This is a genomic window from Paeniglutamicibacter cryotolerans (assembly GCF_014190875.1).
Taxonomy (GTDB): domain Bacteria; phylum Actinomycetota; class Actinomycetes; order Actinomycetales; family Micrococcaceae; genus Paeniglutamicibacter; species Paeniglutamicibacter cryotolerans.
Genome location: NZ_JACHVS010000005.1, coordinates 57,672 through 115,342, shown reverse-complemented (window position 1 = coordinate 115,342; position 57,671 = coordinate 57,672). Strand labels below are relative to the sequence as shown.

General features: G+C 60.7%; 52 protein-coding genes and 4 pseudogenes (2 of these 56 cut by a window edge). 13 read left to right on the top strand and 43 right to left on the bottom strand.

Going from position 1 to position 57,671, the window contains the following annotated elements:
* Together E9229_RS18635 and E9229_RS18630 are read right to left on the bottom strand one after the other, a co-directional pair.
* Positions 1-18 carry the beginning of a hypothetical protein gene (locus tag E9229_RS18635; RefSeq protein ID WP_183513280.1) on the bottom strand. It extends 228 nt beyond the left edge of the window, so only the first 18 of its 246 coding nucleotides appear in the window; it begins with the start codon at positions 16-18; its stop codon lies off the left edge, out of view.
* Between the two features lie 141 nt (positions 19-159).
* Positions 160-441 carry a MerR family transcriptional regulator gene (locus tag E9229_RS18630; protein ID WP_407671405.1) on the bottom strand — a complete coding sequence of 94 codons (282 nt, stop codon included), beginning with the start codon at positions 439-441 and terminating at the stop codon, positions 160-162.
* Between the two features lie 233 nt (positions 442-674).
* Here E9229_RS18630 and E9229_RS18625 point away from each other — a divergent pair, with 233 nt between their 5' ends.
* Together E9229_RS18625 and E9229_RS19760 are read left to right on the top strand one after the other, a co-directional pair.
* Complete coding sequence (locus E9229_RS18625; RefSeq protein ID WP_183513278.1) at positions 675-1,631, top strand: ferritin-like domain-containing protein; 957 nt, start codon at positions 675-677, stop codon at positions 1,629-1,631.
* Positions 1,632-2,233: 602 nt separating this feature from the next.
* The gene (locus E9229_RS19760; RefSeq protein ID WP_281369654.1) at positions 2,234-2,356 is read left to right on the top strand and encodes a hypothetical protein; all 123 of its coding nucleotides are present in this window, start codon (positions 2,234-2,236) and stop codon (positions 2,354-2,356) included.
* A 60-nt stretch (positions 2,357-2,416) separates the two neighbouring features.
* On the opposite strand, the gene E9229_RS18620 is transcribed toward E9229_RS19760, so the two are convergent.
* The 3 genes from E9229_RS18620 to E9229_RS18610 form a co-directional block, all read right to left on the bottom strand.
* Entirely contained in the window at positions 2,417-2,884 is a 468-nt protein-coding gene (locus E9229_RS18620; RefSeq protein ID WP_183513277.1) for a DUF4383 domain-containing protein, read from the bottom strand.
* Positions 2,885-3,040: 156 nt separating this feature from the next.
* Positions 3,041-3,916 (bottom strand): SDR family oxidoreductase, encoded by an 876-nt coding sequence (locus E9229_RS18615; protein WP_183513276.1) that lies wholly within the window; start codon positions 3,914-3,916, stop codon positions 3,041-3,043.
* Entirely contained in the window at positions 3,913-4,386 is a 474-nt protein-coding gene (locus E9229_RS18610) for a nuclear transport factor 2 family protein (RefSeq protein ID WP_183513275.1), read from the bottom strand. Before E9229_RS18610 ends, E9229_RS18615 begins: the two co-directional genes overlap by 4 nt.
* A gap of 59 nt (positions 4,387-4,445) precedes the next feature.
* Here E9229_RS18610 and E9229_RS18605 point away from each other — a divergent pair, with 59 nt between their 5' ends.
* Positions 4,446-5,102, top strand: a complete 657-nt coding sequence (locus tag E9229_RS18605; RefSeq protein ID WP_183513273.1) for a TetR family transcriptional regulator — start codon at positions 4,446-4,448, stop codon at positions 5,100-5,102.
* 841 nt (positions 5,103-5,943) lie between these two features.
* Here the strand turns inward: E9229_RS18605 and E9229_RS18600 are convergent.
* From E9229_RS18600 to E9229_RS19925, 3 genes are all read right to left on the bottom strand, one after another.
* Positions 5,944-6,369, bottom strand: coding sequence for a YkvA family protein (locus tag E9229_RS18600; RefSeq protein ID WP_246380972.1), 426 nt, complete (start codon positions 6,367-6,369; stop codon positions 5,944-5,946).
* Positions 6,366-7,001, bottom strand: a complete 636-nt coding sequence (locus tag E9229_RS18595) for a hypothetical protein (RefSeq protein ID WP_183513272.1) — start codon at positions 6,999-7,001, stop codon at positions 6,366-6,368. Before E9229_RS18595 ends, E9229_RS18600 begins: the two co-directional genes overlap by 4 nt.
* A 285-nt stretch (positions 7,002-7,286) precedes the next feature.
* On the bottom strand, positions 7,287-7,880 hold the full coding sequence (locus E9229_RS19925) for a Chromate resistance protein ChrB (RefSeq protein ID WP_312855759.1): 594 nt from the start codon (positions 7,878-7,880) through the stop codon (positions 7,287-7,289).
* Positions 7,881-8,064: 184 nt separating this feature from the next.
* On the opposite strand from E9229_RS19925, the gene E9229_RS18585 reads away from it, so the two are divergent.
* Positions 8,065-8,526 carry a hypothetical protein gene (locus tag E9229_RS18585; RefSeq protein ID WP_183513271.1) on the top strand — a complete coding sequence of 154 codons (462 nt, stop codon included), beginning with the start codon at positions 8,065-8,067 and terminating at the stop codon, positions 8,524-8,526.
* A 120-nt stretch (positions 8,527-8,646) separates the two neighbouring features.
* On the opposite strand, the gene E9229_RS18580 is transcribed toward E9229_RS18585, so the two are convergent.
* The 3 genes from E9229_RS18580 to E9229_RS18570 all read right to left on the bottom strand — a co-directional run bounded on the left by E9229_RS18580 (position 8,647) and on the right by E9229_RS18570 (position 10,869).
* Positions 8,647-9,102 carry a transposase gene (locus E9229_RS18580; RefSeq protein ID WP_183513270.1) on the bottom strand — a complete coding sequence of 152 codons (456 nt, stop codon included), beginning with the start codon at positions 9,100-9,102 and terminating at the stop codon, positions 8,647-8,649.
* 123 nt (positions 9,103-9,225) lie between these two features.
* Positions 9,226-9,411, bottom strand: coding sequence for a CsbD family protein (locus tag E9229_RS18575; protein WP_183513267.1), 186 nt, complete (start codon positions 9,409-9,411; stop codon positions 9,226-9,228).
* Between the two features lie 1,146 nt (positions 9,412-10,557).
* Positions 10,558-10,869, bottom strand: coding sequence for a hypothetical protein (locus E9229_RS18570; protein ID WP_183513266.1), 312 nt, complete (start codon positions 10,867-10,869; stop codon positions 10,558-10,560).
* A 209-nt stretch (positions 10,870-11,078) separates the two neighbouring features.
* Between E9229_RS18570 and E9229_RS18565 the strand changes: the two genes are divergently transcribed.
* Complete coding sequence (locus E9229_RS18565) at positions 11,079-11,522, top strand: phage holin family protein (RefSeq protein WP_183513265.1); 444 nt, start codon at positions 11,079-11,081, stop codon at positions 11,520-11,522.
* Positions 11,519-12,091, top strand: coding sequence for a DUF3618 domain-containing protein (locus E9229_RS18560; protein ID WP_183513263.1), 573 nt, complete (start codon positions 11,519-11,521; stop codon positions 12,089-12,091). Before E9229_RS18565 ends, E9229_RS18560 begins: the two co-directional genes overlap by 4 nt.
* A gap of 503 nt (positions 12,092-12,594) precedes the next feature.
* On the opposite strand, the gene E9229_RS18555 is transcribed toward E9229_RS18560, so the two are convergent.
* The 7 genes and pseudogenes from E9229_RS18555 to E9229_RS18535 form a co-directional block, all read right to left on the bottom strand.
* Positions 12,595-13,851 carry an IS4 family transposase gene (locus E9229_RS18555; protein ID WP_221184794.1) on the bottom strand — a complete coding sequence of 419 codons (1,257 nt, stop codon included), beginning with the start codon at positions 13,849-13,851 and terminating at the stop codon, positions 12,595-12,597.
* Between the two features lie 507 nt (positions 13,852-14,358).
* A complete protein-coding gene (locus E9229_RS18550; RefSeq protein WP_183513262.1) occupies positions 14,359-14,532 on the bottom strand; it encodes a hypothetical protein in 174 nt (57 codons plus the stop codon).
* Between the two features lie 61 nt (positions 14,533-14,593).
* Complete coding sequence (locus E9229_RS20155; protein ID WP_407671404.1) at positions 14,594-14,734, bottom strand: hypothetical protein; 141 nt, start codon at positions 14,732-14,734, stop codon at positions 14,594-14,596.
* A gap of 403 nt (positions 14,735-15,137) precedes the next feature.
* Positions 15,138-16,223, bottom strand: coding sequence for a carboxylate-amine ligase (locus E9229_RS18545; RefSeq protein WP_281369661.1), 1,086 nt, complete (start codon positions 16,221-16,223; stop codon positions 15,138-15,140).
* 85 nt (positions 16,224-16,308) lie between these two features.
* Positions 16,309-16,515: a hypothetical protein gene (locus tag E9229_RS19115; RefSeq protein WP_221184805.1), complete on the bottom strand. Its 207-nt coding sequence runs from the start codon at positions 16,513-16,515 to the stop codon at positions 16,309-16,311.
* Between the two features lie 114 nt (positions 16,516-16,629).
* A pseudogene (locus tag E9229_RS19110) lies at positions 16,630-16,794 on the bottom strand (CDGSH iron-sulfur domain-containing protein); the annotation flags it as partial.
* Positions 16,791-17,822, bottom strand: a complete 1,032-nt coding sequence (locus tag E9229_RS18535; protein WP_183513258.1) for an iron-containing redox enzyme family protein — start codon at positions 17,820-17,822, stop codon at positions 16,791-16,793. The gene E9229_RS18535 and the pseudogene E9229_RS19110, both read right to left, overlap by 4 nt.
* A gap of 679 nt (positions 17,823-18,501) precedes the next feature.
* On the opposite strand from E9229_RS18535, the gene E9229_RS18530 reads away from it, so the two are divergent.
* A complete protein-coding gene (locus E9229_RS18530; protein ID WP_183513257.1) occupies positions 18,502-19,518 on the top strand; it encodes a helix-turn-helix domain-containing protein in 1,017 nt (338 codons plus the stop codon).
* Between the two features lie 62 nt (positions 19,519-19,580).
* On the opposite strand, the pseudogene E9229_RS18525 reads toward E9229_RS18530, so the two are convergent.
* Positions 19,581-20,570: pseudogene (locus tag E9229_RS18525) on the bottom strand (transposase); the annotation flags it as partial.
* A 6-nt stretch (positions 20,571-20,576) separates the two neighbouring features.
* Complete coding sequence (locus E9229_RS20150) at positions 20,577-20,789, bottom strand: DUF5956 family protein (protein WP_407671402.1); 213 nt, start codon at positions 20,787-20,789, stop codon at positions 20,577-20,579.
* Between the two features lie 61 nt (positions 20,790-20,850).
* Here E9229_RS20150 and E9229_RS18520 point away from each other — a divergent pair, with 61 nt between their 5' ends.
* Positions 20,851-22,266, top strand: a complete 1,416-nt coding sequence (locus E9229_RS18520) for a protein kinase domain-containing protein (RefSeq protein WP_246380970.1) — start codon at positions 20,851-20,853, stop codon at positions 22,264-22,266.
* A gap of 534 nt (positions 22,267-22,800) precedes the next feature.
* On the opposite strand, the gene E9229_RS18515 is transcribed toward E9229_RS18520, so the two are convergent.
* From E9229_RS18515 to E9229_RS18505, 3 genes are all read right to left on the bottom strand, one after another.
* Positions 22,801-24,192 carry an IS1182 family transposase gene (locus E9229_RS18515; protein ID WP_246380981.1) on the bottom strand — a complete coding sequence of 464 codons (1,392 nt, stop codon included), beginning with the start codon at positions 24,190-24,192 and terminating at the stop codon, positions 22,801-22,803.
* Between the two features lie 269 nt (positions 24,193-24,461).
* A complete protein-coding gene (locus tag E9229_RS18510; RefSeq protein ID WP_183513254.1) occupies positions 24,462-24,710 on the bottom strand; it encodes a DUF4235 domain-containing protein in 249 nt (82 codons plus the stop codon).
* 90 nt (positions 24,711-24,800) lie between these two features.
* Positions 24,801-26,075, bottom strand: coding sequence for an IS30 family transposase (locus tag E9229_RS18505; RefSeq protein ID WP_456152395.1), 1,275 nt, complete (start codon positions 26,073-26,075; stop codon positions 24,801-24,803).
* Between the two features lie 706 nt (positions 26,076-26,781).
* On the opposite strand from E9229_RS18505, the pseudogene E9229_RS18500 reads away from it, so the two are divergent.
* Positions 26,782-28,086, top strand: a pseudogene (locus E9229_RS18500) (IS1380 family transposase); the annotation flags it as partial.
* Between the two features lie 31 nt (positions 28,087-28,117).
* Here the strand turns inward: E9229_RS18500 and E9229_RS18495 are convergent.
* From E9229_RS18495 to E9229_RS18480, 4 genes are all read right to left on the bottom strand, one after another.
* Positions 28,118-29,362, bottom strand: a complete 1,245-nt coding sequence (locus tag E9229_RS18495; protein ID WP_183513251.1) for an ISL3 family transposase — start codon at positions 29,360-29,362, stop codon at positions 28,118-28,120.
* A gap of 749 nt (positions 29,363-30,111) precedes the next feature.
* On the bottom strand, positions 30,112-31,404 hold the full coding sequence (locus tag E9229_RS18490) for an IS256 family transposase (RefSeq protein WP_407671347.1): 1,293 nt from the start codon (positions 31,402-31,404) through the stop codon (positions 30,112-30,114).
* 111 nt (positions 31,405-31,515) lie between these two features.
* Positions 31,516-32,907: a hypothetical protein gene (locus tag E9229_RS18485; protein WP_183513250.1), complete on the bottom strand. Its 1,392-nt coding sequence runs from the start codon at positions 32,905-32,907 to the stop codon at positions 31,516-31,518.
* Complete coding sequence (locus tag E9229_RS18480; protein ID WP_312855758.1) at positions 32,904-33,896, bottom strand: glycosyltransferase; 993 nt, start codon at positions 33,894-33,896, stop codon at positions 32,904-32,906. Before E9229_RS18480 ends, E9229_RS18485 begins: the two co-directional genes overlap by 4 nt.
* A 161-nt stretch (positions 33,897-34,057) precedes the next feature.
* On the opposite strand from E9229_RS18480, the gene E9229_RS18475 reads away from it, so the two are divergent.
* Positions 34,058-35,346 (top strand): IS3 family transposase gene (locus E9229_RS18475; protein ID WP_183513248.1). Its coding sequence is split into 2 segments (ribosomal slippage): positions 34,058-34,331 and positions 34,331-35,346, totalling 1,290 coding nucleotides; the frame shifts between segments, so codons are not numbered across the junction.
* A 13-nt stretch (positions 35,347-35,359) separates the two neighbouring features.
* On the opposite strand, the gene E9229_RS18470 is transcribed toward E9229_RS18475, so the two are convergent.
* Genes E9229_RS18470 through E9229_RS18460 form a run of 3 tightly spaced genes read right to left on the bottom strand, consistent with a single transcriptional unit; the run spans position 35,360 to position 38,962 of the window.
* Positions 35,360-36,760: a VTT domain-containing protein gene (locus tag E9229_RS18470; RefSeq protein ID WP_183513246.1), complete on the bottom strand. Its 1,401-nt coding sequence runs from the start codon at positions 36,758-36,760 to the stop codon at positions 35,360-35,362.
* Positions 36,757-38,295 (bottom strand): sensor histidine kinase, encoded by a 1,539-nt coding sequence (locus tag E9229_RS18465; protein WP_183513245.1) that lies wholly within the window; start codon positions 38,293-38,295, stop codon positions 36,757-36,759. The genes E9229_RS18470 and E9229_RS18465 overlap by 4 nt, the downstream gene beginning before the upstream one ends.
* Positions 38,285-38,962, bottom strand: coding sequence for a response regulator transcription factor (locus tag E9229_RS18460; RefSeq protein WP_183513244.1), 678 nt, complete (start codon positions 38,960-38,962; stop codon positions 38,285-38,287). Before E9229_RS18460 ends, E9229_RS18465 begins: the two co-directional genes overlap by 11 nt.
* A 204-nt stretch (positions 38,963-39,166) precedes the next feature.
* Here E9229_RS18460 and E9229_RS18455 point away from each other — a divergent pair.
* Positions 39,167-40,541 (top strand): annotated as a pseudogene (locus E9229_RS18455) (IS256 family transposase).
* Between the two features lie 488 nt (positions 40,542-41,029).
* Here the strand turns inward: E9229_RS18455 and E9229_RS18450 are convergent.
* The 12 genes from E9229_RS18450 to E9229_RS18395 all read right to left on the bottom strand — a co-directional run bounded on the left by E9229_RS18450 (position 41,030) and on the right by E9229_RS18395 (position 56,379).
* Positions 41,030-43,807 carry an alpha/beta hydrolase gene (locus E9229_RS18450; protein WP_183513243.1) on the bottom strand — a complete coding sequence of 926 codons (2,778 nt, stop codon included), beginning with the start codon at positions 43,805-43,807 and terminating at the stop codon, positions 41,030-41,032.
* A gap of 389 nt (positions 43,808-44,196) precedes the next feature.
* A complete protein-coding gene (locus E9229_RS18445; RefSeq protein WP_183513242.1) occupies positions 44,197-44,622 on the bottom strand; it encodes a transposase in 426 nt (141 codons plus the stop codon).
* Positions 44,623-44,646: 24 nt separating this feature from the next.
* Entirely contained in the window at positions 44,647-45,486 is an 840-nt protein-coding gene (locus tag E9229_RS18440; RefSeq protein ID WP_183513240.1) for an IS5 family transposase, read from the bottom strand.
* Positions 45,487-45,642: 156 nt separating this feature from the next.
* Positions 45,643-47,070, bottom strand: a complete 1,428-nt coding sequence (locus tag E9229_RS18435; protein ID WP_221184792.1) for an NF041680 family putative transposase — start codon at positions 47,068-47,070, stop codon at positions 45,643-45,645.
* 408 nt (positions 47,071-47,478) lie between these two features.
* Positions 47,479-48,228, bottom strand: coding sequence for an SDR family NAD(P)-dependent oxidoreductase (locus E9229_RS18430; protein WP_183513239.1), 750 nt, complete (start codon positions 48,226-48,228; stop codon positions 47,479-47,481).
* Between the two features lie 2 nt (positions 48,229-48,230).
* On the bottom strand, positions 48,231-49,631 hold the full coding sequence (locus tag E9229_RS18425) for an FAD-binding protein (protein ID WP_183513238.1): 1,401 nt from the start codon (positions 49,629-49,631) through the stop codon (positions 48,231-48,233).
* Positions 49,632-49,675: 44 nt separating this feature from the next.
* Complete coding sequence (locus tag E9229_RS18420; RefSeq protein WP_183513236.1) at positions 49,676-50,674, bottom strand: decaprenyl-phosphate phosphoribosyltransferase; 999 nt, start codon at positions 50,672-50,674, stop codon at positions 49,676-49,678.
* Positions 50,675-50,695: 21 nt separating this feature from the next.
* On the bottom strand, positions 50,696-51,658 hold the full coding sequence (locus tag E9229_RS19100) for a hypothetical protein (RefSeq protein WP_221184791.1): 963 nt from the start codon (positions 51,656-51,658) through the stop codon (positions 50,696-50,698).
* A gap of 410 nt (positions 51,659-52,068) precedes the next feature.
* Positions 52,069-53,442, bottom strand: coding sequence for a sensor histidine kinase (locus tag E9229_RS18410; RefSeq protein ID WP_183513233.1), 1,374 nt, complete (start codon positions 53,440-53,442; stop codon positions 52,069-52,071).
* Positions 53,439-54,113: a response regulator transcription factor gene (locus E9229_RS18405; protein ID WP_183513232.1), complete on the bottom strand. Its 675-nt coding sequence runs from the start codon at positions 54,111-54,113 to the stop codon at positions 53,439-53,441. Before E9229_RS18405 ends, E9229_RS18410 begins: the two co-directional genes overlap by 4 nt.
* 99 nt (positions 54,114-54,212) lie before the next feature.
* Positions 54,213-55,463, bottom strand: a complete 1,251-nt coding sequence (locus E9229_RS18400; RefSeq protein WP_246380969.1) for a COG4705 family protein — start codon at positions 55,461-55,463, stop codon at positions 54,213-54,215.
* A 523-nt stretch (positions 55,464-55,986) separates the two neighbouring features.
* Positions 55,987-56,379 carry a VOC family protein gene (locus tag E9229_RS18395; protein WP_183513231.1) on the bottom strand — a complete coding sequence of 131 codons (393 nt, stop codon included), beginning with the start codon at positions 56,377-56,379 and terminating at the stop codon, positions 55,987-55,989.
* Between the two features lie 456 nt (positions 56,380-56,835).
* Here E9229_RS18395 and E9229_RS18390 point away from each other — a divergent pair, with 456 nt between their 5' ends.
* Positions 56,836-57,090 (top strand): glutaredoxin family protein, encoded by a 255-nt coding sequence (locus E9229_RS18390; protein ID WP_183513327.1) that lies wholly within the window; start codon positions 56,836-56,838, stop codon positions 57,088-57,090.
* Positions 57,087-57,344, top strand: coding sequence for a hypothetical protein (locus tag E9229_RS18385; protein ID WP_183513229.1), 258 nt, complete (start codon positions 57,087-57,089; stop codon positions 57,342-57,344). Before E9229_RS18390 ends, E9229_RS18385 begins: the two co-directional genes overlap by 4 nt.
* A 186-nt stretch (positions 57,345-57,530) precedes the next feature.
* On the opposite strand, the gene E9229_RS18380 is transcribed toward E9229_RS18385, so the two are convergent.
* Positions 57,531-57,671, bottom strand: the 3' portion of a protein-coding gene (locus tag E9229_RS18380; protein WP_221184790.1) for a hypothetical protein. It continues 315 nt past the right edge of the window; the window shows 141 of its 456 coding nt (coding positions 316-456); the start codon falls outside the window, past its right edge; the stop codon is at positions 57,531-57,533.

Below are 57,671 nucleotides of genomic sequence, written 5' to 3'. Positions count from 1 at the left end.
GTCAATAGCTTCGCTCATTGATCTGCCTCCTGTTCACCAGTGATGGAAAGAAAAGCGCTAGCACGGGATACCACGGTAGGACAGGCCGGGAAGTGTTTCAAGGCCGGTCAACCAAGGATGATCTTCACCCAGGGTGCGTGCCGATGCGCCGGAGCGGAATCAGCTTTCCGAGGTGTTCTGCTGCTGGTCAGGCTTCGCTTCCTGCCGGTCGAGCTTGTTTTTCAGCGAGATGTTTTCTGCCTCCAGGGACAGCACCAGCCGGATTCCCGACAGGTTCAGACCTTGGGCGAGGAGATGGGAGATCCGACGCAGGATATCCAGGTCCTTCTCGCTGTAGCGGCGAGTTCCCCCTTCGGTGCGTTGGGGGTCCAGAAGACCTTTGCGTTCATAGAGGCGCAGGTTCTGCTGACCGGTGCCCACCAGTTCGGCGGCGACCGAAATCGCTTACACGGCCAGGTCCTTTGGTCTCTTCTGAGTCATCTTCCCGTCCTTTCCCTTATCCCTGAGTCGATCAGTGCGGGGAGTCCGGCAGGCCCTTTCCTTGTACTGGTCCTGCATGTACCCTGACAGCTATCGCGGTCGCTTCGGCCGTGGCGAGGGTTCCGCAGTGCTGGGGGAGCGCTAGAGGAGACTATCCTGCCCCCGCCATTCCATCAGAATGGCAGGAGAACACCATGTTCGAGCAGAAATTCATCACCACGTCGATGGCCAGGAGCGCGGAAAACACCCTTGACCGCAGGAAGCTGTTCAGCGCCGCCGCTGCGGCAGGCCTCGTGGGTACCGGCGCACTGTTCTCTGCCCCGGCCGCAGCCGCCCATTCCGGTGAGCGCGATCACGAGCATGAGGATGAGCATGAGGGCGGCCCCAGTGATTCGGCCATCCTGAACTTCGCACTGAACCTGGAATACCTCGAGGCCGAATTCTACCTGCGTGCGGTCACCGGTGCTGGCTTGCCCAACAGCCTCACCGACGGCCGGGGAAGGAAAGGCGGGGTCACCGGTGGCAGCAAGGTCCCGTTCACCGCCGGCAGCCTCATCCAGAAGTACGCCGTGGAGATCGCCATGGATGAAAAGGCCCATGTCCGGTTCCTGCGCAGCGCGCTGGGCAAAGCCGCCGTGGCCCGTCCTCCGATCGATTTAAAGGCCAGCTTTACCGCCGCCGCTCGCGCTGCCGGACTCATCAGCGCGGGGCAGAGCTTCAACCCGTTCAAGGATGAAACAAGTTTCCTGCTCGGAGCGTTCATTTTCGAGGACGTCGGCGTCAGCGCCTACAAGGGGGCAGCACCGTTCATTGACAATAAGACCTACCTCGAAGCGGCTGCCGGCATCCTTGCCGTGGAGGCATACCACGCCGGCATCATCAGAACCACCATGTATGCCCGAGGTCTTCAGGCTCCGACCCAAGCCATCTCGAACGCCCGCGACAGCCTCGATGGCAAGACGGACCGTGACCAGGGCATCGGAACGGCCAAGGTCGCCAACCTCGTGCCCGCCGACGCCAACGCCCTGGCCTTCAGCCGAACCCCTGGCCAGGTCTTGAACATCGCCTACCTGAACCCGAAGTCGGTCACATCCGGCGGGTTTTTCCCGCACGGTGTCAACGGAAAGCTCAACCGAAGCGGAAGTAACTAAAGCACCTTCCATATATGAGCTAGTCCTTCCTCGTCGTCAACGGAACGGGCAGCTGTCGTTGGTGATCAAGGATCCCTTCGACAGATGCTACGTTCCGGTGATGTCGAGCTGGTTCGGCCCGGAGGACTGGGCGCAGCCGTGGAAGGACACCTTGTTGTCCGTGGGTGCGGCTTCGCTGCCCGGAGGCACGCGATGAGCGAAGACTCTTTTGTTGCACATCGAGGCCGGCCCATTGATTGACGCCCCTAGCTCGGCGATGCCATTTATCTCACTCGAGGGATACTCTCCACAGCCGAACAGCGGTCAGACCCCGCGAACGCCGGAGCCTTCTGCCCACGCAGTGCGCGAGGCGAACGGAGGCCCTCCAAGTGAGGGGTCTGATGCCTCTTGAAGGCGGTCCATCCGGGACTACCAGTGCTCGGGACGAGACCGGTGGAATATTACCGAGCAGCATGAGCCTCCGCCAGGTCTGGAGCGCAGCGGCCCCTGGGTGCGCGGACACGGTGGCAATGAAAGCGGCCTGCATGGGAGGCGTGATGTCCACTGGTCGCAGGAAAAATCTCCGATTCTCACCGGGAAACAGGCCTCATGTGGTGGCCATCGTGCGCAACATCGCCACCATCTTGCTCGAAGGCCGGAGCAATCACCACCTTGCCGAAGCCACCGGCAAGATGAGGAATTATCCCGCTCTGGTACTGCGCCTGGTCGGAATTCGCTTGGCCTGACGACTTTGCAGACACCCTGCCTGGGGAAACTCCCTTCCCTGCCCCTGCACGTCGCGGGAGCTATCGAACGGTGGTGGCGGGCGTAGTTCTGTCACTATCACGGGTCAGCAGCAAGGCAAAGGCGACCATGACGATACCCAAGACCAGGTGCAGCCAGTTGTCCGCGCCGTTCACCGGCACGAAATTGGCGTTTGAGTCATGGTCGATGAAGAGCCCGTAGATCCATAGGAGGAGATAGATGACTCCGCCCCAAAGCAGGTAGCCCCGTGCCCCGGACCACGTCTTGGCCAAGGCAATGCCTGCGACACCGAAGAGCAGATGGACCACATTGTGCAGGACTGAAACTTGGAAGATGCCCAATAACAGTGCCTCGGAGTGGTGGCTGGCGAAGGAGAGCTGGTCGTAGTTGGACGTGATCCCGGGAATGAACCCCAGGATCCCGACTAGGAGAAAGACGGCACCGAACGCCAAAGCCACCATCTGGACGCTGGTGCGCGCGGTTCCGGTACCTGCAGTGCGGCTGCTCATGGTATTTGTCCTTTCCCAAGTTCGTTACCGCAGTGTTCTGCTGCGTTCTCACATCGTGCATCTCCTGGGCCGTTATTGGAACCCCCCGCGCAGTTTGATATTCCGGCCCCCCGCATCTTTTCGGCGTGAAGGAAGGGCATGTCGGCAGTACGGTATCTAAGGCGATTCGTTCAGAGCCTCACGTATGGTTTTCACCGGGATCCTGGATAATGATTCGTAGGTCAACGCCGCCTTGCTCGTCATGTCTGCGGTACACATCCAGATGGCGGCGCCAAGCACCCTGCCCCATCGCGGCGCGAGGGTCTTGGCCGAAAATTCCATGGCCCGCAGCACCGGCAAGGGGACATGGAGCACGCGACCGGAGCCGTATCGGGTGATGACTAATGAGGCAAGCTCGTTGAACGTCAAGTTCTCAGGCCCGGCCACCTCCACGGCGGACCGGTACAGGTCACGGCTTTGAGCCGCGACGAGTGCCGTACAGGCCGCATAGGAGGCACATACGAAGTTGACCGGCCTGTCTCCTGAACCAAAGACCACCACCACCCCGTGCCGGTCCAAGGATTCTTCCATGATCCCGGTGAACGTTTCAAGGATGATGGTGGGGCGCAGGATCGTCCATCCCAGCTCCGAGTCGCGTAAGGCCTGTTCGGCGGTGAACTTCATGCGGTTGAGTTCCAAATGGTGCCCAGCTTCGGCGCCCCGGACCGAGAAGAGAACGAACCGCTGCACCCCGGCATCCTGTGCGGCGCGGATCAAGTTCAGGTTTCCATCGCGGTCAACGACGGCAGGAGAACTGCCCGAGGAGGGCCCGAAGCCCGTCATGGCGGAAATGATCATGTCGCAGCCGCAGACGGCAGCGGCAAGATCCGGTGAATGCTGGACATCCCCCACCACCGCCGGGGAGCCGGCTGCTTCCAAGCGACGTGCGCTCTCGAGGCTACGGGTCAAGACCCGATGCGGCTGCCCGGAATCCTGCAGGAGGCGGACCAGCTCCCTGCCCACGGTCCCGGTCCCGCCGGTCAGCAAAATCATGACGGTTTTCCCTCCGAAGGGGCCGGCTCGCTGGACGGCGCGAGGTCACCGAGGAGGGATCCAACGGCCGCAGACACGGTTCCGGCCCGGTCTTGGACAGGCTCAAGGTAGAACGTTGCCTCCGTAATGAGCCCGGTGTCGACGGTAAAGACAACGATGCCCACCATCCGGTGGGGCTGTCCGTCCAGCCGGGTACCAACCATTTCCCATTCGCTCCAGACGGTAGCCCCAGAAGTGGCGCAGCGGATGATGTGGGCGCGGAGGTCCGGGACGGCGTTAAGGATGCGCCTCCAGTTTTCCCGGACCTGGTGGGGGCCGGTGAAGCCGCGGGAGGGATGAGCCGGGGTCTGGTTGATGTAGGCGGGGGAGAACTGGGCAACAATGGCCTCGAGATCGTGGGCGTTGGTAGCATCTCGCAACTTTTCAACGACCGACAGGGCCTCCCGGTCTAAAGCGGCGGAGATAGCCATGGAGAACCTCCCAAGAAATTAGTTACACTTACCTGTATCTAATTTGGAGGTTACGCCCCATGGCATTGCCGGTCAAGACATCGCGCCCCTACGATTCTTCCGCACGCCGGCAGGGTGCCGAACACAAACGCCAAGCCATCCTTGACTCGGCGCGCACATTGTTTCTCGCATCTGGATACGTCGGGACCACCATTGCGGCGATCGCCGCAGAGGCCGTTGTTTCCACCGAGACCATCTATAAAACCTTCGGCTCCAAGGCCCGTCTGCTTCGCGACATCTACAACGAGGGCTTGCTGGGAGTAGGTCCGGTGTCAGCCGAACAGCGCTCCGACCTCCTGCAGGCTGAAGCAACTGATGGCAGGGGGCTTCTCCTTGCCCTGGGCATGTTCACTGCGGAGATCGGACCGCTGGCCGCCCCCATTCGCACGCTCATTCGAGATGCCGCAGCCCAGGACGAGCAAATGGCCAGGCTGCTGGTGGAAATCGATCAGGATCGGTATGAGCGCATGCTGCACAACGCCCGCCACATGGTGGACCGTAATCTGCTCGCCACGGGCATCACCGCGGAGTTTGCCGCAGATATCATGTGGTTCTACACGGCCCCCGAGGTTTGCGAGAAGCTGATGCTGGGCCGCAACTGGACTGCGCGCGAGCTCGGTACCTTCGTGGGCAAGGCGATTGGCGCCGCGCTACTTGATGAGGGTTCTCTCGATTAGCGCGGCCAGGAGCGCCAGCATTTCCGGCGCTCCTGATTGCGTGCACTTCAGGAGCAACCATGCCTCGTCACCCCATCCTGGGGCGCCATGCTCCGGATGGCCCGAGCAGCACAGGGGGTGCGCCCCAGCTCGCGGCCCGGGTGGTCCACCACAAGAAAGCGAGGGTTCACCGCAGTAGCTGCGTTGGCGCATGTGCAGGAAATAGAGGGTCCGCTGCCGGCCCGCACCGGTATCGGTGGGTGTTCCCACCGATACCGGTGCGCTGGCAGCGGGGATGATCGGGGGCTTGGTGGAACATGATGGTACTGCGGATCGTCGCGTGAACCGCTGCCAGGTTGCCGGTGCCGATGCGGTGCCGCGGAATCGCTTCGGCTCCGGTGGCGTGCACGGGTCATGATCGTCTCGGTTGCCGATAAGTGACGTGCTGCTCAGCAGTGTGCGACGAACCAGGGAAGGCGAAATGGGCACCACGGGTTCGGTTCGGCACCTGCGCTGCGCTGGCAATGAAGATGACTGTGAAGCATGTGGCAGGTTGGTGCACATGGCTCCTGGCGACCTGCGTATCAGAAGCCGGTTACACCTGTCCCCAAATCCGGGAATCCCCGTGCAGGCACTGTGGAAAACGGCGTATGAAGCTGCCGGGATGGTCAGGCTTGGGTATCGCGGTAGGGTGTCTGCTGCGGAACGCTACCCAGGCAAAGCCTCTAAACCATCATTGTGCTTTAAGCTGCTCCGACTCTGGACCCGCTGGCGGGACTCAGGCTCCGGTACCCGTAATGCCCGTAGGGGGCACCAGGACCTATCTGCACTCTGAAGTCCCTCAGCATCGATGGGCTCTTCATCATTCGTTCGAATTCGGGGGTAGTCCTGCGAGTTTTTCAATGATTGCCAGTCCGGCAGGGGTCCCGGGCCAGTGTTGACGTAACGCGGCTGGTCCGGCGGAACGGATCACCGCGCGAAGCGTCATCGCCAGAATGATGAGGTCATCAGCATGACCGATGACGGGCAAGAAGTCCGGGACGAGATCCAGCGGGAAGAGTAAGTAGACCAGCAGCATGATGAGTTTTATGCGGACGCTTCCGGGCACCGACTTATCGGCGGCCATGCGCCGAATCACCCGCAGCACATCCGGTAGCAGGCGTAAGGCCTCTTTCAGGCTTATTGTCTCTGGGTGGTGTCGGACATAGATCCAGAGAGTAAACAGCAACACCAAATACATGGCAATCAGCCCGGCAAGGAATCCCAGCAACGTCTCCCACCAGTTCAAAGTTCTAGCTCTCCGTTTCGGGAAAGCTTGAATCTGAAATCACGCTCTTGGAGAAGCGAGACGATCAAGGGGAAGCGGTGGCCTTTGAGGTGCAGGCTCATCGCGATACTTACAGCGGTGGCCCCGGCGATGCCGCAGATGATGTCCGTCATGGTGTCTTCCAAATTGCCGTTCTGGGCGCGGGTGCCTAGAAGATGCTCGCTACTGAACTCAGCGATCTCCCACATTGCGGCAATGAAACCGCCGGTGGCGAGGATGCCGCCCACCAGCAGGACCGGTGGAAGACCAATATTCTGCCGTCTGCTGATGACTCCCAGAGCGAATATCGTGGCGTATCCGACCAAAAGCCCGGAGGATGTGTGTACAACTTTGTCCCAGCGCTCCCAGCGCTCCCAGCGCTCCCAACGCCCATAGAACCCTAGTTGGGCCCCGGCGAACGGTCCGGCAAGCAGGAACGAAAGGTAAAATCCATGCACCCACGCTGGGAATCGGCTTGTGGCTCCAGGCTCGACCAGCACGGGAACCGTCGCTGCAACAAGCAGAAGCGCCGGAATGGTGGCAGCACTCCAAGATTGCCTCACGGCAGTTGAGCCCATGACCACAACAAATAGCACTTCCACCGGGATCAGCATCCATACCCCCCGGGCTGGTTAGAAAAGGCTGGGTGGTGGTCCGATTTATCAGTGTCCACGATTCGGATGCTCCCGTCATGGGTACCCCTCTCGTCGGTGTTCCTCTGGACACCGTGGCAGATATTTACGGCCGTGCGCTGTCTCGGCCCTTGCCTTCGATATGCGGACCGTGATTATTCCGGGAACCCTTTCAACGGCTCAGGGCCAGCGGCTGGTTCTGCGAAGAACAGTCTCATGTATCGGCGTAAAATCCTACGCGTGAGAGCTCACTACTACCTGGCCGGCTCATTCCCGGGGTACTTCCAGTTCCTGGGTCACTTGTCCCGGTTCCGGGGCATCTCGCTGCGATGTTGAGTGGACGGCGGCATAAACCCGTTCGGCGTGCTGCTCCAGCACGATCACACAGGCTTGCAACCGTTCCTCGGCGGCTTTTGCCTCGGGCAGCTCCAGGACATCACGTTTCTTCAAATCCCGATACCAGCCCCGTAACCGGTCCAGGCTCTGTTCTTCTTCCTCCAGCTCGGCGAACGTGAACTTCTTCTTGGCTACTTCCCGGGCGGTCTCGTCCTCGAACTTGCCGCAATTGGCCAGGAACTCGGTCCATTCATCAACCCGCACCGCTTGGAAAGCGCCCACGATGACGGCCCTGGACTCTTCATCGCGCGGTGAGGCATCAATGATGGCAAACGTGCCACCTCCGTTGCTGCACAGCTCCCTGGCGCATTCGAGTTCCGCTTGAAACCCCAGGCCCGCAGGCAGGGCCCAAACCCCGGCGGAGAGGGGGCACGGCGCCTGTCTTACGCAGTTGCCGCCAGACGGCGACCCGGTACCTGGAGGGTTCGGAGGGGATTTGCAGAAGGACGAGGACCCACTCAACATTCTGTGTCACAATCAAAAGGTGTAACGGTCGTTACTTTGGCGAGCACGGCCTGATGGTACGGTCAGTCCGGGCACCCGGTACCGTTCATTTCGGCTAGGTGGTACCGCTCCGGAATGAAACATGGTCCGCTGAAGAAGCCGACGGCCCATCGGGTGCTGTCGGCTTCGACGGAGAGGTCCTTTCATGGCTGATTACGGCGCGATCATGGCGTTGGTGCTCGAACACAGAAGTTACAGTGCAATTGTCGAGACGGTGGGATGTTCACGCCGGGAGGTTTCCCTGGTGAAGAAGACCGTCCACGCCCACTCGATCACCGCAGCCCAGGCTGCGGGAATGAACCGGGAGCAGCTGGAGCGGCTGTTTCCCGATGGCAGGAAGAACGTCTCGGCCGGGTTCGCTCAACCAGATTTCCCCGGGATCGTCAGATCGATGAAATCCAACCGGCACTACACGTTGCAGCAGGCCTGGCACCGCTACCTCCAGTTGAGGTGGGGCCCACGTGCTGAGCAGAGACGATGCCCGCGGGGCTTGGTCCCCACAGATGGACGAACTTTTCCAGTCCTCGTATTCAATGGGATGTTGCTAAACCCGCTGGGGTCCGATGGTATTTTTCGATACGGGTACCGGGCAGCTGATGAGCCTTAGGGGCAATGCCGTTCGGTTAAGGATCAGGGGTCCGCTGTCAAGATCTGCGTACTGAGTGTCGCGGCGTAGGTTCTCCGGTCGAGGTTCCGTTCCTTGGCCCGGTATTTGGAAATCGCCCGTTTAACCCACCCGCACCCGCGTGCGTCTTCGCTTCGCGGGCAGTGGTTCAGCCAGGACCGCTGCCCCGATGTGCCCCACCCAGTCAACGGTGGCCCCGGCCAGGATTCCTTGGGCATGGATGACCTGGTCACGAGCGGTTCTCAAGGCGATGCTGAAAGACAAGCGGTGGGGATCAGCCAAGGAATCCTGCAGTGTCACATCACTGATTGCGGTGCGCAGCACCTGGTAGCAAACCAGCAACGCCCACGTTTCCTGGGCAACGGCTCCGGGGTGCCGCCCGCGCAGCACCCGCCCGCCCAGGATCTGTGATTCCAGTTCGCAATACGCAGTTTCAATCTTCCACCGCCGGTGGTAGAGCCGCACCAGCGCCTCGGCCGGGGCCTGGCGTGGGTCAAGGATCGTGGTGACCAAACGGTAGCCGCTCTCCCGGGTCGCGGCCCGGGTGGTGAGTGTCAAGACCGCGTCAACGACCCGCACCGGCTGCCCCGCAACGCATATAGGAGGTCCTACGCCAGGTGTGGCGGCGTAAGACCTCCTATTCAGGGGGCGGCTCCCCGGTGGGATGGCCGTGCCTAGCGGTTACTGCCCGGTGACGTCCTTGGCCGCGTCCTTTAGATGTTCGCCTGCCTGCTTGGCCTTGGCCGAAGCCTGATCCTTGGCACCATCGGCCTGCAGCTTCTCGTTGTCGCTCGCCTGGCCGGCCTTTTCCTTCACTTTGCCAGCGGCTTCCTGCGCTTTGTTGCCCATCTTGTCTCCGAGACCCATGATGTTCTCCTTCGATTGTTTACCGTTTATTCGATTGTTTACCGTTTAAATGATTCCCAGATCAGGCCGCGGTTCCCGCAGATAAGCAGATAATGAGTCTCCTATCAGCTGGCAAACGCCTTAAGACCACTGTCCGCAGAGGCTGCCGAGCCTGTAGTACTAGCCAAACACCGCCATTCCACGGGGACAAGGCTCACGGCCCAATATTTCGACTTTGCTGACCATTACGACATTTTCTATTGGGTTTTTCACAACAGTCTCTGTGTCCGAAACAGATGTTTCCGGGTGCGGTCGACCGGGAGGGTTGTGTGGTGGAACACGTGGTGGTTGGCTTTGGTTCAGGCCGCCGGACCGGCGAAGGGTCAAGGCTTTCACGAGACCCCGGATGCTAAGCAGATAGGGAGCGGAATCAGGATGGCTTGGGGTTCAGAAGCACCATCAGTGCGAGCAACCAACGACAGATTTGCGCGCACCGCCTCGCCCCGGATTTCATCCACTCGGGCCAAAGAGCATCACCGTTCCTCGCCCGGACAGGAGAGCCGAACCGCTCACTCCGGGCACAAAGCCACCGGCCCGGTGAGGGGCGGCCGTCGAACCCACCCCGGATACCGCATGGTCCAGCGGATCCCCACAAACAAATAGATCATCGGTTAAACGATCAGAGGGAAGCTCATGACCAACGAATTTACACCTGATCCACCAAAGGCCCGCCACGAGCCTGACCCCTTGGACCCCACGGTCCCGCTCCCAGACGGCAGTGGCCAAGCACGTCCTGTTTCACAGGTCGCTGAGCCTTCCGTCCTGCCGCCGGTTTCTCAGGTGGCTGCGCCTTCCGCCTTGCCACCGGTTTCACAGGTCGCTGAGCCTCCTGGCCTTCTGCGGGTCTCGCCAATTCCGGGACATGGCACTGAGGACCCTCAGGATCTTCACGTGCGACCGCAACCAACCTCCGGCGTTTCGGCCCTTTCCTCCGACTCCGGTGATTCGGGAACAATGCCGGACGTCAAGGCTGAAGCCAGCGAGCTGGGCAGGCAGGGGCTTGACGCAGCGCGGCAAGTGGCGGGAACGGCTCAGGAGCAAGCCGGGAACGTGACCGAAGAAGTAAAACACCAGGCCACCGACCTCTTGAATGAGCTCAGCACCGATTTACGCGAGCAGGCAGGTATCCAGCAGGAGAAGATTGCTCAGAACCTGCGCCTTATCAGCAACGAACTCCAAGCCATGGTCGAGTCTTCCGGTAATCAGGGAACCGCGGTTTCGCTGGTGAGGCAGGCCGCCCATCGCACAGGTGACGCTGCAGAATGGCTCACGGATCGTGACCCCGGATCGCTCCTTGAAGAGGTCAAGAGCTATGCTCGGCAACGACCAGGGGCCTTTTTGGCCATCGCTGCCGGTGCTGGGCTTCTGGTGGGCAGGTTTGCTCGCGGGGTGGCCGGTGCCGCAGCGGATGATTCCCACGGCGGAGCATCTACTCAACGCACCTCCACTCCCGAAAGGGATGAGAGCTCGTCGGTAGGACCCGAAACGCCGGCCCCGCGTTATCCTGACAGTGGTCTGGGAAGTAGTCCGGAGGTTAGCACCGGTGGCGTTGGGGGGATCGGAGGAATTCCCGGGCTTGACCTTGATCCTTCGCGGAAAGCCGGTCCGGGACGGGGGTCCTTGGACTCATGACCGAATATCAAGGCACCAGGGACCCAGATCCCGGCCCATCAACGGCAGAAGCGCGAGCGGCCAACAGCAGCTTGGGCGAGCTTTTCGGGGACCTGACCCGAAATGTCTCGACCCTGATGCGTCAGGAACTGGAACTGGCCAAGGCCGAACTCAAAGAGACGGCGTCCTCGGCCGGTAAAGGGGCGGGCATGTATGCCGGCGCTGGGCTGGCCGCACACTTTGTCTTGCTTTTCCTTTCGCTTGGCTCCATGTTCGGGTTGGCTCTGTGGGTCGGCTACGGATGGGCTGCGGTCATCGTTGCCGTGATTTGGGCGGTAATCGGGGCCGTGCTGGCACTGGTGGCCCGGCGCGAAATGCATTCGGTCAAGGGCCTACCCCAAACTGCGGACACCCTGAAGAAAATTCCACCCACGTTCAAGCCAAATGAGGAAACGCCATGAGCCAAACGCCAGATGAAATTCGTTCGGATATCGAACGTACCCGCGGTCATCTGGGTGCCGATGTGGACGCATTGGCCGATAAGGTCAGCCCCGCAAGCATCGCCCACCGCCAGAGCACCAGGGTCCGCCAGTCGTTGCGCGGAGTCAAGGACGCTGTCATGGGCAGTGCCCAGGATGCGGGTTCAACCACCCGTTCTGCCGCTCACGACTTAGGGAGCTCCGTCCAGGAGGCACCGGATCGGCTGACGGCACGGACGAAGGGCAACCCGGTCGCAGCAGGCCTCATTGCGTTCGGAGTCGGTCTTTTGGTTTCTTCCTTGATTCCGCCCAGTGAGAAGGAGAAGGATCTGGCCTCCTCGTTGGTGGAACGCGCCGAACCACTGACCAGTGAAATCTCCGATGCCGCGCGAGAAATAGTCGAACAGCTCAAAGAGCCGGTCGAGCACGCCGTCCAATCCGTACGGGAAACGGCCGTGGGGTCGGTGGAGACCATCAAATCCGAGACGATCGATGCCGCCACCGACATCAAGAAACAGGGCCAGACGGCGAGGGACCACCTCACACAGTAGTGTCGGAACTATCGGTGCAACTTGAGTTCTCATGGTCGTTGCAACACCCGGATCACGGGGAGTTGCAACGACCGTGTGCCGCGCCCACCGACAAAACCAGGATCCATGAGGGAATCATCCGGGCGCAGGGCCTGATGCCAACGGGACCGGGCTAGGTTCCTCCAGGACGTACACCCCACCGGCACTACACGTTGCAGCAGGCCTGGCACCGCTACCTCCAGTTGAGGTGGGGCCCACGTGCTGAGCAGAGACGATGCCCGCGGGGCTTGGTCCCCACAGATGGACGAACTTTTCCAGTCCTCGTATTCAATGGGATGTTGCTAAACCCGCTGGGGTCCGATGGTATTTTTCGATACGGGTACCGGGCAGCTGATGAGCCTTAGGGGCAATGCCGTTCGGTTAAGGATCAGGGGTCCGCTGTCAAGATCTGCGTACTGAGTGTCGCGGCGTAGGTTCTCCGGTCGAGGTTCCGTTCCTTGGCCCGGTATTTGGAAATCGCCCGTTTAACCCACCCGCACCCGCGTGCGTCTTCGCTTCGCGGGCAGTGGTTCAGCCAGGACCGCTGCCCCGATGTGCCCCACCCAGTCAACGGTGGCCCCGGCCAGGATTCCTTGGGCATGGATGACCTGGTCACGAGCGGTTCTCAAGGCGATGCTGAAAGACAAGCGGTGGGGATCAGCCAAGGAATCCTGCAGTGTCACATCACTGATTGCGGTGCGCAGCACCTGGTAGCAAACCAGCAACGCCCACGTTTCCTGGGCAACGGCTCCGGGGTGCCGCCCGCGCAGCACCCGCCCGCCCAGGATCTGTGATTCCAGTTCGCAATACGCAGTTTCAATCTTCCACCGCCGGTGGTAGAGCCGCACCAGCGCCTCGGCCGGGGCCTGGCGTGGGTCAAGGATCGTGGTGACCAAACGGTAGCCGCTCTCCCGGGTCGCGGCCCGGGTGGTGAGTGTCAAGACCGCGTCAACGACCCGCACCGGCTGCCCCGCAGCCTTGGAGAGGTAGGAGCCGTCGGGCAGGCGTTCCAGGACCGGCAATATCATGGCGTTGGCCCCGGTCTTGGCACGGAAGAGGAAAACCGCCCCCGTGTGGGCGACCGCGGCGAAGAACCTGTAGGTGGCGAAGTTCCGGTCCCCGAGCAACACCATGCCCGGGCGCAGGCACGAGGTGAGTTGGTGGACGTAGGTCAGCTCTCCCACGGCATCGGTGCCGAAGGCCGCCTCGATGAGCATGCGGGTTCCCGCGGTGAGGACCGCGACCAACCGGATCATCGGATACCCGGCTTCCCCGTTGGGTCCGCCGCGGGGTTTGGGGTAGGAGGCCCGGTTGGCGTCGGTGTCGGGCACGGCAATTTGGGTGCCGTCGATGGCCAGGACCAGGCGGCCGGCTAAGCGGGTTTCATGCTTCTGCTTACTGACCGCCGGTCCCTTGAGCAGGGTGAACAACTCGCGTAGCGCGGCCGGGCCCACGCGGTGCATGGCCTGGCTCAATGCCGAGGCTGCCGGGATTTTCCCCGGCACTGAGAGCCCCGAAACCAGGCGGGAGTAGACCTGTTTCCAGCACTGGTCGGCGAACAACGCCCCGGCGAGCAGCAAGTAAACCACCACCCGGGATGGAAGCCTACGTATTCGGTGTTCCTTGCCGCCCGCCGCTTCCAGTGCGGCGTCAACCATCTCGAACGGGGCCACACCGGTGAGTTCCCCGAGGTTACCGGGGGCGAATACCCCCGGGGCGTGATTGATGGCAGCATCGAACATGGTGGCTCCCGTGCGGGTGGATCAGTCTTGGAGGACCGAAGTACTCAAACAGGAGCCACACTTATTTCTGCTCGGCGACGCGCCGACTTGACGACGGTTTCAGATTCTTAACGGAACGGCATTGGGGTTTGCGGAGGAGTCCCGGGCAACGGCAGAGCATGGTGCAACCAAGCAGCGGCTTCTTTGAGAGCGGTGCTGACAGCCTCCGGAGATGTTGATCCGCAGCGAAGCCCCCACGCGAGGGATCGCGCAGCAACTACCGACCCCGCCCAGGTGCGAAAGGCCTTAGTGGTGAAGCCGGGCCCGGTGATTTCCGCGAGGGGTATCCATTGATATCGGTGTCAGATACCGGCTTCCCTTGCCTTTTCCGCTCAGAAGACACGCAGTAGCAGATCGCCGGCCCAGAACGAGGGATCGGGGGATGGAGAAGAAGTAGTCTTCCAGCAGCAGATCGGTGAGCCGGATGTTCCAGGTGCCGGCTGATTTCCTTCCGAAACGTCAGGCGGATCACCCGGCTTCCCTGCGGAGGTGTCGGCGTTGGAGGGTCGATGCGTTGAAGGAACCGTTATGCTCTTCGTAGGACGCGCCGCCCACCCTCAGCCCGACCCGCTCCATCAGCCGGACCGCCGCAGCCATGGCCAGTCTGCGCCCGTCGTCCTGTTGGCGCAGGTCCCAGGTCACGGCTCACCGGATCGTCGGGAGCCGAGTAGCGAAAGCCAGCCAACGGGTGAATTTCTCGCTGTCAACGGACTTCTGGCCAGTGTTGGTGGTAGATGTCGTGCGTGCATTCAGCAGCGTCGACCCCTGTCACCAGGATGTGAGCGTTGGTATGCGCAGCGATCCCGGTATCTGTCCAGGCCGGGTGTATGGAGAGGGACCGAATCCGCTGAAGGATTTATTGCGAGCCGATGCGCCTGCCGTTGGCCGAGATATAGGTGAACCCCGTTCCGGCGACCCGACGTGAGATGCTCCCGATCCGTGGTTTCCACGTGTTGACGCTTCACGGTTACCTGCTCAACCTTTTTTAGAACATGTCAGCACCCAGAGGCACCAATTTCTTCGGAGAGACCTCCTTGCTGTCCGCTTTGCCTGCCGCATCCTGCCTCCCTTTCGGGCTGCTATCTGGGAAACGACCGGGTTAACAGTCATGTCCCAGGTCCCGGCACCGCCTTTGAGCGTTGAACTGGTCAGGGTCGCGTGAAGGTGCTTGGGATGCGTGCCACACGATCCATGTTTCATCCTCGCCCTCGAGCCGGGCATTCACCCGGGTCATGGAGAGCCGGGGATCAGGCACTCACCTCGGTGGCGGCATCGGCAAGTACCCGGTCGAAGCCTCCCTCGGCGAAGCTGCGACGCTGGCGGATGGCACCGTTGCCCTCGCTCTTGATCCGGGCCAAGCCCGCTTCCACTAGTTCCCGATCGCCATTGTCCTCTAGGGCTCTCACGACGTATTCCAGTAGGGAAGAGACGCGATGGTCCGTGCTGACCGTGCCGCCGCCGGATCTGGGATCAAGCTGATTGCCCGTCATGCCGTGTTTGGCGCCCTGCCAATAGGCCAGGTCCAGGGCCTCCGGGGCGGGAATAGAGGGATCTTCGGGACGGTGAAGGGCCGTATCGACCAAGGCTCGAGCCAGCAGTGCGATCAAGAGGGAATCCTCTGGTCGCATCTGGGCATCGACCATCCGTATTTCCACGGTCGGGTAGCGCCCGGACAGGCGTGCGGCCCATCCGATGTGTCCGGCGTCCAGAACCACGTCCGAAGATAACATGAAGGCGAGCCGCCGATGGTAATCAGCCGCATCCAGGAAATGCGGTTGGATGCCCTGCACCGACCACTTTCGGTACTGGATGCTGCGCCAGGAGGCAAAACCCGAATCACCACCCCTCCAGAATGGCGAATTGGCACCCAGAGCCGAGAGGACCGGCAGCCAGGGTCGCAGTGAGTTCAACACGTGCACCCCGGTATCGGCATCGGGAATCGAAACATGGATGTGCAGCCCGCCGACATACTGTTCGGCGCCGATGCCCGGCAGGAACGCATTGATATTGCGGTACCGTTCCTGATCAGTGATGACCGCGCTGCCTACCGGAATCAGTGGCGGGGTTCCCACCCCCACCGGCAGGAGATTCAGCTCACGAGCCGTCCTGGCCAGCTCCTTGCGGTATCCGCGCAACGAAGCCAGAGCCTCAGCGGCTTCCACACAGACCGGTGTGGCACTTTCCACCTGACAGGCCAAGAACTCCGCGGTGGTGTTGCTACCGCCGCCTTCGACCCCATATAAAATCCGGGCTGTTTCGGCATCTGGCAGGATAGGCATGCTAGTACCCGGATCGATCAGGAAGAACTCTTCTTCAATGCCAAAGGTCCGCATCACGTGACCTTTACATTGTGGGCGGACGGATACGAAAAGGAACCGTGGTGCCGCGCAACGGGGATGGCCCGGTGGGGGGCATAGGTCACAGGGCGGCTGGGGATGCTTCGGTGCCGGTGGCCGGACCCTGCTCGGTGGCCCCGCCCTCGCCGCTCCAGTCATGCCCGGTTTCATCCGAGAGCGAGGGGTCCGAAACATGGTCCCGGGAGGTGGCTTCGGTTTTCATCTTCTGGGCGTCAGCCGAGGGTGAAGGCGTTGCAGTGGACGTATTTTGATTCGCGGAATGATCCATGGTGTTCTCCTGATCAGGGCTGTGGTTGATGGTGTGATTCGCGCCCGGGGTGGTGGGGACCTTGGGAGAGGCTACCTCGGAGCCCGCGGTGGGCTTGATCATCTTGTGGGAGCCGTCGCATAAAGGTTTGAGCCCGGATCCTCCGCAACGGCACAATGCGATGGTTCCGCGGTGTGTGGGTACCGGAAGCCCTTCGCCGTCGAGGAGCTCAAAATTTCCCCTGACCAGCAGGGGGCCATGTGGGCACACGGTGATGCTGGCCCCGCCCGATGCGCTCATGCCGCCACTTTCGAGGCCAGGCGCAGCGAACTGGTGCCAGCCTTCCATGCGTCGAGTTGCCAACGTCCGACCAAGGCATCGAGGAAGCGGACCGTTGCCGCACCGAAGAATACATTAGAGGCCACGGTGGGGTCTTGCTCGATCAGAGCGCCGGCCATGTCCCTGGCCGCAATCTGCTCGTGGACCGCGTCGGCCTCTACATGCTCGTCGAAATAGTCGGTGACCGGGGACGTGAAACCGAGTCGACGCAATCCGCGGGCGTATTTGGCGTTGGGGATCGAAGAGGTGATCTCATAGGCGGCCAAGTGCCCACAGATGGCTCCGCGGTGCCGACGATGCAAGCCGAAGAGCGACATCACATTCACTGAGCAGAGGGTGATGGCTGGTACGGAGTCGATATAGGCGCCGAACTCCGGATCGAGTCCCAGCCCCTGCATGGTGTGGGCAAAGAGTTCCGAGTGCATCTTGCCCGGAATTCCGCCACCATATTCATCGGTTTGGATTTCCACCATGGCTGACTTTGCTCGACCCCGGAGCCGGGGAATGGCCCACGTGTGCGGGTCGGCTTCCTTGAGTTGATAGACCGATTTGTGGATCAGAAATTCGCGGGTCTGCTCCTCGGTAGCGTGACGGGACACGTAGGAGGAGACCGAGGGCCCACCATCCCCGGCCATGAGCCCGAAGAGTGCCTCGGCGACAGCACCTGCGCCTGGTTCCGGACGCGGTAGTGTCCCGATACCGCCGTACAATCGGTTCTCCAAAGCCTCCTCAAGGCGTGCGCGCAATCCCAAAAGCGGCGGATGCCATTCCCACCAGTCGATGAGTGAGCTAAAGCCCGAGTAATGCAGCTCGTAGAGGATGAACAGCGAAATCTGCAGATCCTCATCGAAAAGAATGTCAGCGGTGCCGAGCAATGCTGCTGCGGCCTGCTCCTCCAAAGCTTCCATGGCCAAGGGTAGGTCGTTGCGCAGGAGGCTTTCCCGCAAGACTTCGCTGAGCGGGCCGCGGGCCGCGGGGAGGTCTTTCATTGGGTTGCTCCTCAAGAGATGTGGGTTGAACGGGAATGAAGCGACAGGTGCCTTTTCCCGGTGTTCGCAAAGCCGGGTCCGGAGCGCATCAGCCCTCTGGCGGAAGCAGTGGGGAAAGGTAGTGGAAACCGCAGTCGCAGCGCAGGATTTGTCCGACCTCTATATCGGTTGGGGCGGTGCCTTCCGCTGGACCCTGCTGCATGGGCCGTCCACAATGGGTATACACCGGGGCTTCGTAAGCTGAAGCGATTAACCACGGCTGTGTGGGCGGGATCCGCGTGGCGTGTCCGTAAAAGGAACCGCACTTGCCGCACCAGTAGGTGACGTCCCATCGTGTCGGGTGCTCTGCGCCAGCATCGATGGAAGCGGTAGCACTCTCAAAGACCAAGAAATCCGAACTGTGGCATGTGTAACAGGTTGGGGTGTCATCGGGTGGGCTGATCGGGGAACTGTGGAATTGATGGCTTTCTCTGTGTTCGCGTCCCGGCCCCGCTGGGGGTTCGGTAGTTGTATGGGGCACGGTGAATGCTCCTTTTCGAAGTGTTCCCCTGTGTATATGATTCATCTTTACACCGGTCCTCCTGCTGAGCAATGCTTGGAACAGTGCGCCCGAGACAATGCTGTACTGGATGGATTCGACGTTGGGAAAATGTCGATAACGAGGATGAATCGGGGGACCATGAACCAAACCGGGATGCGGGTGAAGGATGCGATCGGGTCCAGCCGGATCACGATGAACCAAGCCGCCTTGGCGCGGGCGGTGGGGATGGGAAGCGATGCGCTCAGCCGGTCACTAAGTGGTCAACGCAAATTCAGTGCCGCAGAGCTGGCGCGCCTCGCTGCGATACTAGGTGTCTCCCTTCCCTGGCTGATCACCGGTATCGGAGATCCATCCTACGAATCCGGGAAAACTGCTGAACAGCGCGAGGAAAGCCGAGACCGGATCGCCGAAACGGTGGCCTTTCCCGCTGCGGCGTATCGCGAAATCGGGCTCGAGACTCCTCCGTTGCCGGTGTTCGCCCCGGAGACCTCTCCGGAGGACGCGGCAGATTCAGTCGCGGCCCTGTTATCGGAACGATTCGGTCAACCGTTCATTCACGACCTCCCGGCGGCCATCGAAGCCGCCTACGGACTGGGAGTCTTTATCGTGGCCGAGGGGCCTGCTTTCGACGCCCGTTCGATGAACAGCGGATCAGTTTCCTACATCGTGGTTCGGGGGACCGGTGCCTGGTTCCAGGGGAACCTTGTCTTGGCGCGGGAGTTGGGATACCTGCTCTGCGGAAGTGCGGTTGCCATCGGTCGGCGCCGCCCGAGCCTGACCACCTGGGCTGACTACTTCGCCTTCGCCCTGTTATTGCCGGTCGAACGAATGCGCGGCATGGATTGGAACCGGCAAACACCCAATGAATTAGCCCGTTTCCTGTGGGAAAGTGGGATCTCGGCCAAGGCACTAGCCGCGCGCCTGAACTCCCTGGGGATACGCCCCGGCCCGGCCTTGGTTCATGCGGACGAAGGAACGCTGCAACTCTTGGCACATCAGGTCCCCGATTGCCTCAGCCGGCCCCGTGCCCGAGCATACCGATCACCGCGCATTCCGCAATCCTTGCTCGAGGAACACCTCAAGGCCCTGCGAGACGGGCAGGTAGACGGCTCATCACTGGCCTGGATGCTCGACACCCCGCTGGCCGAACTGTGAACCATCCCAAGCGGGGCCCAGCTGCCGACGGGACGGCCCACCGGACCCTTTTATGGATTAAATCAAGCCCCAAACTGTTCGAGTTGCCGGAATATTGAACGGGCAAGGAATCGTTTCAGGCATCGTTTGATCTCACGGTAGCTCAGCCCTTCCGAGGTCCGTCGTTCAACGTAGGCCTTGGTTTTCTCATCTCCCCTGATCCGGGCCTTGGCAATGATGTCCAAGGCCAGGTTCAGCTGCCGGTCGCCTCCGCGGTTAAGCCGGTGGCGCTTGGTGTTGCCGAAGGACGCTTGAAGCGGTGAGACGCCGGCCAGGGCTGCGAAGGCTGCTTCGGAACGCAGACGACCGAGGTGTGAGTATGCGGCCAGGATAATCCCCACCGTTATTGGTCCCATCCCAAATTGGTCCTGCAACCCCGGGGCCAGCAACACGTCAAGGTCAACCAACTCGACCTCTATTGCTTTCAAGCGGGACCGTCCGGCCCCAATGGCTTTGGCCAGATCGATGGCTTCGGCCCGGGCGACTCGCTGGTCAACGGTGTCACGTTCGCGCGCACGCCAACCACTGATTTCCCTGATCTGAGCCTCGATCAACGCGTGGCGGGCATCAACGCCCAAATCAATCTGCCGCACCAAAGCGTTCAAGGCATTACGGTTCGCGGTGCGCTGGCGATCCACCCGGCGCCGGGCGGTCAAGAGCACGCCGATGGCGGCCCGTTCCCCGTCCTGGCGGGGGTGAAGCAACGAATCGGTCTCTTGCCCCAGAACACTCATCGCGGCGGCGACCGCGTCAATTTGGTCGTTTTTCCCGACACCATGCCGATCCTTTTTCCTTGGCGGTTTCACCTCAACCACCCGTATCCCCTCAACGACGAGAGCGTGTCGGATGGAGGACCCGTAGGAGTTTGTTCCCTCGATGGCTGCCAGGATCTCACCGGTGGTATTCCTCTGGATCCAAGCGGTGGCCCTGTCCATTCCCGGCTTGGTGACGGGGAAGGCTTCGCAACATGAACGGGCTCTGGTGCTCGTGTTGATGATCGCGTAGGTGTGACTACTCCGTCACCGCATCTGTGAAAGGGAGCCTTTGATAGTTTCGCCCAAATTAGCTGCTTCTCGTTTTGGGTCCCGGTGCGTATCAGGCATCTGGAAGTCTGCCTCATTGAGATGGCCCCAGAAATTGTTCTTGTCTTTGATTCCGGCGGGGAAGCATAGAAAACATCGGTAGCCGCGCGGTCGAGAGGGCAGTCCCGAACGCGAAAGATAGCGATCGATGTCCGGCTCCCGAAATAAGTAGCTGGCATTAGTGATCGACGCAAAATGATAAGTTTACTCAATGATGACATATGGTGCCCAACACGATGACACCATTCTGGACGGTAGATACCGGGTGCTGGAGCGCATCGGAACCGGAGCCACCGCCACGGTGCACCGCGGTCGGGACGAATTCCTGGGACGAGACGTGGCAGTCAAGATCCTCACAAAACCAGGCGGTAGCGAGCAAAGTGCCGGTGCGGCTGCTGCTGAAGTGAAAATACTTGCAGGTCTGCAACATCATGCCTTGGTTATTCTCTTGGATGCCGGAATCGAACGTGCGCACCCCGATGAGCCGCATGTCTATCTGGTGATGGAGCTGATCAATGGGCCGGATTTAAAACAGCATTTGGCGCAAGGACCACTCAGTCATCGTCACACAGCACAGATTGGGCATGATCTCGCGGACGCTCTGGCTTATATCCATGGCAATGGCGTGATCCACCGCGACGTCAAACCAGGTAACGTCATGGTCTTTGACTACTACCAAGATGCCTCACGGATGCGCGCGAAGCTAACCGATTTCGGTATTGCCCTCATTTCAGGGCGGCAGGGGGGCGCCGAGGGCGGATTCTCGGGGACTGCGGCCTATCTGAGTCCTGAGCAGGCTCGCGCCGAAGCCGTTACTGCGGCCAGCGATGTGTACTCGCTTGGGCTGGTATTGCTGGAGTGCCTCACTGGCAAACGCGCGTTTCCTGGGGATCCACTACAGAGCGGGGTTGCCCGGCTCCTCCACGATCCAGCTATCCCTGAGGACTTGGATCAGGACTGGAAGAAACTCTTAGCCGCCATGACTGCTGGCATTCCGGAAGAACGGCCCAGCGCTTTGGAAGTGTCTTTGGCTTTGTTTGACCTAGCGTCTCAGGCAAGGGGGCGACGCAAAATCGATCCCTCTCTGATTTCAGATGACGAACCGGCACGCATGGCCGCGGTGGCTGAGTACGCAATTTTAGACACACCCCCCGATGGTGCCTTTGATACCATCACTGCCCTTGCAGCCCGAGTCTTCAACGTCCCGATAGCTATCGTCAGTATCGTTGACCACGACCGCATTTGGTTTAAGTCTCATCACGGGACTGAGGTTGAGGAAATCGACCGGGATCCGGGACTGTGTGCATCAGCTATTCTGCAGGGTGAGGTCTGGGTGGTGGAAAACGCAGCTGAAGACCCACGGACGCTTTCCAATCCCCTAGTGACAGGGGAGCTCGGACTTGGATTCTACGCCGGAGCCCCCTTGACGACTAAGGAGGGACACAACCTGGGAACCTTGTGCATACTCGACGTCAGTTCGCGGACGATGTCAGAGAGCGACACAGCCAACTTAAAGGACCTCGCGGGTTTGGTCATGCACGATCTGGACCTTCGACTTGAGAGTCGCAGATCGACACAGACCGGCGCGATCCTCGACTTGTCCCATGTCAAGAAGCTAGCCATGTAATTCTGTACAGCTCAGCTAACTACTTCACCGAACAGGAGTCCCCAATTCAACTCTCGGGGTTAGTCTCTGTTGATGAGTTGATTGTGGAGCACATTGGGCTGCCTCGTGTGTGCCGCAAGAGCAGCCCCGGTACCGGGGTGGGATTCCAGCCACGCTCCACATGTGGGCTGCCATTTTGCTTCAAGCGCTGGTTCTGGTGGGCTCTTGCATCTAGTGGGGAGGTTCACGGATAAAGCCTCACCGGATGGCCCCGGCGGAGCTGGATGCGGTTTCACGACATTCAGCTTCAGATCCATCCAGGGGCGAACCTTCGCATGTCCTTGACCGGCGGATCAGCATCTTGCAGGCTAGGTGCGTGGGTCGGTAGTCGTTTGACCAACGGCACCACACACGAAGGAATACCGGCCCGGCCCGGCCGCCGCAGGGTCACACCACGGAGAAAAAGGCCTTCGGGCGCATCCGCCCTTCCCCGGGGCCCTCAAACCGGACCAGTGGGTTCTGGCGCGCAGCGCCAGGGCCCACCTCCGACCCTGGCTATCCGGCACCCTGGGCCCGGAACGCATGCAACTTGAGCAGGTTATGCCCTGCCGCCAACAACTTCCACTCCGCCTGCGCGTTCTGAAGTCCGCGCAACAACAAGTGCTTACCCTGACGGGTTTTGATCTGCCCGAACACCGGTTCCACGATGACCTTCCGGCGCGAGTAGATCTTCTTGCCGGGCTTGGTCTTCAGCTTCCGGGCCATCCGCTCACCCAAGGTGGCGTTGGCCGGGATCCGGCCCCGCGGGGACTCCGGGATCGGGGTGGAGTGCTTCACCCGGGCGGTGGAGATGAAGAACCCGGTCCCATGCTCCGCCTCCATCCGCCCCGCCTCCACCAGGTTCGCCTTCGAGCAGTACCCGGCATCGGCGCTCAACGTTTTGGGCATCATGCCCAGGTTTTCCTGGACCCGCTCGACCATGGGGACCAGCTGTCCGTAATCGTTGGCCCCTTGGCCCAACTCGGCGGCAACAATGACCTGATGCCCGGCGTCCACCACCGCCTGCGCGTTATAGCAATAGTGATAGGACCCGTCGGCGGTCTTCATGATCCGCGCTTGGGGATCCGTGAAATTCCGTTGCGCCGTGGGCCTCGGTTCCGATTCCCGGGCCGCGGTGTCACCGGCACCGGTGATCTCATCATCGTCATCCCCGCGCTTGGCGGCCTTCTCTTCGGCTTCTACCCGTGCCTTGTCCGCGGCCTCCTGCTCCAAGGAAGCCCGTGCGGCGGCCATGGCCTTGGACCGGGCCTGCCGGTTGGCCAGTTCCACCGGCAGCTCGTCCCCGCGCTTACCGGGACCGAACTTCGCGTCCTCGGACTCGTCCACGGTCTTGGCCTCCGCCATCAGATCGCTGATCTCCTGGGCCAGGACCTTCTGCTTTTCGGTCAGCCGCGCGTAGGACATCGCCTTGTGCCGAGAGGCGTTGGCCCGCAGCTTCGTTCCGTCCAGCGCGACCATCCCGAGTTTGACCATGCCCGCGGCCCGGCAGAGTTCTAGCGCCTGCAGGAACACGTTGGCCAAGGCGGCCAGGTGGCGTTGGCGGAAGCGGCCGATGGATCGGAAATCCGGGGCCTGTTGGGCGGCCAGCCAGCGCAACGCCACCACGTCCGTGCATGCGCGCTCCAGCTGGCGGGAGGAGCGGACCCCGGTGCAGTAGCCGTAGAGCACGATGCGCAGCATCAGCCGTGGGTCGTACGGCGGCTGGCCCTTGGCCTTTTTGTGGGAGGCGTAGAACCGGGTCAGGTCCAGCTCGTTCTCGACCAGTTCGGCGATGAACCGGGCCAGGTGCCCCTCGGGCAGCCACTCCTCCAGGGAGGGTGGCACCAGCATCACCGCATCGGGTTCAAAGGCCCTGAACCGCTTCCGCTCCCCGCCGTTGGCATCCATCAGCCCGTCATCAACGGGCTCGAGGCGCTCCACCAGGGATGCGTCGAACAAGCCGTCCTGCGGGATGGAAGAAGAAGGGGAGTTCATACCCCTCATTCTTCCAGCGACCCCTTTGCGGCCCTGGTTAATTCCTCGGCGTTTTAAGAATCATTTGAGCCCGGCACCCGACTACCGACCCACGCACCTAGGGCAAGAGCCCGGATGATCAACGGATCGTCATAGGAGGCCCAAGTTGACCTCTCGGAGCCCCCTGTGTCATGGCGCGAGTGCTACTTCTTTTCGGCCAATTTTTGGGTCCAACGCTTAGTGACAGCCTGAATGACGGCAGCGCTTGCACCGGAAACGATAGCAAAACTGAGCACCTTGCCGATGGTGGCCCGTTGTTGAATTTCCGGGTTGGCTGGCGAGGGAGGCTTCTCACCCGTGGCCCCCCTCCATATGGCACTGATAATTTTCGTACCGATCAGTCCAGCCACAACCGAAGTGACAGTTCCCAGTACCTTGATGAGTGTTTTCATTGTTCTTCCTTATCTTGAGATTTAACCTCTGATGGACAATTCCTTGAATATCCGCGCGGCGAATTCTAGGGGTCGATGCAACACCGGTGGTTACGTGGTGACCAGTAAATCACGTAGACGCTCGGCCGGGGTGTCCCAATCCAGCGTTTTACGTGGCCGGCTGTTGAGTTCCTGGGCGACATGCTCCAGATCCTCCAGCCCATAAACACCTAAATCGGTGCTCTTGGGGAAGTACTGACGCAGCAGCCCGTTGGTGTTCTCATTGGACCCGCGCTGCCAGGGACTATGTGGATCGCAGAAGTAGACATCCATGTCGGTCGCGACGCTGAAAGCCAGGTGTTTGGCCATCTCCGACCCCTGATCCCACGTCAGCGAACCACGCAAGTGTTCGGGCAGGGTGAGCATTGCTTCGATGAGCCCGTCACGCACCGATGCGGCCGTGTGATCCACCGGTAGATGTATCAGCATCACGTAGCGGGTGGTGCGTTCCACCAGGGTCCCGATCGCCGAGCCACTGTGCGCCCCGATGATCAGGTCCCCTTCCCAATGCCCGGGCACGGCACGGTCCTCAACCTCTGCCGGGCGCTCAGAAATATTGACCATTGGATCCCGGAAACGCTCCGTACGCTCCCGGGGATTCTTGTGCTTTTTGCGTCGGGTGCGCCCGGTACGCAGGGCCGATTTCACCTCCAGGCTTAGCCCACCACGGGCCTGAAGATAGAGGGCCTGATAGATCGTTTCGTGGCTCACGCGCATAGAGGGGTCATCGGGGAACTCCTTGATCAACAAGTTCGAAATCTGCTCCGGGGACCAGTGCTTACGTAGCTTGGCAAGCACGTAATCACGCAGTTCTCCCGGCGCTGCCAGCTTACTGGGCTTGGGCCGCTGGCGCTGGGCGGTGGAGGTTCGCTGGGCGGTGTAGGGGCGGTATCCCAACACAGGGTGGGAGTTGCGCTTGATCTCCCGGCCAATCGAGCTGGGGCTACGCCCCAGCTCCCGGGCGATGGCCCGCTGCGAGGCACCGGCTTGGAGCATGTCCCGAATCGTTTCGCGCTCGGGCAGCGACAGGTAGCGGGTACTGATCGTGGCTTCGAGGACCTCCAATGGAATCTCGGGGATCAGCGCAGGTTCCAGGTTCCCGGGGTCGAGGCTGGCCGGTGAATCGGGCACCCGAACCCCTAAAACGGGCAAGCAGGTTTCGAGCGCAGGTGTTTCGCAGACGAGTGTGGTCACCTCCTGTTTATACGCGTCTGATGAAAGGTTTGGGGTATCAAGACGATCTATGACCGGCATCAGTGCCTGTTCCCAGCGGGCTGCATTCTTCCGCTCTGCGCCCGTGGCGGCTACGGCTGTCTTCTGGGGCATGCCCTCACGGCGTAGTGCCAAGTATTGATCGCGTTGACCCGAGAGCCGGGGGATGTTGCGGATCCCGGCGGCCCTGGCCCAACTGGCGCCTTGGCTGGGTTCCACGCCCACCTCCCGGGCGGCGACGGTGACGCTTCCCACGCGCGCCAGTGCGGTGAGGAACCCCTCGCGCAAGGGTTTGAGTTCCTGTTCTCTGGCGCTCAGGGCGCGCTGGGGCCTGCGGGTGACCGCCTTGATGGAATAGGCCCAGTTGAATGCAGTTTGGACGTTGATCCCCAGCTGCCGTGCAGCATCGGCGACGTTGTTCAGGCGGTCGTGCAGGACGAAGAACTCCTCGCGCTGCGCGGGGGTGTATTCCTGTCCCGGGGGCTGGGCAGTGGTGCGGGACCACATGGTGCAAGTGGCACGGTTGAAGCCCAGTTCCCGGGCTGCGGCCGCGATGGTGCCCAGACGGTCCAGCGCCTCGAAGAACGCGGTCTTATCTTGGGGTGTGTGGCGCCGGTTGGAGCGCTTAGCCGGGGCCGGGGGTGTGGAGGCTGTTTTTCCCCTTAAGGAAGCATTATTTGATGGTGAGGGTGCGGTGTTCATCGTTGTTGCATCTCCCGAGGGATTCGGGGGTGTTGCAACGATCACTAGAACTCAAGGTATCAGGGAAAATTGAACTTGCGACAGTAGCAACATTCCTGAAATGAAGGACATCTCGTAGATGCAAGTTTCCCACAATCCCTCCGCCGTGTCAGTTTCCTTCGACGAACCAAACCTCGTGTCCACCGCCGGGTTGCTGCCGGCCATGGTCCTGGCCCGGGACTCAGGCCTGCATGAACTGACTGACCAATGGCTCAGCGTGCCCACCGACAAAGGTGCCAACCCCGGGTTAAAGATTGCTTCCCTCGTGGCCGGGATGGTGGCCGGCGCCGACTCCATTGACGATATGGCCCTGTTGCGGCACGGAGCCATGAAAAAGGTCTTCACCGCCTGCTATGCCCCCTCCACCCTGGGGTCCTTCCTGCGCTCCTTCACCTTCGGGCACGTACGCCAGCTCGATGCCGTGGCCTCCAGGTTCCTAGTGAGCCTGAACCGCAAGGCCCCACTGCTGGGTGATGTTGCCGCTGATGACTACGTTTACCTCGACGTCGATGACACCATCATCGAGGTCCACGGCTACCAGAAGCAGGGCTCGGGCTACGGATATTCCGGGGTGCGCGGGCTCAACGCCTTGCTGGCCACAGCATCCACGAAGGACGCGGTGCCGTTCATTGCCGCCCAACGCCTGCGCAAGGGCGCAGCCAACTCCGCCCGCGGAGCCAAGAAGTTCGTCACCGAGGCACTGGGCACGCTCACACGTTGCCAACCCGGATCGAAGGTGTTGTGCCGTTTCGACTCCGCCTACTACGGCCACGGGCCGGTATCGGCGGCCTTGAAGGCGGGCGCGCAGGTCTCGGTGACGGTGCGCATGGACCCGGCCGTGAAGCGGGCGATCGCCACGATCCCGGAGGATGCCTGGGAGACCATCCACTACACCGATGCGATCCTTGAGGAATCCACCGGGGTTTTGGTCTCCAGCGCCGAGGTCGCCGAAACCGGCTTCACCGCGTTCACCTCCCGCAAGAAAGCCGAACGGGTTCCCGGGCGCCTGGTGGTGCGCCGGATCCCGGAACTGAACCCGAAGAAGGCCGCCGGGCAAGGCACCCTCTTTGACAGCCACCGTTTCCACGCGTTCTTCACCACCGTGGACCACGGGGTCCTGGACACCGTCGCGGCGGACAAGGCCCACCGCCAACACGCGGTCATCGAGCAGGTCAACGCAGATTTGAAGGACAGCGCACTGGCCCATATGCCCTCCGGGCACTTCGGCGCCAATAGTGCCTGGCTGGTGGCCGCGGCCATCGCCTACAACCTCACCCGCGCCACCGGAATCCTGGCCGGCGGCACCTTCGCCAAGGCCAGGAGCGCAACGGTCCGGCGCAAGCTCATCCAGGTTCCGGCGCGCATCGCGCGCAGTGCCAGGAAAACCGGTTCTCCTGACGTGAGTGTGGGTCCCGTTATCTCTTGTACGGGAGCCTGACTTCCACCGGTCCGCAGGCGAGCATGATCAACGCCAACGCGGCCTCGGGACTGTGGAATCCGTAGGAGCGGCGGGTCATGGTGCGGATCTTATTGTTCAGGCCCTCGTGCTTCCCATTGGACAGCCCGCGGGTCACCGCGGCATGGACCCCGTCGATGTGCCCGCGCAGGGTTGCCCCGGCCTTCATGAACGGCCCCAACCCGCTGGTGGTGGCCGCATCGCACCAGGACTGGATCATCGCCATCACCACCTCAGGTTCCAGGTCCCCGGCAAAGACCTCGCGCAGGGACTCCTTGAGCAGATATCCCTCCCAGAGTGTCCCGCCGTCCTCACGCAGCTGTTCCAAGGTTTCTTGTTGCGTGGGGGTGAGAGTTCCGGGGTTTTTCAGCAGGGCGTAGCGGTTGCCCTGATACTTCTTCGCAAACGCCTGATCCGGCAGGGACCGGGCACGCTGCCAGTGGGCCCGGCGTACGGTTTCCAGGGCCTTGGTGCCAAGCTGGACCACATGGAACGGGTCGATGCAGATGGCAGCGTTCGGTGCGTTGGCCTTCACTGACTTGATGAACGCGGCCCCCATGTCCATGCTTACCGCCTGAATGTTCGCGGTATTTTCGGGGCCGATCTCGGAGAAGAACTTATCCAACGTCGCGGCGTTCTTCCCGGCTGATCCCCAGAGGATGGTGGAGGTTTCATGGTCCGAAACCAGGGTGAGGTAGTTGTGGTGCTTACGCCAGGAGATTTCATCCACGCCCAGGTTCACCAGGTTCCCGAAGCGGGAGGCATCGAGCTGGTCCGCGACCACGCGTTCGCAGATCGCCCCCACGGTGCGCCAGGCAATCCGGGTGAAAGCGGAGACGCTGGACTTGTCCATACGGGTCACCAGCCAAGCGACCAGGTCCTCGAAGTCACGGGTGAACCGGGAGCCATGGCGAGCGAAGGGCACGGCCTGAACCACGACTCCGTGGGCGGGGCAGCGTAGGCGCCGGCGCAGCATCTTCAGGATCATTGGTGTTCCGGCGGTGTCCAGGTGCCGCCAAGAGGATGCGTTCCAGCGGGTGTCATAGCTGGCGGTGGTGCTGAAGGGGCAGTGCGGACAGGAAAGTTTCGTGCGGGCGGTGAGTTTGACGGTGGCGGTGACCGGTCCGTGGCCGGGGTAATCCACGGCGGTGACCGTGGCGCCGGTGAATGTGAAGACGCGGTTCAGTAGAGTGGAAGCTCGCATGGGTGACTCCGTGTAGGTCTGTTGGTGTGAGAACTTCCAAACCTACCGGGGTTGCCCATGCTTTTTCGTACCATGCTTTCCCCGACCCACATCTCAGTCAGGAGAACCGGAAAACCAAGCTCCGGCTTCCGCTGGATTGGCCCTGGGAAACCGAAGGGGAACGGCTCTTCACTTCCGTGCACGCCCCACCCCAAATCGCCTAGAACCGTTCACCGAGCCCTCTGCGGCGCAACCAGGAAACCATCGTGGAACACCCGCCGGCAGAGAGGCTGGCGCCCTTCCCGTGCCCAAAAACGAAACCGCCCCCGTCCGTCGTCAGCAGACGACGACCGGGGGCGGATCGGTGGATCGGTGGATCGGTGGATCAAGGCTTAGCCGGGGCCGGGGGTGTGGCGGCTGTTTTTCCCCTTAAGGAAGCATTATTTGATGGTGAGGGTGCGGTGTTCATCGTTGTTGCATCTCCCGAGGGATTCGGGGGTGTTGCAACGATCACTAGAACTCAAGGATTCTCATCGGTGGATCAGGGCTAAGACTGCACGTCCGTAGCGGGTATGCCACATCTGCCCACCGCGGATCCCTGCACCCAGACATTGCGCCGAACCAAATATCGATCTGCCACGAGGAGCACCGCTGATACGGTCACTGCCAGAGCCGCCCAATAGGGCCTGTCAAGTTGTCTGTGTAAATGAACTAGTCAGATAGTGTTTCTTGCTCTAATCCTTGAGGCCCTTTAAGGCGAAGATTCGATTCTAATCCAGGTAGGCTTCCACGCGTTCGGGATAGGTCAGGCACAGGTACTGCAGGGCCTGGTTCCAACCGGTGGTCTTGGCCCCCTCCAGGAGGCGTCCGCTGGAGGCCCGGGTGCCGGCCCGGACCTTGGCACGTTCGATGGCGCGCTTGTCCTCGATGTTGCAGATCGCCAACCACAGCAGCTTCACCGCGGCCGCGTCGTTAGGGAAGTGACCACGGTTCTTGGTGACTTTTCGAAGTTGGAAATTCAACGACTCGATGGCATTGGTCGTATAAATGACCTTCCTCAAGGCAGGGGGAAACGCGAGGAACGGGGTGAAACGCTCCCAGGCGCTCTGCCACGTCTTCACCGCCGCCGGATACCTGGTGCCCCACTCGCCGTCGCTGAACTCCTTCAGGGCCGCACCGGCGGCTTCCTCGTTCGGGGCCGTGTAGATGAGCCGCAGCTGGGCGGCGACCTTCTGCCGGTCTGCGTAGGAAACGAAACGCATCGAAGAACGGATCAGGTGCACCACGCAGGTCTGCACCGTCGCGTGGGGCCACGTCGCCTCGATGGCCTCGGGGAAACCGGTGAGCCCGTCGCAGCAGACGATCAGCACGTCCTTCACCCCGCGGTTGGCCAGCTCGGAGCAGACCTGCGCCCAGAACTTCGCGCCCTCGGCCGCGGCGATCCAGATCCCCAGCACGTGCTTGATCCCGTCCATGTCCACGCCCACGGCGATGTGCGCGGCCTTGTTCTTCACGTGCGCGCCGTCGCGGACCTTGATCACGATCGCATCCAGGTACATGATCGGGTAGATCGGATCCAAGGGGCGGTTCTGCCAGGCGATGACCTCGTCAAGGATCTCGTCGGTGATCTTCGAGATCGTCTCGCGCGAGAGTTCGGTGCCCAGGGTGGAGGCCAGGTGGTGTTCGATGTCCCGCACCGTCATGCCCCCGGCATAGAGGCTCACGATCATGTCCGCCAGCTGCCCGGTATGCCGGGTGCCCTTGGGAACCAGGCGCGGGACGAAGGTCCCGGCCCGGTCCCGCGGTACTGCCAGGTCGATGTCCCCGGCGCTGGTGGACACCGTCTTGGGGTAGGAACCGTTGCGGGAGTTCGTGACCTCGCGGCCGGCGTACTCGTGCTTCTCGTAGCCCAGGTGCTCGGTCAATTCGGTCTTCAGGCCCCGTTCCAGACCGGCCCGGATCAGGTGCTGGATGAACCCGTCCTTGCCATCGAGTTCGATCTCGCCGCGGTCGATCTGGCCCATCAGCTCATCGAAGGCCCCCGAGGCCTTGAGTTCTTCCATGTTCCCGACGGCGGCCATGCGCTCGGCCGCTGCCGAGGCGTCTACTTTCCCTGCCGGTTTTTTGCGTTCTATCACGGTCATAATTGTCCTCTGAATCAGATGGTGACTAGGTCATTTACACACTCCATCTGACAGGCTCGCCCAATACGAGTACCGGTAGTTGGAAGCCGGAACAATGGGAAAATATCCGACCAAATAAAGAAAGCCTGAGCTGGTCAAAGCCAAAACAGATGTTCGGACATATGTGGCCCGTCGACCGAACATGAATAGAAGGATCGATGAAAATAACCAAAACCAGCCATGAAAGAACCAAGGAAACATCTTGTATCCAAAGTTGACCACATAGTCTGTAAGGATGCTGTCTGCTTTTCCGGTCTTTACTTGATATTCGTGCGGAACAGAAGCAACACTTGGAGCTTTTTGGTAGACAAGCGACGTCGTGAAAAGGAATCGTGCGAATGTCTGTGCATGATAAGCCACATATCCGGTGGGGTTCGTGGCTACGCCATTCAGCCAAAGATCCTTAAGTTCCTCTTGATTCGCGATCGCCTCAAATGGTTGACCTGTTGCCCCACGTCCATAGCATTGCCAGTAGGCGTTCCAAATTGCGTGCTTCTCCGTGCAAAGCGTCCGTGCTGCAACGAGCTTGGCTTTAAGTGCTTCCGGAGCATTGGACTTTTCGATCTCAGATGAAGACATGGTGAAGATGACATCGTCCAGAAAGACCTGGGAAAGCTGTCCTGCTTTAGAGGGTTTCGTAACGGCAGTGAGAACTGTACTTGTGGCCGCTGTTAGTAAAGCGAAACAGGCAATCGCGGCAACCGCGGCGACTAGCTGCCTTTTTTTCGAGTGTGTCAACCAAATGCTGAAGCGTGATTGGTTCCGCCATACGACAAAGAGGAGAACTACCAATGGCAAGATTGCGAAAATAGCATTTTTCCTGACCATCACCCCATAGATCATAAAGAACAGGGAAAGGGCAAGTAGCGGAACCCGAATCTTTCGGAAACGATCAGCCAAAAGAATGAGCACGACGGCAAGGAATAGTGCGATCATCATCTGTGTGTCTTTCCACATCACACCCACAAAAGTCAGCACGTGCGGCAGGGAAACAATTCCCACACCAAGGAGTGAAATTTTCCACTGTCGGGTCAGGTCATGCAGGTAAATCGATAGGAGGGCACTGGCTAAGAAGGCCAATATTATCTGGACAAGAACCATTGAACCGATGTGTCCCGTGGCTTCGTAAAGTGAACGCCAGGTGAGAGTCATGATCACTGGGTGCCAATCGTTGAGAGGCACCTCACCCAAAACTTGTCGAAGTTGGTAACTCGAGTCGTTGCTCATTCTTCCGGGAGCATTTGCAGCCCACATAAAGATGCTGCCCAAACACGCCAGCGAAGAGGTAGCAAATATCCACGCAAAGTCCTTGCCCGTCCAGCCTGCTGGAATTTGCCGATTCTCATGCTCAGCGATGAGTTCTTTCGCATGGCTGGACATCACGCTGCTCTGGCTTTTCCATGGGACATAGCAGTCTGACGCGGTGTTTTAGATGGTGGGTCCAGACGAAGATAGGCTAGCCGAGCAGCTTCTCGACGAGCATGCGTGACACCCTCTAAGAGCACTCCAACACTGCTTACCAGTATCGATATGCCCATGAGTGCCGCAGACGCTATAGCAGTGGGAAAACGAGGCACCAGGCCCGTTTCGAAGAACTCAAAAACAACGGGTAGGCCCAACCCCAAGGATAAAATGAGTGCCAGAGAACCCACTATTCCATAATAGAGATTAGGTCGTTCGTGTCGTAACAACTGCAAGATAACACGGAGAATTTTCAGGCCATCGGAGAAGGTGTTGAGTTTGCTTTCACTGCCGGGCGGACGACCCCGAAAACCGATTTTTTCCTCGATTTGAGGAATTCGAAGTGCCATCACATGAACCGTGATTTCGGTCTCGATCTCAAATTCTTTGGAGATTGCTGGAAATGACTTCACGAATCTACGAGAGAAGACACGATAGCCAGAAAGCATGTCAGAAACATGCGAATGGAAAAGAAAGCTGACCAGTCGATTGAATAGCAGATTTCCCATTTCATGCCCCGGACGATAAGAAGTCGTTTCACTGATGTCTTCACGGACGCCGAGCACATGGTCATAAGTGCCCTGAATCAGGGTCTCAATCATTCGAGGCAGATCCCTGGCTTCGTAGGTGTCATCGCCGTCGATCGTGACATAAACATCAGCTTCAATGTCAGCAAATGCCCTCCGCAAGACGTTGCCTTTTCCTTTGCGGGACTCATGACGAACAACTGCCCCGGCCTCGGTGGCAACTCTCGAGGTTTCATCGGTACTCGCGTTATCGAAAACATAGACAACCATCCCTGGCACCGCTTGCATGAGGTCAGCTACTACCTTCCCGATGGTTTGTTCCTCGTTGTAACACGGGACAATAGCTGCAATCCGCTGCAAAGGGTAGGCAACATAAGTGAGCACCGGGTTTCCTCGCTCTTCTTTCATTGAAGGGACGGATCGGGCTTTTGTTGCGCAATAACTCAGAAACAGCGCCCCACACGCTCCATGAACGTACCCAACACTGCTTAGTCTGAACCGTCCCGGGTTTGATGCCGCTGTCTTTTTTGAGAAAGATGGCAACCATGCCCAAGAAATACCCTGCCGAAGTTCGTGACCGTGCCGTGAACATGGTCCTGGATCGAATCACCGAATATCCATCGCTCTACGCAGCATGCAAGGCACTGGCCCCGAAGCTGGATGTCGGCGCCGAGTCCTTGCGCCGTTGGGTGGTCCAATCCCAGGTGGACTCAGGCGAGAAGGACGGCCCAACCACCGATGAGATCGATGAGCTCAAGCGGCTGCGGGTCGAAAACCGGGACTTGAAGGAAGCCAACGAGATCCTGAAAGCGGCATCGATTTTCTTCGCGAGGGAACTCGACCCTCGCCGCCGCTGATTTGCCGTTTCATTGACGAACTGAGAGCCAAAGGCCATGCGGTCGAGTCGATCTGTTCCGTCCTGCGAGAGCAGGGCGTGCAGGTCGCCGCACGGACCTACCGGGCCTGGAAAACACGACTGCCGGCACTGCGGGCGGTCGAGGACGCCAGGGTCATCGACACGTTACGCGCACTGAACATCCCAGACGCCAAGGGGCGGCCGCGGCCGGAAATCCTCTACGGCCGGCGGAAGATGACCGCGTGGCTGCGCCGCAATGACTTCCCTGAGGCCTCCAAACACACCGTGGACCGGCTCATGCGAGACGAAGGCATGAACGGGCTGGTTCGCGGGCGTAAGACCCGCACCACCATCCCCGGCAAGGACGGAAAACGCGCCGGGGACCGGCTGAACCGCAATTTCCAGGCCAGCGCGCCAAACCGGATTTGGGTCACCGATTTCACCTACGTCCCGGTGTATTCCGGGTTCGTTTACGTCGCGTTGGTGATCGACCTGTATTCGCGGGCCATCGTCGGTTGGGAAACTTCCACGGTCAAGGACACCGCCTTCGTGGAGCAGTGCCTCAAGATGGCACTATGGCGCCGAAAAAACGCCAATAGGCCGGTTGACAAGGGACTTCTGCACCACAGCGATGCGGGCAGTCAGTACACCTCGATCCGCTACACCGACACCCTGGAGATTGAGGGACTGATCCCTTCGATCGGCAGCGTCGGGGATGCGTACGACAATGCGGCCGCCGAAACCGTGATGGGACTCTTCAAGAACGAAGCCGTGGCCAAGGGTTCACCGTTCCGAACCGGGGCCCTGAAGACTGAATCCGACGTGATTGAGGTCGTCTTCGACTGGGTTCACTGGTACAACAATGAGCGCTTGCATTCCACTTTGGAACACCAATCCCCGGAGGAATTTGAGCGAACCTACTATGCTGAAATTTCCGGCTCGTTACCCGACGCTGCCGCCCACAAGACGGCGGCATGATTTCCGGGACGGTTCAGTCCACCATGCAATCCGGCTTGGATCTAGTAGCCATTTTAGTGGTCGGCCACGATGCGGAAACCGCAGCGGCGAACAAGGTCCCGGCCAGCCAGCCGAATACCGCATCGGATGGACTCTGCTGGCCAAGATAAACATGACTCAGTGCTATCAACGGGGCGATCGCGACCAGCCCGGTCAAGGTAAGCACTGCCCGGCGCCACTTTGCGGAGTACCGTCGAAGCAAAAGCCATGCGGCACCGGTCAGTAGCGCGGTGGAGATCAAAGGCTGACCAATCGCTGAATCTAAGGCCAAGGCCTGCCCACGGGTGGGGGTGCCCTGCCCTGCAAGATGAGTGACCCATATTCCGGTCGCCGTGGCCATCAGCAGAACCCCAGATAAGTACACACCGAAACACCACGGTTGAACGACCGGTCCCGTACGAGTGAGAAAGACGCACCCCGCCAGCACGGATACAACCACCACCGGGTGCCCCGCGATGTTGATGATCTGCATCAAAACCGTGAATTCGTCATCTTGATGACTCAGAAACCACGCCTCCACCGTACCGTCGATATTTCCCAGCACTTTTCCGGTCACCGCGGTATTGCTGATCCAGTGATAGCTACCGACCAGCGCCATGATCCCCACTGCGAGCACACCCCGCACCCGTCCCCCGGCAGTGACAAGAGGAAACCACCGGCTTTTCCTTGCTGCTGAGCCGGCCCGGGGGTACGAGGCCGCGGCTTTGGTCTTGAGAGCAGCCAGGGGCCGGGAGTCTATGATCCTGTCGACCCATTGTTTGGTGCGGCCAGGATTGCGCAGGGCAAAGCGAGCAACCAAGGCGATCAGCAATGCCCCGGTGAGTATGAGCGTGAAGATCAGGCTTGCCTTCCCCAAGTACTTTTCAACCGTCTTATAGGACTGCCCGGCAAAGAAACCCAAAAGCACCACAATGACCGCCCAGAGCGTTCCTCCGATGCTGTTGTAAAGCAAGAATGTTCGGTAGGGCATGCGTGACATTCCGGCGATGGCCGGGACTAATGCACGCAGCAGACCGACCCACCGACCGAGCAAAACCGCGGTGCCCCCGCGCTTGGCCAGAAACTGCTCACCTTTAGCCCAGTTTTCCGCCCCCACGAACCGGCCTGCACGGCTGCGTTTGAGGCGCGGCCCAAACCGTCGTCCGATCTCATAACCCACCGAGTCCCCAGCGATCGCGGCCACGATGGCGATCATCAGCATGATGCTCAGATTCACGTTTCCCTGGCTGGCGATCACTCCCCCGAAAAACAGGGCGGTTTCACCAGGCAGCACCAATCCGACGAAGGCGGCAGCTTCCCCAAAAGTCAAAGCGCCCACGATCACATACACCAGTGGAGTGGGCAGGGAGATGATCGAATCCAGGAACGCGCTCATGTTCTTTTCCGCTCCTGATTCGTTGCGTGCGATCGCTGCGTACCGGAAAAGAACCGCGTTGCAGGATTGCGGGCGGACAGCTTATTTGCAGTCTTTTTCTCGACCGGATGCTCTTGCGGGACAAGGGGCAGCGCCACGAGGAAGCACGTGATTCCCCGCGGGCTTTCGCTGACCTGGATGGTGCCACCATGAGCGAGGATTATTTCCTTGCTGATGGCCAAACCGAGTCCGCTTCCACCGTGTTCCCTGGTGCGACTGGCATCCAAACGTACGAACCGGTCAAAAATGCGTTCCCGGTCAGCTGCGGGGATCCGATCGCCATCATTTTCAACCCGTACTTTGACTTGGCTATCCTGCGCGGAAAGTGAGATTCGGATGATGCTGGCGGCATGGCGGTCTGCATTGTTCACCAGGTTGCGGAAGACCTGACCCAAGCGGTTTGCATCCCCCTTCATCCTGACCGGGACCATTTCGGTCTGCACCACGTGGTCCGATACCGACCGGATGCGACGGGCTTCCTGGTTTAGTACGTCATCCAGGTCCACGTCCTCCATGCGGAAACGCAGGCCAGAATCGTCGATCTTGGCCAACGTCAACAGATCTACCACTAGGTATCCCATGCGTTGGGTCTGGTTTTGCAGCATGTCTGAGCTTTCAAGCCACGTTTTGCCCGTGGTATCGGCAGCAGCGACTTCCAAGCCAGTCATGAGGGTCGCCAAGGGACTGCGTAGCTCGTGGCTGGCGTCGGTGACGAAGCGGCGTTGTGATTCATCAGCCCTTTGCAGCCGGTCCAGCATCGCGTTCATGGTTTGTGCGAGCCGTTCAATTTCATCAGCGGTGTTTGGCAACGCAACCCTATCGTCCAGGTTCTTTTGGGAGATTCCTGCAACGGTCTCGCGAATGCGTTCCACCGGCAACAAGGCACGCCCGATGAGGAACCACATCAGCGTTCCAGCTAATACCACCAGAAGTGGAACTCCCGCTATCAGAACCCATCCAACGGTACCCACCGCGTCTCGCTCGATCGACGTATCCGCACCCACCACCACGAGAACGTTTCCCTCGGGAGTGGCTACGCCCTGTGCGGCGATGAGGTGCTCATCAAAGTCCAAGATCCCGGCTAGGCCGGCATTCTTTGGAAAGTAGCTTTCTCCGGGTTCCAGGGCAGCACCCTTGTAGAGGATTCCTTGGTTGGCATCGTTCGAGGAAGCCAAGACGGTACCATCGACGCGAAGGACCTGCGCGAACTGGATCCCTGAATTCTGCACCATGGCGGCGTAGCCTTCGCCATCGTCACCCTGGATCGTTTCAACTAAACTGCTAAGTTGTTGAACTGTCAGGTTTCGGGCATTGCTGATCAACGTTGAGCGGAGCACAAATAACAAGGTAAAACCGGCCACGACCAAGACAGCTGCCATGATCGCAATGGCGGCGAAAACCACCTTCTTGCGGACCCCCCAATGACGTCGCTGCTTTATTTGGCCCTCTTCCCCGGTGAGTGTTGATGGCGGTGGGAGGCGGCGGCTAGCGGTCATCGGAGACCAAACAATATCCCATGCCTCGAATGGTAGATAGCGTGGCTTTGCCGAAGGGAACGTCGATCTTTTTTCGCAGGTATCCCATGTATACCTCCACGACATTGTCGCTGCCCTCGTAAGCGGAGTCCCAGACATTGTCGAGAATTTCCGCCTTGGAAACCACCTCGTCATGACGACGCATCAGATAGTGGAGGATGGCGTATTCCTTGGGAGTCAAAGACACCGTGGTCCCTTCTCTGCTGACACTCCTACGTACCGGATCCAAGACAAGTGTTCCCACGGTGAGGTTGACCGGGCGTTCCGGAGCGCCTCGGCGGATCAAAGCCCGAAGCCGGGCGACCAGGACCATGAAGCTAAACGGCTTGGTGAGATAGTCATCAGCACCGAGGTCGAAAGCATCTGTTTGATCGTATTCACCGTCCTTGGCCGTGAGCATGAGCACCGGTGTCCAGATATTGGCGGCACGGATATCCTTGAGGATCTGGTAGCCGTGTTTACCCGGAAGCATAATGTCCAGGATCGCGACGTCGTAGGGGTTCTCCAGTGCCAACCAGGCCCCGCCGATCCCCTCGTTGGCGACGTCTACAACGAATCCTTCATTGATGAGCCCGCGGCGCAGAGTCTCGGCCAGTTCCTTCTCGTCCTCAACGAGTAATACGCGCATGAATGCCTCTTTCATCAGGTGCCCTCCATCCTAGTTGGGCCCTGGTGCTGCTGATCCCTTTTCTTTGGGTAGGTCAGTCTTTTCACTGTGATTCCAGAGGTTGAACGCTGGTACGTGGCTGGTGAACAACCCGGCGACCAGAACCAGAGCGTGTCAGATGGAGTGTGTAAATGAAATAGTCACCATCTGATTTGGAGCATAATAATGACAGTGGCTGAAACCATGGACCCGGCAGTAAAAGTAGACGCCTCCGCGGCGGCCGAGCGGATGGCCGCGGTGGGAAACATGGAAGCGCTCAAGGCTTCAGGGGCCTTCGATGAGCTGATGGGCCAGATCGACCGCGGCGAGATCGAACTCGATGGCAAGAACGGGTTTATCCAGCACCTGATCAGCGCCGGACTGGAGCGCGGGCTGAAGACCGAACTCACCGAACACTTGGGCTACGAGAAACACGACTACGCCGGACGGTCCGTCGTGAATTCACGTAATGGGTCCTACCCCAAGACGGTGGCCACCAGCGCCGGGGACATCGACCTGGCCGTGCCGCGGGACCGGGCCGGGACCTTCATTCCATGCCTGGTCCCCATGGGTTCACGGCATACCGGGCAACTGGCTGACGTGATCGTGAGCCTGTACGCCGGGGGCATGACGGTACGCGACATCGAGAACCACCTGGCCTCCACGCTGGGCACCGAGCTCTCCCGGGAGACGATCTCGAAGATCACCGACGAGATCCTTGACGAGGTCCTTGCCTGGCAGAGGCGCCCGCTGGATCCGATCTACCCGATCATGTATCTGGATGCGATCGTGATCAAGGTCCGCGATGGCGCCCACGTGAAGAACAAGGCCGCGCATCTGGCCATCGGCGTGGACCTGGAAGGCATCAAACACGTGCTGGGCATCTGGATCGCCGCGGCCGAGGGCGCGAAGTTCGCAGGCCCAGGTCTGCTCCGAACTGGCCAACCGCGGCGTCCAAGACGTGCTGGTCGTGTGCTGTGACGGGCTCACCGGATTCCCCGACGCCATCGAGGCGACCTGGCCCTATGCCACGGTGCAGACCTGCGTGGTGCACCTGATCCGTGCCTCCATGCGTTTTGTGTCCTACGCGGACCGCCGACAGGTCGCCACCGAGCTGCGCACCATCTACACCGCGCCCACCGAGGACGCCGCGAAGGCGGCGCTTCAGGAGTTCGCTGCCGGGGCGTGGGGGACGAAGGACCCGGCGGCCGTGAAGACGTGGGAGAGCGCGTGGGAGCGTTTCACGCCGTTCTTGGCGTTCCCTCCGGCCTTGAGGAAGGTCATTTACACGACCAACGCCATTTAATCCTTGAATTACCAGCTGCGGAAGGTCACCAAGAACCGCGGGCATTTTCCCAATGATCAGGCGGCGGTGAAGCTGCTGTGGCTGGCGATCTGCAACATCGAGGACAAGCGGGCTTCCGAGTGGGCCAAGGTCATGAAAGGCACCCGTTCTTCCGGCGGGCGCCTGTTGGAGGGAGCGAAGACCACCGGCTGGAACCAGGCCCTGCAGGTCCTGGTGCTGACCTACCCCGAACGGCTGGAAGGGCACCTGGGCTAGAACCCCGTTTTCGCCTTAAAGGAACATTTCAAGATATTGAAAAACACTAGATGACTAGGTCATTTACACAAACAACTTGATAGGCCCCATTATTTGCGGTGCCGGGCAAAGCTGCCTGCATGTTGGTTCGCCGCGATCAAGCGCATTCCCACGGACCGTCAGACGCACTTCGCATCTCCGCTCGTGTGGCCAGCCGCAAGGAGGCTACACGCATCATATTTGTCTCCCGGCGAAACGTAACTGGCGACGGTTTCTTTTGTGGCGCAAACGAAGCAGACTTTTTGCGCCCAGCGTGCTGATGCGCGTGAACTTCATTTCAGTAGCAGTACTGCTCACGCACAATGCAACGCCAGCGAACATGACGATCAAGCCTCCGGCCGGCTCTCGAATCGGTGGCTATTGGAACCTCGCCACGATGGTGCCGGATCTGGTGGTGTGGCAATCAGGCTCCCGGTCAGCGGACCGCTACACCGGGCGCCACCCGCACCCTATCGGCTGCCGCCCGGCAACACCTTCGCCCTCAGAGTGATCGGCTTGATGACGAATCTCCGATCAGCCTCGATCAGCAATTCCAGCTGCTGGCCGCTGCCCAGCTTGGCCAGCGATCGGATCGGCACCTCGATAGTCGCGCGCGTAGAATACGCCGGGATCATGAAGTTCATGACGACTCCAGCCTGGGAAAATGTTTGCTGCTGACTTGCGCCGGGAATGGTGAGGGCTACCCATCTGCTCACTGCCGATGCGAGCGTGAGTTCGGAGCCAGCCGTCCTAGGCTTCACCGCGATGGCCCACCCCGTGTAGTCCTGCCCCATCGGTGCAGAGAGTTCGACAGTCCAGCGAACCATCCCGCCGGCCGTGGCCACGACATCTGTTTCAGCAACCGAGAGTTTCGGGCGCGCTGCCGCACTCTTCACGGCCAGGGATCCGGTGTATTGATCGGTCACCGCGTTGCTCAGCGCCGTCACCGTGACTCCATAGCCACTTCCAGCTTCATAGGAATCATCCACGTAGACATCATCACCGGCAAACGTGACCGGCACCTTGATTTCACGCTGTCCGGGGCGAACCGTGTAGGCCCGCCCGCTATAGCCGCTGTATGCGGAAAGGTCACTGACCTCAATCCAGACTCGGGCGGCGCGGGTGAATGAGTTGCTGACGGGCACCGAAACGTACCCCACCTGTTCTGCCTGTTTCGGGTCACCCTTGATGACCGCGTTCTTCACGTTGAATCGGGCGACATTCGTAGCGCTGGCCGTCGAGGCACGCAGCCCCGAGGAGGAGGCAAACCCGTCAAGCAGGTAAATTTTGCCCTTACCGCTGGTCCCCACCAGCGACAGCGAAACGAGCTTGCGGACATCCACCTTGCTCTTGGCGGGAATCACGAAGCGCATGTTCTGGCCCCAGTAGTGCACCATTCCGCCAACAGCCGGCAAGTCCGTGAGCTCACCCACGGGCTTGATGTTCACACTGCGCCCGGAGGTATCGCGCAGGAGCAGAGTGAAGTTCTGTTTGCGAACTGCGGGGTCGGCGATCACGCGCAGATCAATGTTCCGGTAAGTGCCCAGATCGCGAGGTGCGGTGAGCTGCATGCTGGACCCGGCCTTGGTCCAGCTGAAGCGCAGAGCCTGCGGGCTGGGGGCCTGGGTTTCTAACCCGCTGACGGGCAACCAGTGTGGAGAGGCGCCAACGCCGTCCACGGAACATGGCGCGGTGCCGAAGTCGCCGAGCGAGAAGCCGTCACAGAGTACGGCCTTGGCGTTCCCCTTCACCCTGAATTTCGTGGTTCTATCGGGGCGGATGACGGCCCGGCGTTTGCCACAGGTCGCGGCGGTATGCACCACGACGGGTCCGGCGGAAGCCGCCCGGGAACCTGTTCCGTCGAGCAGGCTTATCGCGCTGGTGTCGGTACTCAGGAAGGTCCGCGCGGCCGCGGCAACGTAGGTGGCACCGGCGGCGCGCTGGTCAGCGGGACTCAGGCGCTGCTTCGATGAGGTCCCGCAACCAGCATCCGAGGGGTCTCCCCAGTCATCATCCGCAGGCGCGCCCGTGGCACCGGGGGTCCAGTAGCTGTTGAAGTAGTTGTGGTTGGCGCCCATCATCAGCACCGAGGATTTCAGCGAGTTATCGCCCGTGGCAATGCGCGCGCCCTGGTCAACATATTGCTGGCCCTGAAGATCCGAAACATCACCGTCGCAATATGGCAGGATCACGGTGGTGGGCGTTCCCACGGCGACCTGTCGGCCAAAGTCCGTGGGGGCTATCAGCACCTGACCAACAATCTTGAACGGATCGCCGCTTCCAGCCTTCACTGCAGCACGGTTTACGCCCTCGCCGCCGCGGCTGTGGCCCACGGTCATAACCCGCTTCATGTTCATGTGGCCACGCAACACGCGCTGGATGTCGGCGGTGGCCGCGGCGCCGTTATTCCAGGCGGCTAACTGCTTCAGGTGTGTGCGGACCAGTTCTGCGCGTGCCCCGGAACCGGCATCGGCCACCTCGGCATCTTGGGCGTTGATGCTGTTGGCTGAGATCGAGACGGTGATGTATCCCTGGCTGGCAAGCAGCTGCTGTTGTGTGGCGTACCCGCGGTAGCTGTGGATTGGCTTGTTGCCAGCGGCGCAGGGCCAGTCCAGGTAGGTTTCACTGCCTGAATAGCAGGTCCCGTGCCGGCCATGCAGCATGAGCACCACCGGACGTTTGCCTTTGGCTCCCTTCGGGGCCACCACCTGTGCCTTCATCTCGGATTTTGTGGCGAAGCCGTCGAGTTTAATTGATTTCTGCGTGTAGGTGAATGATTCGGTGCCGTACTTGCCCTTCTTGCCCGGGTCGACCTTGACCAGGGCCGGCAGGGAGGCAGGGGTTTGGGCGGCAGCAGGTCTGCCAGGTGTTGCCAGGGTGGGGCCGTCGAGCACGCGGCCACCGCTCACGGCGCTGAGCGAGCGGGCTTTGGCATTTCTTAGGCCCGGGACGCGCAGAGTAAGTGTGCCACCCTTGCCCAGAGGCGCACCGAGGAGTTTGCCGTCGAGGAACAACTCGGGCCTGGCGCCACCCATGGGCAACGCCGTATCGGGGCTCCACAAAAGTGTTGAACCGTAGTTGTCCTCACGCACAACAAAATTGCCGTGTTTGGATCCGCCTGCGGCGGGCACTACCACCTGTCTGGCCTCCGGTAGCGGGGCGGCCTGTGCGGGGGAACCGGCTAACCCGGCGACCAGCAGGCCGCCAACAAGCGTAAATACGGTGAGAGATCTAGCACGCGCACTCATTGGGATTCTGGTTCCGTTCATCTCGTTCGCGCCCTAGTCCACCGATATTTGCCCAAACTGTAGCATCGGCGACCCCATGGACCGCCACGGGCTCGGCTACGGAATGATTACATTCTTCGAGACGCAGTTCTCGCTCCAGAGTGTTGGACACACGGTCAATACGGTGAAGGGATCAAAAGGAAGTTCTCGGATGGAAATCTCCGCTAGGAGCTTGGGTCAGTAGTCGTTTCCCGAACTCGGGTGCTTCACCGGTATTGGTGAGGCCGTAGGCCCGTTTTCGTGCTCTGCGCTGAAGCCGCAGGGAGTCGAGTTCCGTTCCCGTGCAGGAGTCGCGTTGGGCTTGTGGTCGGGGCAAGGTCCGCAGGGATCCAGCCCCCACCACACGTCTTTTATGCGGTTCGGGTCCGGTAGCCGAACAGCTTCATCAGGTTGTGGCACCCGGCCAACAGTTTCCAATCCGCACCGTCTTTTTCCAGGCCGCGGAGTTGGACGTGTTTGCCCTGTCGGGTGTGGATTTGCCCGAAGACCGGTTCCACGATCGCCTTGCGCCTTGCATAGATCTTCCGCCCCGGCCTAGTCTTCAGTTTCCTGGCCATCCGGTCCACCACGCCCATGTTCGAGGGGATCCGGCCGCGCGGGGATTCCGGGACCGGGGTCCCGTGCTTGAAGCAGCGGGTCGAAATGTAGAACCCGATGTCACCGGCCGCTTCAAGACCGGCTGCTTCAAGTCTTCCTGCTTCGGTTCCGGGGAGCCCTTTTGAGGAACGCTTAACGGGACGCTTTTTGGTGTTTTCCGCGGGGAGTGTGAATCGCAACGCTAAGAAATTGCGCCAATAGGCTCAGGGGCAGCGGAGGGGTCGGGCATCCCAGCGGTGGGTCAGCCAGGCTTCGCGGATGAGTCGGCGGATCACGATGACACTGTTCGCCAAAGCGATGAACGCGTTGATGACGGTGGTGCGTCGTTCGGTGCAGATCGCCAGTTTGCGGAATCCGCGGTTGTGCCAGGAGTTGGTGCGTTCCACCACCCACCGTTTGCCGACCTGGATCGGTGAGGGGATGCCCTGGGTGGCGACCTCGCCCGCGCAGCCGAGTTCCTCGAGCAGGTCCCGGGTCGTGGTGGAGTCGTAGCCGGCGTCCAGGTGCACGGTGATCTTTGGTGGCAGGTGGAATCCGAAGCGGGCGAGTTTCTCCAGGGTGGGGCGTAGTAGCGGGGAGTCGTGTCGGTTCGCCGGTGCCACCACGGTGCCCAGCGGGATGCCTTTGCCATCGACCAGGAGGGAGCGTTTGGTTCCTTGTTTGCCGCGGTCTACCGGGGATCGGCCGGCTGCCTCGCCGCCGCAGGGGGCCTTGACGATGCACCCGTCCACGGCGAGGTCTTCGAAGTCGATGCCCACGATCCGGTCGTAGGATTCCAGGGCGATTTGTTCGAGTTGTTCAAAGATCCCGGCGTGGATCCATTCGTCGCGGCGTCGTCGGATGGTGGTGGCCGAGCAGGTGGTGTCGGAGATTTTTTCGTAGGCGGCACCGAGGACGAGGACCTGGATGAGCTTGTCGAAGACGAGCCGGTCTGGGATGCGGGGTTTGTGGCAGCCCAGTGGGTGAGCATCAACCTTGGGTGGGATCAGTGCCTTGAATTGTGTCCAGAGGGGTTTGATGAGGAATGATGGAAGGGCAGGCACGGTTCTCCTGGATCGCATATTTTCTTGGTCGAAAACATGTTTAACACGGAGCCGTGCCTGCTTTTCGTTAATGACGTCGCGGGGTTGGTTAATGACGTGGCGGGGGTCGGTTGTTGGTCTCGGACTGGGCGCCTATTGGCGCGATTTCTAAGCTTGCTATTTAACCTTGTAGTGGGCCAGCCCGACTGGCTGGGTCACTGGTTTGACCCGATTCAGGCTGCCCTTGGGGCGCCCAGGACCAGTAGTTGAGCCTATCGGCGGTTTTGCCGGATGCACCGCATTCTGGCAGACCCGCCGATAGGTCGTCCGCACCCTGCCTGGCGTGAGACGTGACAGTGGCATTGACTGCTGCCACGGCAACCGGCACTCAACGACTAATGGTCGCACCAGACGCAGCAACGTATGCGCGACCAACACGATCCAGGTCCACCGATCAGCCGCGGCTGGTTCCCGCAGGTGGGGCCGGGTCCAACCCATGTTTTGTTTCAGGAACCGAAAGGTGTGCTCCCAGTCGAAGCGGCGCAGGTACATGGACCACCCATGATCCATTTCCCGTTCGTCGTCGGGGATCGGCTGGGAGACCCACAGCCACAAGGGCTTGGGCGTCGGGTTCCCCGGCAAACACTGAACTCTGACTCCGATCACGGTTCCCTCAATCAGCGGCAGGTGACCTTGGTGGTCCTTGAACCCACCGCGGGAATCGATCTTCGGGTGCATGCGCTCGAACGCGACCACCTCCACTGTCCCGTACCGCTGAAGAACGATGGACGAGGCGCATACCGGGGCAGGATAGGTATCAGGGTCCCGGAGTACGAACTTCGACCCATGGCGAGGGCCACGCCCCTTCGTCGAGCCACGGCGCTCACCTGCCGGAGCATGAAACACCCGGTTTGAACGCAGCCGGCCCACCAAGATCACCGGCAGGTCATTAAGTAACCAGGCCAACCGCACCACGTCATAGCCGGCATCCATGAGAACCAGGATGTCTGGATCGCTGGTTTGTTGCTGCCCGGCGGCGATCAGCCTACCGACCACCTCACGGAGCTGGTTGGCCGTCACCAGACTTGCATCCTGCCCACCTTCCAGCCGGACAATATCCAGCAGCGCGGTCCACGAGGTGGCTCCCGGCTCCAGTGCGGCAACAAAGGAATAGGGCCATCCGGGAATCATTTGTGCCTGTCCGTTACGGGCGTAGGTATGGCAGAACGCGCGCCCGGGGCTGCATCCGGCGTCCGGTCTCAGCCAGTTCGACACGTCCACCGCCAGCACGATTCCTTCCCGGCCATCGGGGCCCGGGATCTTGGGCACGGGCAGCGCCCCGATGAGGGTTTTCAGTGCCGCGTGGTTGATGTTCCCGGAGTTCACCGCGTCATACAGGGCGCCGTAGCCGCGGTGGTGCTCGGGTTCCAGGGACAGGTGGGCCAGGTCGGTGACTTTCCCCTGGGTACACAGCAATGCATCAGTGAGTTCGAAGAGCGCATCGGCCCTACGGGTGAGGCAGTGGTAGTAGCTTTGCCGGAACGCATCGAATTGCTGCTCGGGGCAGGAGGCTTGCGATTCACCGGAACATTCATGCATACTCATCGCCACGGCCCTCGGTCCTTTTGCTGTCTTGTTGGTATCAAACAGCATGAGAAACGAGGGCCGCTTATCGTGTCATGACACGCCGATTGAGGCGCGGAAAGTCAACAGACTTTCCGCCAGAGGTTAAATAGCAAGCTAAGGCAATGGAGATCCATGACCCGCCAGGTATGCCAAGCTCGCCTCAACGTATCGTTCGGCCGTTCGCATGCCGACAGTTTTCCTTGGCAGCACACCAAGCGCAGTCTTGAAATGGGGGGGGCGGATCACGTGGAAAATCGGTTCCTTTTGGCGACATCAGCCCAGGGGGGCACACCATGCCAAGTCCGTTATTGTCCCTGCGCTCTAGGGTAAGTCGTGGTGGGATATTCGCACCCTGCCTCCACTTATCTCAAGCCCAGTGTCCTGGAGTCATCTCAGCGATCCAGGCAGCAGCGATCGCGGAAGGAACCGGAGCGTCAGAATCACCCAGCGCAGGATACCGGGTACCCAGATGACACCCTTTCGGCCTTTGAGGGCCCGGGCTACGTGGCGCGCGGTGGCCGATGGCGTTGATGAGAATGGCGGTGGCCTCAGGTGCGCGGTCATCGTCGTGGAGACGAATCCGGGTCTGACGATCAATGTCCTGACCCCCTGGGATTTCATCGACTCGGTGGTGGTCCGGGCCAGGGTGTCGATTCCTTGTTTTGCCATCGCATAGAACAAGATCGACTCGCGGGGACGTACCGCGGCAGCCGAGGAAAGGACGATCAGGGACCCGGAGCCCTGACTGCCCAATACCCGTTGACTGCTGAGGATGAGCAAAGCGGGTCCTACGAGGTTTGTGCCGAGCGTTGCCTCCGGGGTCAGGGGATCTCCCATGGTTCCAATGGCCATGATAATCGCATCAATACGCGTTGTGGGGCCCCCGAGGAGGTCCTTTGCGACCATGAGCACGTCCTGCGTCTGGGTAAATGTCATTGCTGTGTCATAGGCGGCTTCAGTGACGGTGTGCCCCCTGCTACGCAGATGCTCCGCGGCCGCTGCTTGTCTGGGGCCGGGGCGTCCCACGAGACAGATCGTAGCGTGGGGTGCGCTGGTGCAACCCACGATCGCGAGCCCTATCTCCGAGCTGCCGCCCAGCAAAATGATTCGTTCAAAGGGTTGCGTGCGAAGTGCCATGGTTAGAGCTCCAGAAGGTTGAGCCGCTGGGAGAGCAAGGAGCCCATCTTATGGGTCGGGTCTAGCCGGGCTCTTGTTCCCTGCCAGCGCTGCAGCTGCGGATACATCAACGGAACCATCTCAGCTGGCAGGCGATTGTCCTTGGAGAGGTAGACGCGGCCTCCTGCGTTGGCGACGACCGTGTCTAAGTGGCCCAAGGCAGCTGCGAGTCCCGGGTAGTGGGCGGGAAAGTCCAAGGCCAGTGTCCAGCCCGGCTGCGGGAAGGAAAGCAGGCCGTTCCCGCACGCTCCGAAGCGCTTCAGCACGGCAAGAGCAGGGATCAGCCCTGAACTCTGAAGTCCTTCCAAAATTTCTCTCAGCACTGGATGGCTACAAGTTGGAACGCAGAACTGGTATTGGATCAGTCCTTGACTCCCGAAGGCCGCAGGCCAAAAACTAGCCCCATCCAGAGGATTCAGGGCAGCGGTGAAATGAACGATCCTGGGTCCGGCACCCAAGGGAAGATTCCAGCGAACTGCATTTGCCCACCGAATGCTTCGATCGTTGACGATTCCTCGCCCGGGGAACGTGCGGATGTTGCGCATCGAGATGCCGGGTGCCGGTGGCAGCTTGTTTTTCATCCTTTCGGACAGCATTTGCGTGCTCGCCGGGGTGCTGACCTCGACCAAGCCGCGCAGGTCCTCTCGGGTGGCATCCACCCATGCCACGGCATGGGACGGCGTTCGTATCGAATCTGTGATGAGGTCCATGGCCGCTTCCAAGGTTTCTGCCTTCCGACGGAAAACGCGCAGGTACGGCGTTTCTGTGCATAGTAGCTGGATCGCGGCCGAGACGATGACCCCGGTGAGGCCCATTCCTCCGACCGTTGCGCAGAATTCCTCGGAATGGGTGTCGGGGGAAATTCTCAAGAGGCTCCCGGAGGCAAGCATGAGTTCCATCTCGAGCACGTGGTGACCGAAAGACCCTTGGTGCATGTGGTTCTTTCCGTGTACGTCGCTTGCTATGGCTCCGCCGAGGGTGATGCGGGAGGTTCCCGGCAGCACGGGAAGTGCCCAGCCTTGGGGAACGGAGACCTGGTGCAGGGCCTGCAATGTCGCACCGGCATCGGAGAAGATGATGCCGGTGGCGGGATCAAAGGATCGGATGGTTGCCAGGCCCGTGAGGTCGATGGTGTGAGGCCCTATCGCGGCGTCTCCGTAACTACGTCCGGCTCCACGCACCGTGACCGGACCGAGAGATGTCGTGAGGAGGTCTTGGAGGCGATGCTCCGAGGTAGGGCATTCGAGGTGGACCCGGGTGGAGGTGGTTCGGCCCCACCCGTTGATTGTGCTCTGGTGGGTGAAAGCGCTTTCTTCCTGATTGTCGCTGGGAACCTTGGCTGATTGTGGGTCGGAGGCTTTCATGGCTGCTCCGTTGTCTGGGAGGTCGTGCCGGGGATGGGAGGCACTCATAGCGAGACGGCCAGGTAGATTCCTGCCATGGCGGTGAGCATCCAGGTGATCGCTGCTGCTGCCAGGAAGCCGTCGCTGAACATGAGGTGTTCGGGGCGTTGCCCGTCGCCTCGTGAGCAGAGGTAGCCATAACGCAGAAGAGTCGCCACGAACGGGAGGATAGAGGCCTGTATAAGCCCCGCAGCCAACGGGGTCCCGGGGTGTTGGACGGCCCAGAGTGAGTAGCAGATAATCGCGCTCGTCAGAGCGAGAGTCACTGTCTGCTCCAGCCAGCTTTTGGTGTAAAGCGATAAGGTGGTCCGACTCGTTGTCGGTGGCAGACCCTCAGCGCTGACCGGTGTCATGAGCTCGGTCTTGGACTGCAGTTCTGCTTGCCGTTTAGCGGTGACGATGTAGAGCGCGCCGAAGAAGGTGACCAGCAGAAACCATGATGTCACCACGACGCCCGTGGCCAGCGCCCCTGTACCTGCACGCAGGACGAAGCCCATGGCAACGACGAGGATGTCGATAACAGGGAAGCGTTTGAGGTAAAGCGAATAAGAGGTAGTCAGCGCTAGGTAGGTGCAAAGACCGATGAACGTCATCCACCCCACAGTCATCGCCGTGAGCATCGATGCGGCAGCCAAGAATAACGCTGCGGCGTACCCGAGCTTGGCACTGATCCTGCCGGAGGCTAAAGGTCTGCGGCATTTGGTGGGGTGGCTTCTATCTGCGTCGAGGTCACGGAGGTCGTTGAGGAAGTATGTTGCCGCCGAGCCAAGGGTGAAGGCCACCGATGCTGCCAGGGCCTGGAGGGCAATGTGTGGTTCAGAGAGGACCCCCGCCGCTGCCGGGGCGGCGAAGAGCAGGAGGTTTTTAGGCCATTGGGTCGGTCTGGCTGCGGCGAAAAGGGCGGCGACCATCCGAAGAAATGATTCCGTGTGATTCCTTCTCGTCAGTTTCTGCAAGCGGGCCCGCGGGGTGGGCGCCGGCAGGTGTGTTGCGAACTCGGTCATGATCCCTCCTGAGGGATGGAGCTATTTCACGGTGAGATAAAAGAAGTCGCGCTGGTCCGACGCTAAGTAGCGGGAAGGTGATTTGGGCATGCTGGGCAGGAGTTGCGTGGGGAGCGCTAAATTTCCCCGTGGCGTCCAGGAGGAAAAATTGACTTGTCCATAGTGGATGTCGAGTTCCATGCCCTGGATCGCGCCACTTTGAACCAGTGCGTTGGCGAGGGTTTCCAGGGTCAGACCATCGCCGGCGACGTAGATCAGGTTCCCGTGGATGTCCGTGCCCAGTCCGGATCTCCAGGTGTATTGGAGTTGGTTGCTGGCACTTCCCCACGCTCCACCGGCATTGATATTCAGGTCCGGTTCCTGCTTACCGCTTGCGACGATGAGATGAAGGTTCTGTCGCACGGCTATGACTGCCGGTGACATCCGGACGTCCTGGTTCCAAGCGCCGACACTAATATGCCCGTCCGCGGTAATGACCGCCGAGGCCTCGCCATCGACGAGATTCCGGGAGTAACGGCCGTTGAGGTAAAAGCCACCGGTGATGTCCTTGGCCTTGAATCCGGAATTGAAGGTCGCCAAGAGATGGCTTACCTCGTTCGAGGGAACGGCAGCGTCCCCGGGCCACGGTCCGGTGCCCGGTTCCCGTGTGCCAGCAACGAGGTGGGCGTTGCTGACCGATTGGCGGATCAGGGCAACGCCGACGAGCACACTCGGGTGGACGTTGTCAGGCCGGATGAAGGAGGTGTAAATGGCAGGCTGCCCATCGGCGGCCTTTCGTCCTGACACCCATTGCCCTTCGTTACGGAGAGGGCTACCCGATCCGTGGCTGACCTGGAGCCGCGGCAGTGCCGTAGTAAAGCGGAGGGGTGCGGGGTTCCTGAGAGGAATTGAGTCAGGTTGAGGTGTCTGCGCCGTGGGTGCGTGTCTGGTGTAGTACCAGTTTTCGATGGCGTTGACGATGCCGTTGGCACCGTTGTCACGCAACCAGCCAACCGACCTGTCGGCAAAAGTGGCATTCCCAGGATAGGTGAGCGCTTGGGCGTAGGAACCGGCGGGAATGATTGAGAGGCACAGTAAAACGATGAGGACATTTTTCCGTAGACGTCTAGCACGTGCGGATCGCGGTTTCTTGCTCCCATCCGGGCCGTGCCGTTCCGGTGGCATCGCCGTCTCGGAGCCGGGTATTACCTCTTGGTGTTGCGCAGAATGTGAGGGTCTCATCGGTCTTCCTCCAATGGTGAACCGCGCAGGATGTGTCATTTGCTACTATCCGCGTCCTTACCCAAGAGGACGCTGAGAAAGAGACGAAAGGCTCTCAGCACCCCTTCAGGATCAGAATCAGGGCGGGGGTTCGGAAGTCCAGGGCGAACGAGGCTCCGGCACTATAGGGTCCTTTACGTGTTCTGCAGCTTCGAAGAGGTATCGCTGCCCGGATCCGGATCGAAGTGATCGACCACGGAGCGGGTAGCTGTGAAATGCCGGCTGAGCGGGATCGTGACGCGCGCGAGGGTGCCTTGACCCCCATCGCCGCGAGGCAACAACTGCAGCTCGCCCCCTAGACGCTCGAGCATTCGCATGGTGATTGCGAGCCCGAGCCCGGTGCCGGGAATTTCCTGGCCTGCTTCACGATGGAAGGCATCCAGTGCCCGCTCCGGCTCGCGGATTCCCGGTCCGTGGTCGAGCACTTCGATCCGGATCCAGGTTGGGCCTCGCCATGCGCGCACCTCGATTGGACCAGCGGATCCTGCATAGCGGATCGCATTATGCACCAGATTCTGCAGGACCACGCGGGTGGCGGAAGCCGGAACGCGAGCATCTCCCGCGTCGCCAAGGTCCCAGAACATGTCCGCGTGCTCTGCATCGGCCATCTCCATGACGTTTGACGCGACGAGTCTTGCGATCTCCTCGAACGGCACCGGCAGGTCTATCCGAGGGGTTTCGTCGCCCAGGACGAGCAGCTGCTCGCACAGGGCACGCAGCCGCGCGAGTCCACTGCGCAGTGCTTCCTGCCGTTGGGCGCGATCCGCATCCGAGGTGGCGGAGAGCAGATGCTCCGCTTGGAAGGAGACTGCGGCCACGGGCGTGCGTAGCTCGTGAGACGCCTCAGCGGCGAAGCGCCGCTGTCCCTCGAGAATTTCCGCTGCACGGAGGTGGTGGGCTTCAAGTGCGTCGAGGAAACGGGCCAATTCCCTGGGGATGCGCGTCCGCGTCAGCGGTGCGAGGGACCCGTCATCGCGTTGTTCGAGTTCGCGGGCCAGTGCGTTGACAGGTCTCAATGCCCAGGCGACGACAAGCCAAGCCACCAGGATGAGGAACGGCGCAGTGAGCATGATCGGCATGACTGTCGAGAGTAGAGTTTCGTTCACCGCGTCCTGGCGGACCGCGATCGGCTGGGCGACAGCGATCCTGCGTCCGTCCGCAAGGGAACGCACCATGACCCTCTGCGAACCGGTGTCCGTCAAAACGGTGCCCAGGCCATCGGCTGGAATCGGGGGAAGGGCATGGGACATCCCGGCGCCCTCAAGCACCTCAACTACGAGACCGGACTGGTTGGAGAGCTTCGAGAGATCGTCCTGGGCGAAATCCACACCCGGAGTCCCCACGATTTGGGCTACACGCGAGAGGAGCCCATCTTGGGCTTCCTTGGCTTCAACGAAGGCCCGATGATACGACCATGAGGCAGCGGTGACGGTGACCAGTAAGACGACTGCGACGAGAGCGGTGATCAATCGCGACTGCAGGGACGAGGCCCGATGGTGGATGCTCATCGGGCCCTCGGGATCATCCAGCCAAGCCCCCGCACATTACGGATGCAGTCCCCTCCGAGTTTTCCGCGAAGACGCCGGATGATGAAGTCAATTGCGTTGGACTCGATCTCAATGTCACTCCCATACACCTGTGACTCCAGCTGGTCGCGGGAGAGGACGACGCCGGGATGTCGGATCAGGGCACGAAGCAAAGCAAGTTCGCGTCGGGTCAGGGGAACGGACTCGCCGCCGCTACAACAGGCTGTCGCCCTCGCCTCGTCAAGGGCGATGGTTCCTGCACGCAGGATGGCAGTGGTGTGCGACGAGCAGCGCCTGCCCACCGCCCGTAGTCTTGCGTGCAGTTCCTCATAAGCGAACGGTTTCACGAGGTAGTCATCAGCCCCGGCATCCAGACCCGTGACCTTGTCCGTCACGGCGCCCCTGGCGGTGATCACGATGACCACGGGTCCCTGGTCGCCTTCATCCCCCGCACGCAAGGCATGGAGCACGTCGATCCCGTCCAGACCGGGCAGGCCCAGATCGAGCAGGACCACGTCAAAGTCTCCGAGCCGAGCATATGACAGAGCAGTTTTCCCGTCGGTCACGACTTCGACGACGTGTGCGTCCTCGACGAGCCGTTGCGTCAGCACCGATGCGATCATCGGATCGTCCTCGGCCATGAGGATCCTCATATTGTTCCTTCCAGTGCATGGACGGTGGCTGCGTCATCGTGCCCGATGACGAGCGCGACAGCGTAGCCACCGTCCATGATGGTTCAATGTCCTGTGCACTTACGGGGAGTCAATGACCGATTGTAAGTGATGTGTCGCTGCCAGACAGGTCCCCTGGTCAGGGTGGTCGGCACGCAGGGAGGTCAGCTCCCCATCGATCGCCTTGTCCATCGTTCCCCAAGCAGCCGGTGATTTCGGTTTAAGCCCGGCCTCGGCGCTGTCCCATGCGGTCTCAAGGTCCTTGACGCGTGTACGCGCTGCGGGGAGATCGCCGGCCTCGATCTTCGCGGTGACGTCATCAACGATCGCTGAGAACGTCGAGAGGTCACCCAGTGGCCCCCTCGCCTGCGCGCCGGTGGCCGAACTGAGCGTCGCGGCACTCACCGGCGCCTGCTCCGCTTGGAGGGACGTCACTGTCGCGGCCGCAACGACGATTGCGACCATGCCGGCCCCTGCCCAAACGAAGTCGCGCATGCGTCCTCCAGCAGCGGTTTGTCCCTTGGTCAGCACCCCGTGCCGTTGGACATGGATCTGCTCGCGTACGACCAGGATCAGGATGACGGCCAGGAACAGCACGCTGGTGACCGCGGCCCCCACTCCCATGCCGCCGTAACTGCGGTCCTGGGTCAGGAGATCACCGATGGAGGCACCCAGCGGGCGTGTCAGGACATAAGCGACCCAGAAGGCCGCAACCACCGGGGCTCCTGCCCGAACCGCAATCCCGCACGCCACTATGAGAGCGCCGAAGATGATGGAGCCCCACAGGAATCCAAGTCCCAGCGCCTCGGTCGCCAGGTCGCCGGCGGCGGTACCGAGGGCGAACGCGGTGAGGATCGCGGCCCAGTAGAAGGCCTCTCGCCGCACCGTATCGATCGACGTGATCGCCAAAGTGCGCTCCTGGAAGTACCAGGTGGTGAAAACCGCGATCAACAACACCGTGAAGATCGCGGTGGAGACATACAGGCTTATACCCAGCGTGTCGGTGAAGAAGTCCGTGATTTGAGTACCCACGATACTCACCAGCACAACGCTGAGCCAGTATATCCACGGGGTGTAGCTCCGCGTTCGGAACTGGAGAACAAGCGCCACGGCGAGCAGAGTGATCATCATGCCGGTCGTAATGAGCGGTCCGAGGCCGACGTTCACCGCCAGGTAGTCGGCGAAAGTCTCTCCCACCGTGGTTGACAGGATCTTGATCGTCCAGAACGTCGCGGTGATGATCGGTACCTTCATGAACCGGGATTTGACCGGCCCCGGCGCCTCATCAGATACCTGCAACGCCGATGTGTTGAGCGGGAAGGGCATGCTCATTAAGGTCTCCTTCGGTGGTCAAGGGGGCGATACCGCCTGCAGCCCATTGTGAGATAGGCGAATGAGCTGAAAATGAGCGACCCCCACAGGCCCAGCATCAGGCATCAGAGCTCTGCCGTGGCGACCGCCACCACGAAGTCCGGTGCAGTCGAGGAGCACACCCATTGAAATTGGGACGATGGCCAGCCTGGATGAGGTTCCCCATGACCCGTCGATCAGCCAGGGCTGCGGATGACCACCATGGCGCTGCTGATGTTGGAGCATCAAGCATCAAGCATCTAGCCGAGACCAAAACCGAGCCTCTCAAGGGTCGGCAAAGTATGAGACTGTTCTCCTCAGGATCAACCACAGGCCTTGAGCCTGGGAAAGGGTTTCAGGAGCAATTACGACCCGTATATGGAAGGCAAGAACCGCGATAGCGCACGAGCACAAATATCTGCCACCGTGTCCAGGGAATCACCAACAATTACAGACGGTCCAATCTGTCTCAAAAAGCTGTCCAGCTCAGGAACCGAATGAACCCCTACTGAGACACGAAGAACTCCAGCGCGATGCCGTCCGGGTCCTTGAAGTTAAGTGCCGTTCCATAGGGGGCGTCGATGAGCCCGCTGTGGACTACGCCGATGCTATCCAGATGCGCGGCCCATTGCAGAAGTTCCGCTGAGCTGGCTACGGAAAAGCCGACATGATCCAGGCCCGGATGGTGTTCATCGAATCGGTTCTCGCCGGTGGCTGCTTGATGCTCCGTTAGTCCCAGTGATGCTCCTCCACCGAGATCGAATTTACGTCGGATAAACGGGCCATCGAGCATCGTCCCGGAGGGCTCTGCACCCAACAGGCGGGAGTAAAAAAGGACGCTGACCTCCACGTCGCTCACGGTCAAAGCTAGGTGGTCAATGGCGGGCAACGCAGGCATCAGGACTCCTGGTGGGGAAGGCGGGGGTCGAGTCCGCCGATGTAGGTACACATCGTCTCACAGGCCTGCGGATGCCGATTTCATGCCGTCGGTCACCAATGCCCTCCACGTCGGCATACGTGCCTCTGATCCTCATCATCGACGCCGCACGTCGGGGATCTGTGAGCCGCCGGCCTGCGGGATGCTGAGGTATCCATGGATGACGGTATTTCTGCTCTGTCGCTGAGGCGGTGGTTATCATACGTGCCGATCTTTTGAGGTGTAGGCGTCACTTTGTCTAAGCCGCGATCCACCGATGTCTTCCGACTGTGACCAGGAGGCAACGGTCCGGTGCGGTATTGCTAACCACCCGTCAACACCCTGATATTCCGCGGAATTCCGGGGATTATCCATGGTTCTTACCCTCATTTGAGGGTAGAATGAGGGTATCGGATTGGACGAAGAGGGGCGATGAACATGGCCATCACGATCTATACGAAACCGGGGTGCTTCGGGTGCCGTAAGACGGTCCAGAAGCTTGCCGCGGCCGGGATCCCGTTCACGGAGGTCGACCTGACCCAGGTACCGGCAGCGCTGGAATACGTCACCGAGGAGCTCGGCTATTCCCAGGCGCCGGTCGTCGTGGTTGATGATCAGTTTCATTGGTCCGGGTTGAACCCGGCCAACATTGAGCGGGCGATCGCTTATGTAAGCCAGGAGGTGTCCGGGTGAGTGCGAAGCCCACAGCCGCGGGGGTGGTGCAGAAGCGGTTGAACTTCGATGTTCCGGCGGAGCTCGCCCACCAGTTCAAGGCCTATGCGGCGTTGGAGGGTAAGTCGCAGCGGGAGATCGTGATCGCGTTCATGCAGCGCTGCGTCCGCCGTTCCCACTTCGAGGCCGGCCTCCCCGCCGAGACCAATGCTGCTCATCCCGCCGTCACCCACCACACTCACCCCGAGGACACCGACAGCGATCCCTTGCCCTGAACCATTGGCCGGCGATGTCCTGAATGAAGGTGGATCTACTGATGGCTCTAATTTTTCAGCGTCGGTTGGTGACCCCGCAGGTTTGGCCGTCGAAGATCCGTGAACGGGTATTCGCCTCGGAGCTGCTGTACCGGTGAGGTTCCGAAGCCCATTGGCACCCCAAGCCGTGTGAACGCGAGCGTGGTACTACGGTGTCTTGACCTTGAGGACTTTCAGAGTGTCCTTGTGGGAGCGGCCACCGAAGGCATGAACCTCGAAGGTATAGGTGGTCTTCGGTTCAAGCCCATAGAATCCCAGCTTCTTGAGCTTGCCGGCGTCCGCTCGCGT

Coding starts and splice junctions, on each gene's coding strand:
- E9229_RS18625 (WP_183513278.1), top strand. CDS start 675: ATGTTCGAGCAGAAATTCATCACCACGTCGATGGCCAGGAGCGCGGAA.
- E9229_RS18620 (WP_183513277.1), bottom strand. CDS start 2,884: ATGAGCAGCCGCACTGCAGGTACCGGAACCGCGCGCACCAGCGTCCAG.
- E9229_RS18615 (WP_183513276.1), bottom strand. CDS start 3,916: ATGATTTTGCTGACCGGCGGGACCGGGACCGTGGGCAGGGAGCTGGTC.
- E9229_RS18610 (WP_183513275.1), bottom strand. CDS start 4,386: ATGGCTATCTCCGCCGCTTTAGACCGGGAGGCCCTGTCGGTCGTTGAA.
- E9229_RS18605 (WP_183513273.1), top strand. CDS start 4,446: ATGGCATTGCCGGTCAAGACATCGCGCCCCTACGATTCTTCCGCACGC.
- E9229_RS18595 (WP_183513272.1), bottom strand. CDS start 7,001: ATGCTGATCCCGGTGGAAGTGCTATTTGTTGTGGTCATGGGCTCAACT.
- E9229_RS19925 (WP_312855759.1), bottom strand. CDS start 7,880: ATGTTGAGTGGGTCCTCGTCCTTCTGCAAATCCCCTCCGAACCCTCCA.
- E9229_RS18585 (WP_183513271.1), top strand. CDS start 8,065: ATGGCTGATTACGGCGCGATCATGGCGTTGGTGCTCGAACACAGAAGT.
- E9229_RS18575 (WP_183513267.1), bottom strand. CDS start 9,411: ATGGGTCTCGGAGACAAGATGGGCAACAAAGCGCAGGAAGCCGCTGGC.
- E9229_RS18565 (WP_183513265.1), top strand. CDS start 11,079: ATGACCGAATATCAAGGCACCAGGGACCCAGATCCCGGCCCATCAACG.
- E9229_RS18560 (WP_183513263.1), top strand. CDS start 11,519: ATGAGCCAAACGCCAGATGAAATTCGTTCGGATATCGAACGTACCCGC.
- E9229_RS18555 (WP_221184794.1), bottom strand. CDS start 13,851: ATGTTCGATGCTGCCATCAATCACGCCCCGGGGGTATTCGCCCCCGGT.
- E9229_RS18545 (WP_281369661.1), bottom strand. CDS start 16,223: ATGCGGACCTTTGGCATTGAAGAAGAGTTCTTCCTGATCGATCCGGGT.
- E9229_RS19115 (WP_221184805.1), bottom strand. CDS start 16,515: ATGGATCATTCCGCGAATCAAAATACGTCCACTGCAACGCCTTCACCC.
- E9229_RS18535 (WP_183513258.1), bottom strand. CDS start 17,822: ATGAAAGACCTCCCCGCGGCCCGCGGCCCGCTCAGCGAAGTCTTGCGG.
- E9229_RS18530 (WP_183513257.1), top strand. CDS start 18,502: ATGAACCAAACCGGGATGCGGGTGAAGGATGCGATCGGGTCCAGCCGG.
- E9229_RS18520 (WP_246380970.1), top strand. CDS start 20,851: ATGATGACATATGGTGCCCAACACGATGACACCATTCTGGACGGTAGA.
- E9229_RS18515 (WP_246380981.1), bottom strand. CDS start 24,192: ATGGATGCCAACGGCGGGGAGCGGAAGCGGTTCAGGGCCTTTGAACCC.
- E9229_RS18510 (WP_183513254.1), bottom strand. CDS start 24,710: ATGAAAACACTCATCAAGGTACTGGGAACTGTCACTTCGGTTGTGGCT.
- E9229_RS18505 (WP_456152395.1), bottom strand. CDS start 26,075: ATGCCCCAGAAGACAGCCGTAGCCGCCACGGGCGCAGAGCGGAAGAAT.
- E9229_RS18495 (WP_183513251.1), bottom strand. CDS start 29,362: ATGCGAGCTTCCACTCTACTGAACCGCGTCTTCACATTCACCGGCGCC.
- E9229_RS18490 (WP_407671347.1), bottom strand. CDS start 31,404: ATGGAAGAACTCAAGGCCTCGGGGGCCTTCGATGAGCTGATGGGCCAG.
- E9229_RS18470 (WP_183513246.1), bottom strand. CDS start 36,760: ATGAGCGCGTTCCTGGATTCGATCATCTCCCTGCCCACTCCACTGGTG.
- E9229_RS18465 (WP_183513245.1), bottom strand. CDS start 38,295: ATGACCGCTAGCCGCCGCCTCCCACCGCCATCAACACTCACCGGGGAA.
- E9229_RS18460 (WP_183513244.1), bottom strand. CDS start 38,962: ATGCGCGTATTACTCGTTGAGGACGAGAAGGAACTGGCCGAGACTCTG.
- E9229_RS18450 (WP_183513243.1), bottom strand. CDS start 43,807: ATGAGTGCGCGTGCTAGATCTCTCACCGTATTTACGCTTGTTGGCGGC.
- E9229_RS18435 (WP_221184792.1), bottom strand. CDS start 47,070: ATGAGTATGCATGAATGTTCCGGTGAATCGCAAGCCTCCTGCCCCGAG.
- E9229_RS18430 (WP_183513239.1), bottom strand. CDS start 48,228: ATGGCACTTCGCACGCAACCCTTTGAACGAATCATTTTGCTGGGCGGC.
- E9229_RS18425 (WP_183513238.1), bottom strand. CDS start 49,631: ATGAAAGCCTCCGACCCACAATCAGCCAAGGTTCCCAGCGACAATCAG.
- E9229_RS18420 (WP_183513236.1), bottom strand. CDS start 50,674: ATGACCGAGTTCGCAACACACCTGCCGGCGCCCACCCCGCGGGCCCGC.
- E9229_RS18410 (WP_183513233.1), bottom strand. CDS start 53,442: ATGAGCATCCACCATCGGGCCTCGTCCCTGCAGTCGCGATTGATCACC.
- E9229_RS18405 (WP_183513232.1), bottom strand. CDS start 54,113: ATGAGGATCCTCATGGCCGAGGACGATCCGATGATCGCATCGGTGCTG.
- E9229_RS18400 (WP_246380969.1), bottom strand. CDS start 55,463: ATGAGCATGCCCTTCCCGCTCAACACATCGGCGTTGCAGGTATCTGAT.
- E9229_RS18395 (WP_183513231.1), bottom strand. CDS start 56,379: ATGCCTGCGTTGCCCGCCATTGACCACCTAGCTTTGACCGTGAGCGAC.
- E9229_RS18390 (WP_183513327.1), top strand. CDS start 56,836: ATGGCCATCACGATCTATACGAAACCGGGGTGCTTCGGGTGCCGTAAG.